The sequence below is a fragment of the Pirellulales bacterium genome, from assembly GCA_019694435.1.
Classification (GTDB): Bacteria; Planctomycetota; Planctomycetia; order Pirellulales; family JAEUIK01; genus JAIBBZ01.
This window is the reverse complement of the sequence record JAIBBZ010000012.1, coordinates 57,672-115,342: the sequence shown is the minus strand read 5'-3', so window position 1 is coordinate 115,342 and position 57,671 is coordinate 57,672. Positions and strand designations below refer to the sequence as shown.

Genomic DNA, 57,671 nt, shown 5'->3' with positions numbered 1-57,671 from the left:
CTGTCGATTGCGCGCGACAGATGCCGCCGCGTGGGGCGCGCGACCTCGGTGCGATGAAACAGCTCGCCACCGCTGACCAGGACGATCCGGTCGAGCACCAGGCGGAAACCGGCGCGCAAGCGGCCGATCGCCAATTGCAATCGCCCGGAGGCCGCCAACTGCGTGCTGCCGAAAACCTCGCCGAGGCGCCGGGCTTCGGCCTCGGTCTGGGAGACGAGAATCACGCGCTGACCGACGGCGGCCGTGTCGAGCTCGTCGCGCACCCGGCCGATCTCGCCGCTGAATCGCTCGATCGATTCGACCTGGATATGGCAGGTCGTTTCGAACGAGCCGGTGGCGATGGCCGCGGCGGTGACGCTAGGAAAGCGGATCACGCCCTGGAGCACCTCTTCGACGGTATGGCAAGACTCGGGCCGATCCAGTCGTCCGCGGTAACGGCGGCCCTCTTCCTGCAACTCCTGCGGCTCGACCAACAAGAACCAACTGGACGGGGGCAAATGGTCGGCCAGGTGCGCGGCCGCGTGGCCTTGCGGTTCGAGCGCCGTCAGCTCGACGACCGTGAGTGTTTCGAGGCTCCGCTGCCGGGCCACGTCGAAACTGCGGATCGACTCGATCTGGTCGTCGAACAGCTCGACGCGCACGGGATGTTCCCAGTCCGGCGCATACAGATCGACGATCCCGCCGCGCGTGGACAACTCGCCGGGCAATTGCACGGCCGGCATGTTGCGAAAGCCGCGCTCCAGCAGCCAGCGCAGCAGGTCCTCGACGTCGAGCGATTCGCCGACGACCAGCCGCCGTGTGCGTTCGGCCAGCAGATCGACCGGCGGCACCGGCTGCAGCAGCGCCGCCATCGAGGTGACAATCAACCGGGGCGCCTCGACCTCGCCGCGGCGCGTTTGCGCGAGGCGCTTCAACAGCCGCAACCGCTCGCCAAAGATGTCGTCGCCGACGGTGAGCTCTTCCGGCAGCGTCTCCCAGGCGGGGAACGGCTCGGCAACTTGCGGCGAAAACAGGCAGAGATCAGCTTCCAGCTCGACGGCCTCTTCGGCGGTCGGCGTGGCCACGACCAGCGTGCCCGGTGAACTTCGGAGCAGCGCCGCCGCGACGAGCGCGCAGCTCGAGCCCCAGACTCCGTCGAGCGTGGCCCCGTGCCCGCGATGCAGGCTGGCCACGACTTCGGCGAATCCTTCAACCGCTTCCAGGCGTGCGGCCAGCTCGTAGAGCTGCTCGGCCGGCACGAAGGCTGGCTCGGCGCGCGTCGTCGTCATGAGCGGATGAATTCTAGGAGTGCGGCTCCCGGCCACCAAGACCAACGCTGCGGTCAATCCGCAGCCGCACGCCGAACCGCCTTGATTTCGGCCAATTGCGCCGCCTCGGGCAGGCGTTTGTAGTGCTCGTCGAGCGGGTAGCAGCCCGACACCAGGTGGGACCGCGGGGCCGTGGTGCAGTCGCTGAACGTGCGGCAGATCAGCTTGCGGCGCAGCGGACGTCCGGCCAGCACGTCGGCCGGCAGCTCCGGGTAGGACAGCGTCATCCGGCCCAGACCGACCGCGTCGATCCAACCGGCGCGGACGACACCCTGTGCGACGTGGGGGAGAAAGTCTTGCAGATAGGTATAGCCCGTGCCGACCATCACCAGCTCGGGCACGGCCTGCTTGCATTGGCGCGCCGCATCGATTTGTCGCCAAACGCCAACTAGCGGGTCCTCGGGCGGCCGATAGCCGTCGCTGGGCGGAAAGATCGCCGGCCGCTGTACGTGCGGGTTGTAGTAGGGGCTGCCGGCCGAGAGGTTCACCGCTGCCACGCCGATCCGAGACAGCTGGCGCAGCAGTTCGATCGGTTCGCGAAGGTCGATCCGCAGCGGGTCATCGACCGCCGCACCAAAGGCGAATTCGTACGGCAGCCAGCGCGCAAAGTCGACGGCCTGGCCGCCATCCGCGCCGGGCTCGAACGGCGGCGTGTCGAACACGCTCAACCGCACGCCCACGGCCAGGGCGGGTAGCTCCGCGCGAATCCGTTCGATGATCGTGCAGAGCACGCGCGAGCGGCCGGTCAAATCGCCCCCGAATCGTCCGGGCCGGCGACGGGCGCTCAGGAATTCGTGCAGCAGATAGCCGTGGCAAGCCTTGACGTCGACGAAATCGAAGCCCACTTCGGCCGCCATCCGCGCAGCGCTCACGAAACGATCGATCAGCCGTTCGAGTTCGTCGTCGCTCCAGACGACCGAGTCGTCGTCGGGCCCGATGCCCAGACGAGGATCGAGCAGTGGATGATGGTAAGCGATGCGCGGCGCCGGACCGGCCGCGTCGGGGCGCGCATAGCGCCCCGAATGCGTCAATTGCAGGCCGATGAGCAGATCGTCGGTCGTGCCGTGTGCGGCGAGGTGCGCCGCGAGGAGCTTTTCGCGCAGCCGCGCGAGACCGTCGCAATTGTCGGGCGTGGCGAGCGTCTGGCGCGGATTGGCACGTCCGTCGGCCTGCACGGCCGCCGCTTCGCCTCCCCAGATGAGCTTGGCGCCGCTGGCGCCGAACCGCTCCCAGCGTCTCAAGGTCAGGGGCGAGGGGCTGCCGTCGGCGTTGGCATCCCAACCCTCCATCGGATGGGTGCAAAACCGATTTCCCAGGCGGCGGCCGGCCACCTCCAACGGTTGCGCCAAGGGCGAATCCTGCGCGGCCGAAAGCACGGCGCCTTCGACCGGCAACTCGCAGCCGAGTTCCGCGAGCCGGGCAGCCAGCGCCGCAGGCGACTTGAATTGGGCAACCTTGGTGTACATCTACGCCGGCCGCAGTTCGCTGCGTTCCAGGATGAACTTGCGACTCGCCTCCTCGCGATCGAACCGCACCAGCGCGACGCGCCACGAACCGCTGCCGCTGAGCGCCGCGATCGTGCCGGCGCCGTACGTGGGATGCGTGACGCGCATGCCCTGGCGAAAAGCATCGAGCGGCAATGCGGGCAGGCGACGCTTCGTGGCTCCGCCTAGTTCAGCCGCCGTCTGCAACGCCGTGCCGGCGGTCAGAGCGGGATACGCTGACGTCGCCGTCGGCGCCTGGGTCGGCGGCTCGTCGACAATATCTTCGTGATCCGAGGGGTCCACATGCACGACGTCGGCCGCGCTCGTCTCGTCGAGCTGCAAGTCCCACGAGGTCGAGCGGATGGCGTCCTCGTTCAGCTCCATTTCTTCGCGCGGCAGTTCGAGCAGGAACGAACTGGGAATGGTCAATCGCCGCTGGCCGCGATAGTCGCGCACCCGGGCGATGCTGAGTTGCAATTCTTCGCGAGCCCGCGTGATCCCGACGAACAGCAGCCGGCGCTCTTCTTCGAGCTGCTCGTCGTTGTCGCGGCTGCGCTCGTGGGGCAACAGGCCTTCTTCGACCGCAATCAGGTAGACGACCGGGAATTCCAGGCCCTTGGCCGCGTGCAGGGTCATCAGCATCACCGCATCGCCGGCCAATTCGTCGGTGTCGTTCACCAGCGCCGTGGTTTCGAGAAACTCTTCGAGATGACCGTCGCCCGGATTGTGCTCGTCGAATTGCCGTGCCGCGGAGAGCAGTTCGTCGATGTTGGCCAGCCGGTTCTGGTCGTCTTCGTCTTCTGAATCGGCAAACAGCGCACGGTAGTCGGTTTCCGCGAGGACCAGGCCGACGATTTCTTCGACCGGCCTGGTTGCCGCCTCGCTGATCCGGTCGAACATGGCGACAAATCGCGCCACGCCGACGGCGCTGCGCTTGGCCAGGCCCTCGATCAGCCCACTCTCGCGTGCCGCCTCGAGCAAGGTCTGCTCGTAGCGTCGGGCATGGGCCTTGAGCCGCTCGACGGTCGTGGCCCCGATACCGCGCGGCGGCACGTTGATCACCCGCAGCAGCGCGTTGTCGTCGCGCGGATTATTGACCAGTTGCAGATAGCCGAGCAGGTCCCGGACCTCGCGGCGTTGATAGAACTCGACGCCGTTGACCAGCATGTACGGCACGCCGGCCTCGCGGAGGGCCGTTTCGAGCGTTCGGCTCAAGGCGTTGGTGCGCATAAAGACGGCCACATCTTTCGGCCGCCGCCGGCCGGAGCGAATGTCGCCGACGATCTGGCGGGCGATGTCCTCGGCCTCGGCCAGTTGCGTGGCATACGCCGTGAGCCGCACCGGCGGACCGGCGATGTTGTCGGTGAACAACTGCTTCGGCTTGCGGCGCCGATTGTGGCCGATCAATTGGTCGGCCACGCGGAGGATGTTCTTCGTGCTGCGATAGTTCTGCTCGAGCCGCACGACGTGCACGTCGGGGTAGTCGCGCTCGAAGTCGAGAATGTTGCCGATGTTCGCCCCGCGCCAGCCGTAGATCGACTGGTCTGGATCGCCGCACACGACCAGGTTCGGGTAGTCGGCCGACAATGCCCGGACCAGGGCATATTGCGCGAAGTTGGTGTCCTGGTACTCGTCGACCAGCACATGCCGATAACGGGCATCGAGCTGGCCGCGAACCTCGGGCGAGTCGCGCAGCAGTTGCACCGTGCGGAACAACAGGTCGTCGAAATCGACGGCGCTGGACCGCAACAATTGCGCCTGGTAGGCCGGGTACACGGCCTTGACGATGGCGCCCAGCGTGCTGCCCACCCGCGGCGTGTATTCGTCGGGCGAAATCAGGCGGTTCTTGGCCCAGCTGATCGCCGAGGCGATCTGGTCGATGCCGTAATGCAGGGCATCGAGCTCCAGTTCGTCGAGCACGCGCTTCAGGGTCCGTCCGCTGTCCTGGGTGTCGTAGATCGTGTAGTTCTCGGTCAGGCCGGCCAGGGGCGCGTATTGCCGCAGCAGCCGGGCACAGAAGCGGTGAAACGTGCTGATCCACACCGACTCGCCCGGCGCCAGCAGCGCGACGCGCTGCTTCATTTCCTCGGCGGCCTTGTTTGTGAACGTCAGCGCGAGCACCTGCCGGGCCGGCACGCCGCGATGCAGCAGGCTCGCGATGCGGTGAGTCATGACCCGAGTCTTACCGCTGCCGGGGCCCGCGAGAATCAGCAATTGGCCATCGCCGAATTCGACCGCTTCGCGCTGCGCGGCGGTGAGCTGGCGCAGCGGGTCGTTCCGATCCGAACTGGTCACAGACGAGGTCTCAATCGGCAGGATGGCGTGACAGGCGAGGCACGGCGATGCCCCACTGCAGTATGACGGTCCGTCGCTGCTTTGACGAGGCGAGTGCTAGCGTCGACGGCGCCGCCGCGGGGCGTTTTGCCGGGAAAAATGCTTGTCAAAACGCGATCAGTTGTTATCGTAACGTCGCCTGGAGGTAAGGATGCCCCGGGGGTCCGAAGCGGCGGTCGCTCGCCACGACGGACAACAACTTCGTTCGCCGGCCGCACCTGGCGCCAGTGACGCCTTTCTAAGGCACGTCTTTCCAAGGAGGGAAACACGATGACTCGTATTCCGCTTTCGCGCTTTGAGAATCCGACCCAGACGCTGAAGCAACGGTTGGAAATGAGCACGGCCGAGATCGGCCTCTCGGTGCGGACGACGAATTGCCTCGAAGAACGCGGTATCTTTACCGTCAACGATCTGCTGCACAGCACTCGCGAAGACCTGCTGAGCATCTCGAACTTCGGCGAGAAGACCCTCGAAGAGGTGTACCGGGCGCTCGAATCGATTGGCTTCTATCGCCCGTCGCGCCGTCGTGCCGTGGCAGCCTGACGCCATCCGGCATCCGCTTTGCCGAAATGCGGCTTTCCCAGCCGGGGATCGTATGTCCCGGTCCTGGGAAAGCCGCATTTATTTTTTCGGGGGGGGCCAGGTCCTGGCACCGGATTGTCCGCGCTGACGACCGCCAGGCGCCAAATTACTGGCCATACGCGAAGCAGCGGACGTCGCGATCGGTACGGATCACGATCCGTGTGCCCACCACGGCCGGTGCCGACCAGGTGGCCCCGTCGATGAGGCGGTTTTCTCCCAGCGGGCGAAACGCCTGTGCCTCGGCAGCGACCACGGCCAAACGGCCGACTTCGTTCAGGGCCAGGATGCGTTTTCCGGCCAGCACGGGCGTGCAGTAGTAGCCGTGGCTGCCGCCGGTCCAGACCGTGCGGCCCGAAGACAGTTCGGCACACACGAACTCGCCGCCGTCGTTCATGCCGTAGACATGCTCGCCGGAGGTCAGCATCGACGACAGGTAGCTCGTCAAGTCGCGGTTGGTCCAGGCCACGCGGGCCTGTTGGGCCGCGTCGGCCGCAGTGATTTCCAGCGCCGTCAACGGGTGGCCATCGCCGGTGACGAGCACCAGGTTGCCCGAGATCACCGGGGTGCTGATGCTCTCGTCATATTGAATCTGGAACGGGTGCGACCAGAGCAATCGGCCATCGTCGAGCGCCAGGCCCACGACGCGCGGCCCGGTCATGGCCACGACTTGCTCGACACCGGCCAGCGTGGCCAATCGCGGCGAGGAATACGACACATGCTCGTCGAGCGCCTTCCAGAGCACCTCGCCGGTCGCCTGGTCGAAGGCCATCAGCGTTCCGCCCTGCTGGCCGCCCACCGAAAGCACGACTGTCTTGCCGGCAATCAGCAACGAGCCTGTGTAGCCGAACAAGGGGACCGGGGCTCCTTGCCCATCGCCAACAGGCACCACGACGTTTTCGACCCCGTTCACGTAGGCCCGGCCGCGCGGCAGGGGCTCGCGGGCACCAAATCGAGCCGGCAACTGCGCCAGCCATTGGGGTTTGCCGTCGGCCAGTTGCAGACCCTGCAGCCACCCGGCGATGCCGAGTGTGAAGACTCGATCGCCAGCGATGGCCGGGGTGCTCTTGGGGCCGTTGCCATGCCGGCGCCCGACGTCATGCGGTTCGAAATCGACGGGGTTTTCCCGCCGCCAGAGCTCGCGGCCCGTGGCCAAATCGAGAGCCCGGACGCGCTCGATCGCGTCTTCGCGCTCGGTGACGATGACCTTGCCCTGATCGATGACTGGAGATGACCAGCCAGCGGCCGTGGGCGTTGTCCACAGCGGTTCGGGCGCCTCGCTGGGCCAGGGATCGGGGAAAGCATCGGCCGCGTGCCCGTCGCCCGTCGGACCGCGCCAACCGGGCCAGGCGACCGTCGCCTCGGGTTGGCCTGTGGTCGGCGCCGCGGCGAGCGGCGCGATGCGGGTTGGGGGTTCGGCGGTAGCCGGGGCGCACCCCTCGGCAGCGGCGAGCAGAATCGTCAAACCAAGCACGCCGTCGAGCGGCAGGCGGGATAAGAGCTGCGGCATTCGAGACTCTTCGTCGCGGTGGAAGTACGGACACGCCGGCCGGGAACGATTATAGGAATCGATCCGGAGATCAGCGAGCGGTTGCCGCTTCGAGCCTTGATGAATTGCGAATCTTTTCTTTGGCCTTTGGTCGCGTGATGCGGCGCGCACTGATCGGAGACGAACGTCCTGTGCGAGTCGACGCCGGCGCGCTGGCCCTGATGCCGAGGCCGCCGCTTGGGCGAGGCCGTTCACTTGCCCGGGGTAGCGGATAGCTTAGCGCGAAGCTGGCCGAGCCAATCGTCGTACGAGCGGTGCTCGCTCACGTGTGTCAGGCCGTTGGCCCGGGCGATGCGATCGAATTGCTCGAGCTGCTGCTGCAAGGTGGTCACGTCCGATGCGGCATCGCTCAAGGAGTCCGTCGTGACGATCTTCAAGTAGCGGACGCTCAAGGATGCCCGTTCCACGCGTGCGGAGAGCAGGGGCTTGTCGCGGACACTCTGCAGGGCTTCGGCGAATAGTCCCTCGGCCTGGGCAATGAATTCCCGGTTGAAGACCGATCTCGGCGGGCTGTCGAAGATCCGGAAATGCGCTCGAGGTTGGCCGGCCCGCTCGTGGACGAGATCGATATATTTTCGCAGCGCGGGGGCAGCCTCTTCGTAGTAGCCGGCTAAGAACTCGTCGATCGCCCGCTCGCTGTCGTAGTCGGGATTCCACAACAGCTTGGCAATCAGCCAGGTGCGCAGTTCCGCGAGCTCGCCTGCCTGGGAAAAGTAGTTCGCCTCTTCATAAACGCCGCGCACGCCATGATTGGCAAAAAATCGCAAGTTCGGCCCGATCGTCCGCAAGTTCGGAAAGGGCATCAGGCAATTCGCGTAGTTGATGACGTAGTCCCAGATATAAAGTCGCTGGCAGATCTTCGACCAGGCGACGAGGTCGCCGGCGAACGCCGCGTTGGGCCGATCGGGCGAGTCGGGGGCCAGCGGATGGGAGAAGCAGCATTCGATGCTACAGAGTCGCACGATCATGTTGTCGCGCGGCACTGCCAGACGCGGCGGTTTGCGCGTGAACTGGTAGGCCAGGGTGTCGACCACCTTGTCGGGGAACTCGTCACGCACTGCGTCGGCCACGGCGTTCACATAGCGCAGGTAGGGGCCGATCGGCGACCCTTCCTCGGCGGCGACGCGGGAACATTCCGCGCACGTGCAATAGTTGAACCAGTCGTTCTGGCTGACCGAGAAAATCGTGGCCTCGGGCCGTTCACGCATCCAGCGGCGCACCGCATCGATCGTGATCCGCAAGACCTCGGGATTGGTCACGCAAAGCTGCGTTCGCCTGTCGATTCGCTTGCCTTTGACCTCGGAAAAGTATTCGGGATGCTCCGCGAAATGCTGCGCGGGGTCGAGAATCTGGTTAAACGTGTGGACGAAGGCCCCGTAGCTGATCTTGCCGCCGCGCGCCTCGTCAATGCTCGTATGCGTGCCGTTGAGCTTGTTGCGCGAGGCCCAATCGCCGTCGCGCGAATTGGGGTAGTCGGTCGCTCGATATTCGAAGCGCGGCACGAACGAACGATCGAGCGAGCCCAACACGATTCTCTCGCGGTGAGGAATCTTGGCCACCTCGGGCGTGAACCAACGGCAGCCGAGCTCGTCTTCCAGAAACGAATAGACTCCGTACAGCGTCCCGCGCGGACGGCCGCCCACGATGCACAGGCGCTGGCCTGCGCGGCGCAGCAGGTAGCCCTCGGGACCGAGTCGTGCCAGCTCCTGGGCATCGGCGACGTCGCGGCAGGCACCCGGCCCGACGAGAATCGCAGGCACGTCGGGCGCGGGTGGTTGCGACGTCTGCTCCACCAGGAAGGTGGCGCCCGTGATCTCGTGCAGCAACAGGGCCAATTCATTGGCGGCGTGCTGCTCGGCAACGGTCGCGCCTTCGGCGACGTGGATTTTGCATGAGGTTTTCCCGTCGGCGGCCAGCTCCAGCGGCGCCGAATCGTCGGCCCTGGCGAACGAGCCACACGCCATCCCCGCGAAAACGATGGCAGCGAAGGGCCAGGTTCGGTGCATAGGGTTGCGATTCATGCAATCAGGATTTCCCAGACGGACCTGCCGGGAACTGCTCCCGGCCGGCAACGGCAAACATTGTAACCGCTGCGTGCTTCGCCCCGTGTCGAGCGCATAGCGGCTTGCTTGACGATTCTCCACCCTACGATGCGCGGCCGGCGTGGCCGAGTCCCTGATCGGCGGCTCGAAAGAACAGGGGGAGCGCAAACCCTTCCTGTGTCACACCTTTTGAGGGATGGTCCTGAACCGTCGTGCGCGGCGCTGGCATCGCCAAACGCGGATTCTGGAGCCCACGGTGCGACGATCTATCTTCGAGGTACCGTCATCTCGGCCCGTTGATACGTGACATACTTCGGGTGCCGGGTCATTCTGGCTACGAACTGTACGAGTTTTTCCCGCAGGGTCGTCAGCGACTGGTGCTGGAGATTGCCGGGTAGCGCCAGCCGCCGCTGGAAGTTCGCCGGGCGGTAAGCCGGAGCGAAGCGCTGCAGCCGAGCCGGGTTGTCTTCGAACGTAGGGCGGGAGAGCTTGGTCCCCTTGGCCGCGTTCTTGCCATCGTTGAGCCACTGCTGGGCGGTTCGGCGACGGTTGTCGACCTCGGGGACATTCGTCGGGTACTGGGGGCGGTTGGTCACGATGAACCCTACGCGCAGGCACGGCTCGACCGCGTGCCAATCAACCTTGGCGACTGACCACCTTTCGCACCGCCACGACTTTGCCTGATTACGATGCCTGTGGTAGAAGGCCTTCGGAATGTGCGAGGGGCGCCCCGCTTGACGGGTGAGCAGGTGCTCGGTTTCACGCACCAGCATGGTATTGGCCGAATGCGCGCGGCAGTACGGCCTAGCCCGCGCGTTTCGGTATTTTGAGGATCGCGTCCCTTTGCCCCGACCGCAGACACTGTTGACGAAAAAACGCCGAGGGCGCCGGAGCGGCTCGCCCTTGTGGGGCGCGCTGGCCCAGGTGCTGTTTTTTGCGCTGCTGTTCTTCGGCGGCCTGGCCTTTCTGGCATTCGTGGTCACCTCGCTGGTCATTCCCGATTGGCGGGCCAACGCCAGCTTCGAGCAGACCGAATGCACGGTGCTCAAGAAACGCCTCGCCGAACGCCCTGGCGAAGAGGCACCGCGCTATCGCCCCGAGGTGTTGATCGAGTACGAGGTCCAAGGACGGCGCTATGAACTCTGGACCTACGACATCACCGGCACCTTCAGTAGCGATCATGACCGCGAACAGGCGAAACTCGACGATTTTACGATCGGCCGGAAATATCCCTGCTGGTACGACCCGCTGGCCCCCAACCGGGCCGTGCTCAAACGCGGCCATGCCTGGTACGCCTGGGTCTTGATGCTGCTGCCCCTGGCCATGATCGCCAGCGGCGGCAGCGGCCTGGGCTACATGTGGTTCACCTGGGGCACATCGACCGAGCGCCGGGCGGTGCTCGCCCAGCGGGCCGCGCATCTCGAGATCTTCGAGAACGAAGCCTCTGAAACCGACCAGTACCCGACGATCCCGCGCGACGCGGATCTCAGCGACAGCGCCGGCGTGCAGTTGGCCTATCGCCTGCCGATCCGCCAGTCGCAGGCCTGGATGGTAGCCGCCACGTTTGCGGTGACGATGGTCGTGAACTCGCTCGTGGCCGTGTTCGCCGTACTCGCCGCGCGCAGCCATAACGCCGGTCAGCCCGACTGGTTCTTGACGTTGTTCGTCATTCCCTGGGTTGCGATCGGCATTGCGACGTTCGTTTATTTCGTGCGCCATGTGTTGATTGCCACCGGTATGGGGCAGACGGTGCTCGAGATCTCGGGGCATCCGCTGGTGCCGGGCCGCCATTATCAAGCCTGGCTGTCACAGACCGGGCGCCTGAAGGTCTACCGGCTCGAGTGGTCGCTGGTGTGCGAGGAGGCGGCGACCTATCGACAAGGGACTAATACCCGGACCACCACCAAGCAGGTTTGCAGGATCGAGCTGCTCGTACGCGAGGATTTCGAAATCCGCCGCGGGCACCCGCTGGCCGAGCTGCGCGAATTCACCGTGCCGTTCGACGTGATGCACTCGTTCCAATCGCGGCATAACGCCGTGCGCTGGAAATTCGTCGTGCATGGCAAGCTGCAGGGTTGGCCCGACTATGTGCGCGAGTTTGCCGTCGTGATGATGCCGCCGCGCCAGGAGTCGCTATGAACGAGCCTCGCGTGACTTTGCGACTGGCCGGCGGCAAGCGCGAATATGCCCCGGGCGAATCGCTCGCGGGCGAGTTCCGCCTCGACGTGATCAATCGCTCGGATATTCGAGCCCTGGAGCTGTCGGTGCTGTGGTACACCGAGGGGAAGGGGGATGAAGACCTTGAGGTGCACTACTTTCTGCGCCAATCGGCCGACGAAGGCGACTACATCAATCCGCACCGACCGGGCCGATTCAGCACGCATCTGCCGGCGAGCCCGCTGAGCTATGACGGTGTGATCGTGAAGATTCGCTGGTGCGTGCGGCTGCGGCTGTTCTTGCCGCGCGGCCGCGAAATCGTCGAAGAGCAAGCGTTTCGCGTGGGTAGCTTGCCGCCGGCGCGAGCGGTCTTGCCGTGAGCGGCGCTGCGCCGGGGGTGGGGCCATGAACGCCGATGCCGCCGGGGTCCCCGCCGGAAACCCGTTTGCCACGCGGCACGTGCGGCCGGGACGGCTGGCCTTCCGTTTTCCCGCGATGGCCACCGCGACCGTCGCGTCGCTGCGGGCAGCGCTCGAATCGTGCGGTGGCTGGGGCCAGATCATCGGGCCGCACGGCAGCGGAAAATCGACATTGCTGGCCGAGCTTGCGCGCGACTTGCAGGACGCCGGCCACGCGGTGCAGCAGTTCGAAATGCACGACGGACAGCGCCGGCTCCCCGGCCGCGTGGCTGCGCGTGGTCGTGGCGGGCAGCGTTCGATGATCCTGGTCGATGGCTACGAACAACTCAGCACCTGGTCGCGTACGAAGCTCAAATGGACTTGCCGGCGGCGCGGCCATGGGTTGTTGGTCACCGCGCACACGGATTGCGGATTGCCCACGTTGTGGCAAACCGGCGTCGATCCCGACCTGGCCTGGCAAGTCGTGCGGGCACTGCTGCCCCCTGGCGACAGCACCATTGGCCGGGAAGAAGTCGCCGCCGCGCTGATCGCTCGGCGCGGCAATCTGCGCGACGTATTGATGGACTTGTACGACCGCTACGAGGCGCGAAGGTAGCGATTGTAGGGCCATCCTCGGCGACGCCGCGGGCAAATTCGTGCCGGAATCATTCACGCCCCGAGTAAGCGTGCCGTAGGGTTCGACAGGAACTCCCCGTCCCGCGCGACTCCCTGGCGCGAAGCAGATCGATCCCCTCTCGGGCGATGGACCGCAGGCACAGCTTGCCTGATCGGCAAGGTGTCGAGGTGCCGGCAATGCCGGCGCAAGCGGAATCTTTTACCAAATAGATCAACGATTGTTTGCGCTACTTGACACTTGAGTTGACCTGGGATTTAACAAAGTTGCGAAGCGTTTTCACCGCACGTGGAGCCCATCCAATGTTCTCTTCTCTTGTTTTGCGCCGCGCCGCTCTGGCCGGCTGCGTCACGGCTTCGGTGCTGGCGACGCCGAGCGAAAGTCAGGCCATCTTCCATTGGTTTCGTGGCTGCTGCGCACCGCGAACCGCGACCTACTATGCCCCCGTCGCACCGGTCGCGCCAGTAGCCACCGGTTGCTCGACGTGCATGTCGCCGTGTGCGACCGCCTGCGCGCCGGCCTGCGCCCCCGCGACGGTCTGCAACTACGTCCCGCAGACGAGCTACCGGCCGGTGTGCTACGCGATGCCGGTGACGAGCTATCGCCCGGTGACCTCGTGCGATCCGTGCACCGGTTGCCCGACGACGGCCTATCAGCCGGTGACGTCGTATGTGCAGCAGGTGCAATACGTTCCCCAGACGACGTATCGCCAGGTTTGCTCGACGTCGTACACGTCGGCCTATTACACGCCGTCGGTGAGCTATGCGGCGCCGGTGGCGCCTGCCATGTATTCGGCCCCCGCGGCCGCAGTGCCCGCCGCGCCGGCGGCTCCGGCCTGTTCGGCGTGCGCCACGCAGGCATCGTACGCCCCGGCGGCCGCTGCTTCGCCGGCCCCGGCCGTCAGTTATTCGGTGCCGACTCCGGCGATGCCGAGCTACACGGCCCCGAGCACTTCGACGCCGTCCTACGCGCCGCCCGTCTATACCCCGCCGGCTCCTCCGGCGGCGACTTCGCCGACGCCTGCGGCGCCGAACCCGGCCGACCAAGCGCCGACGCTCAATCCGCCCACGACGAATCTGCAGCCCGTGCCGCCGACCGCGCCGAGCATGCCTGCACCGCAAACGCCGATTCCGGATCCGAACGTGAGCGGCGCGCCGCAGCCGCCGGCCGTGCTGCCGCGGTTAGTCAATCCGGATGAACGAACCACGGCAGTGCCGGTGCGCCGCGCGGTGTTCTTCACCGCCGACGCGACGACCCCGGCGGTCGACACGCACCGTGGCCCCGCGGTCGATCGCGGACTGGCCGACGGCTGGCGTCCCTCGCAGCGCTAGCCGCCGTGCGTCGCCCCCGCGGCGATGCCGACCATCAAGGCGCCCACGACAGCCTGCCGTCGTCCGACGGCAGGCTGTCTCTTTTTCCGTGCTTGGGGCGGCTTGAAAATCAACGCCGGCTTCGGCGCCGTGCGGCGAGTCCCAGAGAGACCGTGCCCAGCAACAGCAGCAATCCGCTGCTCGGCTCGGGCACCGCGTTGACGATCACGTCGTCGAGCACCAACTCGGTGGTGAAGTTGGCCATGCCGTAGGCGCTCAAGTCGAAGTGCCCCCAGTTGATGAATCTGATCGTCACCGGGAGGCTCGTATTGAGGGGCGTAAAGACGAATTCGTACAGGTGCGACATGCCAAACGTGTTGTTCACACCGTTGGGCACGCTGAGGTAGTTGATCGGATCGCCCGCGAGCGTATTGGTCACCTGCAGGCCGAAGATCCCGCGCTCGGCGAACACCTGGTTAATGCCGGCATCTTCGCCGGAGACCCAGAACGAGAACTTGTAATAGGGCGATGGATTGGCCGGCGTGTTGATGGTCTGCGCGAGGATCACCGGCTGAGTGGCGAAGAAGGTCGTCATCGTCGGCGTGGACGGAAACGTCACCGAGCCGTTGGCGTGAAACGTGGGCCCTTGGCTGGGCAGCACCGGGCCGCCGTTGCCGAAGTACAGCGCGTTCGAGCCGTCGGGAATCACGTCGCTGCCCTGCAGGCGCAAGGGCGCCCCGTTGTCGTTGCCCCAGCTTGCATAGGCTGGCGAGTCACCCGAGGTGGTCCAGCCCGGCGGTGCGGCGAAGGGCGTCAGCGCGCTGCCGGTGGCCCAGTAGTAGGTCGAGCCGCTCGGCGGAGCGCCGGTCTCGAAGCTGCCGTTGGTGACGAGATTGCCGGCGTGCGTGGCGCCGATTCCGGAGGTCATCGTGAGACCGGCCAGACACGGCTGTGGCGCGCCCAGGCAAGCAAACAGGCAGGCCAAGTAAAAATTCCGCCACGAACATCGTTTCATGAGACCCTCCGCGCGTTGTGCGATGAAAAGAATGGAGCGAAGCACCCCCCGGAGCTGGCAGCCGTGCTGCGGACGGTGGCGATTCTACTTCGGCCATTGTCTCCGCGCCTGTCGTCCGTGTCGTGCGCGGCGAGATTCTGCCGGGCCGCGCGCTGCGGCGGGCCGCTGGTCGCCTGCAGGGCCCGGCGATAGACTCAACGGAACTGGCTGCTTTTCGCCGCAAATCGAGCGTCGCATGGCCGTTAATCTCACGCCGCAGTACCACAAGGCCGCCGAGCAGTACCGCCGCGCCTCGTCGGCGGCCGACGAGCTCAAGTGGCTCGAAGTGATGCTCCGTGAGTTACCGAAGCACAAGGCCAGCGAAAAGCTCGAATCGGACCTCAAGCAGAAGCTCAGCAAGGCCCGCACGGCAGCCGACGCCGAGCGCAAAGCAAGCAAGAGTACGGGGCAGGGGGTCAAGATTCCCCGCCAGGGTGCCGGCACGGTCGTTATTTTGGGCGGACCGAACGCCGGGAAGAGCCGGCTCCTGGCCGCGCTGACGCGCGCCACGCCCGAGGTCGCACCGTACCCCTTCACTACCCGGACGCCCCTGCCGGGCATGATGCCTTGGGAAGACGTGTCGGTACAGTTGATCGACACGCCGCCGATCACGACCGATTTCATGGAGCCCTACATGCAAGGGCTCATCCGAGGCGCCGATCTGGCCGTGCTGGTGGTCGACCTCGGAGCCGATGAGGGGATCGAGCAGCTCCAAGACCTCTGGAACCGGCTCGCCGCGACCAAGACCCGGCTGGCCCGGCAATCGCAGCTCGACGAAGAGGACGTAGGGCTTTCGTTCACCGGTACGCTGCTTGCGCCCAACAAGCTCGACTTGCCCGACGCCGCCGACCGGCTGGCGCTGCTGCACGAGCTATTGCCGCTCGACCTGGCCGAGTTACCGATCTCGGCCGAACAGGGCACCGGGCTCGACGCGCTGCGCCGCGCCCTATTCGCGGCGCTCGACGTGGTGCGGGTCTATACGAAGCTGCCCACGGCCAAGGCGGCCGACTTCGAAAAGCCGTTTACCATCCGCCGGGGTCGCACGGTGCTCGACGTCGCCGAGCTGATCCATCGAGATTTCGCCGAGAGCTTCAAGTTCGCCCGCGTCTGGGGCACCGGCGTCCACGATGGCACCGTGGTCAAGGCCGACTACGAGCCGCACGACCGCGACGTAGTCGAGATTCATGCCTAGACCGCGGCCGCAGGTATTACAGTCCAGCCTCATCAACCACCACAGATTGCATGCTGCGCAGGTAGTTGGCGCTCACGAACTATGCGGTGGCCATGCGCGGATGCGTCGCCCGTCGGCGTTTCCAGCAGCGCGCTGCCTACGGTGAGCAGGGGACACAAGACTCCCACGGCTGATCGCCGTGCTGCGTAGAACAACAGCCCCTGAAAGGAATTCTCCAGTGTCCCCGGTTAGCCCAGGGGCCATGGTCGGCGATCGTATGAGTCGTCGGACACCGGAACGAGTTTCGCTCAGAGTCTGGTCGCCTGCCATCCCGACGGCGCGGTCCGCGATCGGCTCTGGGATACGCTAGCTACCTTGCTACGAATCGGCAGCCAGGGGAAGCATGCCGAGATGGAAATCTTCCCCGGACCGCTCCCGGGGCGGCGCGAAAAGGCGACCGTCGCGTAGTATCATGCACCCGCTGTACCAGGTCACCGTGGAAGCTCGCCATGTCCGATCATCCCTTGCTCTCGCCGCGCAATCGTCGGATCGCGCGCTGGGCGGCGATTTTGATTGCCGTTTATCTTTCCGTGGCCTATTTGCTGCTGCCGCTGGCCTGGGAAAGCTATGCGCACCGTCATCCGGAGTTCGACGGCGACCCACGGATCACGACGACCGGCGACGACCATCCGGGCGATCCGCTGAACGTGGCCCTCGTGGCGCGCGACGAGGAACTGGCAGCCGCGATGCAGGCGGCCGGCTGGTATCCGGCCGCTGCGCTGGGCCTGCGGAGCGATCTGGAGATCGCCGGCGACACGGTGTTGTCGCGGCCCGACGTCGAGGCCCCGGTGAGCAACCTCTTTCTGTTTGGCCGTAAGGAAGATCACGCGTTCGAGCAGCCTGTCGGTGATAACCCGCGTCAGCGCCATCACGTGCGGTTCTGGAAGCTCGATCGCACGAGCGACGATGGACGTCCGGTTTGGATCGGCGCTGCCTCGTACGATCTCCGCGTGGGACTGAGCCACACGACGGGCCAGGTCACGCATCACATTGACGGCCATGTCGACGTCGAGCGCGACCATCTGTTCAACAATCTACGAGATGCGGGCAAGCTGCAGTCCGACTATTACGTCGACGGCTTTCACACCCGGCGCGCCGGCAGCAATGGCGGCGGCGACCAATGGCAGACCGACGGCCGGTTGCTGGTGGGCGTCGTAAAGCCGGCGCGGTAGATCCTGCAAGGCGACTTGTCGGCGCTCGCGCGGCCGATCCTAAGGCTCGGTCCACGGCTGGCCGGACTGGTAGCGAGTCTGCCGCTTTTTGACCATCTCCATCAAGTCGCCGTGGTCGTCGCCTTGGGCCAGCGCGGTTTCGATCGTCGACAAGGCCCGGGCAAAGTCGCCGGTCGCGGCATAAGCGGCCGCCAGGGTGTCGAGTTCGCGCGCCGTCAGCGGAGCGGGAATCAATTCGGCGAGCGTCAGGGCCCGCGGACCGTCGCGCAATGCGGCGTCGGCGCTCGTCGCCAGCAGCCAGGCCAGGTTGTTCAACACCGGGCGCGGCGGCGAGCCGGGCGTCGCAGCAAGAATCGCTTCGTACTCGCGTGCTGCGGCCCGATGGTCGCCGGCCGCCATCCAGGCAGCTGCCAGGCTGTTGCGCGCCGCAAGGCTCTTCGGCGCGAGGCGCAAGGCCTCGCTCAGTTCGTGCGCAGCGTCGTTTAACTGGCCGGCCAGCAGCAACAACTCGCCGAGTTCGCGATGTGCCTCCGCGTAGCCGGGCTCGATGCGGCAGGCCTCGCGGGCGTGCCGTAGGGCCTGCGCCGCCTGGCCCAGGTTTCTGAGCGCTCGGGCATAGTTCAACTGGACGTTCGAGAATCCCGGCTGCACGGCCAGCAGCGCGGCGAATTGCTTGCCCGCTTCGGCCCAGCGGCCACAGCCGCTCAAGGCCTCGCCCAGGTTGTTGCGGATCTTCAAGTCGTGCGGTTTCAGGGCCAGGGCGCGCTCGAAGTCGCTCACTGCCGCCGCCGGATCGCCCGATCGCAAGCGGGCCAGGCCGAGATTGTTGTAGGCATCGGCGAATTGCGGATCGAGACGCGTGGCATGCTCGAGCTGGGCGATGGCCTCGGCGGTACGCCCCGCGGCGGACAGCGCGATGCCCAGGTTGTTCATCGAGAGCTCGCTCGTCGGGTTGACTTCCAAGGCGTGGGTAAACATCGCCACGTCGCTGCGCCAAAAAGTCGTCTGTCGAAAGGCGAGCGCCGCCCACAGCACGACGACGGTCGCCAACGCTGCGCGCAAGGGTGCTTTGCCTGCGGCAAACCCTTGCGCCGCTGCCAGCCCCACGGCGGCCATTGCCAGATAGGCAAAGCGATCGGCCACGGTGGAATGTCCCTGAAAGACAAACGGCGTCAGCCCGAGCGACGGCGCGCATCCGGCGATCGCGAGCAATACGACGGGCCAACACGGCCGTGCCGCCTGCCACAGCGCGACGACAACCAGCACCAATGCGCACCCGGCCGCCGGCCACCAGCGCGCCGGCTCTTGCAAGAGCCAGTAGGGCGAGCGGCCGTAATCGGGTCCGAGGTTCAGCGGCCAGGCGAATTTCTGCGCGTAATGGCCGAGTGCATCGAACGCGATGAGAGGTCGCGCCCAAAGGGGGCTAGTCCGCGCCAACTCGGCGCGATGCTGCTGCGCGCTGGTCACGATCGCCAGGACCACCACGGCCACAAACCACGGCGCCAGTCTTCGTGCCGATTCGGGCCAGGGACGCCGCGACACAACCGCGTCGATCGCCAGCGCCATCAGGGGCACGGCCGCGGCAGTCGGCTTCGATAAGAGTGCCAAGGCGAAGCACAGCGACGCGACGATATATCCACGCCAACTGGACGGCGGGCCGACATAGGCGGTCAACGCCGCTAGTCCGAAGAACCCTGCCAGCAGTCCACGGGTTTCGGTCACCCAGGCGACCGACTCGACCTGAAGCGGATGGACGGCAAATGCTAAAGCGCCGAATCCGGCCGCGAGTGGTGAAATCCCCAGCCGCCGTAGCCAGAACAGCACCAGCACCGCTGTGCCCGCGTGCAGCAACACATTGGCCGCATGAAACCAACGGGCATCGAGGCCCCCCAACGCGGCGACGGCCAGGTAGCAGCTATACGCCACGGGGGCGTAAAGTCCTTCGTACGGGGCGAGCCAGAATCGGGCGAGGTGCGCCGCCGACGGCGGTCGCAACGCGGTGTTCTCCGTGACATTGAGCGGGTCGTCGTAGATCGAGAACGGATGCGCCAGCGTCGCCGCAAACAGCGCACAAGTGAACCCAAACACCAAGACGGCTATTCGCATCGCAATTCGACCGGGACGGGCGACACCCTGCAGGCCGCCGGCAGGAAATGGGCTTATCTTAACGACTGGCGCAAGGGGGCGAAGCCGCCGTGCGGCGATTCGGGTATCTTCGACGAAGAGTCACCGCCGAACGCCGCGCACCGCGCCGTCGTTCTCGTTATCCCCGCCCATCCTGCGACCATGAACAACGCGCAACTCGGGGCCGCCTTCGACGAGATCGCCGACATCCTGGAGTTCCAGGGGGCCAATCCGTTTCGCGTGCGGGCCTACCGCAACGCGGCCCGGACGATCCGCGATCTGCCCGAGTCGATCGCTGGGATCGTCGCCGATCCGGAGCGGAGCCTGACCGACATCGAGGGGATCGGCACCGACCTGGCCGAAAAGCTGACGACGCTGATCGAAACCGGCCGGTTGCCGATGCTCGACGAGCTGCGATCAGCCGTCCCGGCGAGCGTGCTGCTGTTGATGCGGATTCCCGGCGTGGGCCCGAAGAAGGCCGCGCACCTGCACCAGGACCTCGGCATCAATAATCTCGACGAGCTGCAAGCGGCCTGCGCGGCCGGCAAGGTCCGCTTGCTCAAGGGATTCGGCCTCAAGACCGAGCAGGCGATCCTCGCCGGTCTGCAAGTGGCCCGCGCGGGACAGGAACGAATGTATTGGGCCGAGGCCGACGTTTACGTGCAAGCCATCCTCGCCCATCTCCAGGCGTGTAGCGCCGTCAAACAGCTCGCAGCCGCGGGCAGCTATCGTCGGGGTCGCGAAACCGTGGGCGATCTCGATTTTCTCGTCGTGTCGCCCGACGCCGACGCGGTGATGGAGCACCTTGCACGGTTCGACGCCGCGGCCGAAGTGCTGGCCCGCGGCGATACGAAGATGTCGCTCAGGTTGCCGGCGGGCTTGCAGGTCGATTTGCGCGTGGTGCCGGCCGAGTCGTTCGGCGCGGCGCTGCAGTATTTCACCGGCTCGAAGGAGCACAATGTGATCCTCCGCGGCCGGGCCAAGGATCGGGGGCTGAAGATCAACGAGTACGGCGTGTTCGACGGCACGCGCTCGGTCGCGGGTCGCACGGAAAAAGAGGTTTACGCCGCGCTCGATCTGCCGGTGTTTCCCCCGGAACTACGCGAGGGGCGGCGCGAATTCGAGTGGGCCGACGCGGGCGAGCTGCCCAAGCTGATCGAGTTGGACGATCTGCGCGGCGATCTGCACATGCACACGGTCGCCACCGACGGCACGGCCACGATCCGCGAGATGGTGGCCGCCGCCCAGGCGCGAGGATTGAGCTACATCGCGATCACCGATCATTCCAAGCGGGTCACGATGGCCCGGGGGCTCGACGCGACGAGGCTGCGCCGGCAATGGCGCGAGATCGACAAGCTCAACGAGCGGCTCGAGGCGTTTCACGTGCTCAAAGGCGTCGAGTGCGACATCCTGGAAAAGGGCGGGCTCGACCTGCCGGACGACGTCCTGGCCGAGGCCGACTGGGTCGTCTGCAGCGTCCATTACGGTCAGAACCAGCCGCGAGAACGGATCACGGCGCGGATCCTCGAGGCCATCGAGAATCCGCATGTCGCAGCGATCGCGCATCCGACCGGCCGGTTGATCAATCGGCGCAAACCCTACGAGGTTGACCTCGAGGCTGTGATCCGGGCCGCTCATCAGCACCACAAGATCCTCGAGCTGAATGCCAACCCCGCGCGGCTCGACCTGGACGACGTGGCCTGTGCAGCGGCCAAGGCCCAGGGAGTTCCAATCGTCATCTCTTCCGATGCGCATAGCCCCGACGGCTTCAATGTGCTGCGCTACGGCATCTTGCAGGCCCGCCGCGCCGGCCTGACCGCAAAGGACGTGATCAACACCCGGACCTGGGCCCAGTTGAAAAAACTGCTGGCGAAATGAGCCTTGACCATTCGCGCGCCCGGGCGGCCGACGGCCGCAGGGAAACTTGCCGTTTCTTGCTTGCCAACGGCTCCGGAAGCAGTTTAGTATCAACGTCGATCGACTGGGGGTAGGTCGTTGTGTGGCCAGCCCCGTTTGCATCACGTCGATTTGCAGCCGGCGACAGCCCGCCACTCGGGGCCGCCGGCGCGAATCACCTCAAGGGGCAGCTCGTGACGTTCCGCCGGTAGAGTCCGCCACGGAACCCTGCTCGCACCGCCTTGCGATTCTGTCACGGGGCAGCAGCGCCCAGCGCTGTTCGCCCGCTCTTGTGCGGTACGGCCATGCTCCAGGTGTGTTGCGAACCTTTCGGCGCACTTGCGCCGCTGGTTCGCCCTGTTCGACCGGTCGCGAACGTTGCCGATGCTCTTCCTTGCCTTTCCCAGGGAGCACAGGGCATGAAACGTTGGGTAACGATGGCGCTGGCCGTATGCCTGTTGACGCAGTCCAGTCGGGCGACGAGCCGAGACATTCTGTTGATCGACGACTTCAGTGGCGGCTTCGGTCCCGCGGTGGGGTTGCTGAGCGGCGCCGGGCACAACGTCACGCAGATCATCAACGAGCAAGCGGCAGGCTACACGCACTTGAGCGATGCGGCACTCCTGGCCAATTACGACATGGTGGTGTATTCGGCGCGCGGCAATGTGGCACCGTCTGCGGCGGCCCTGGCGGCGTTCGACGGTTACGTCGCCGCTGGCGGCGACGTGTTGGTCACCGGCGTCACGGAATCCATCGGCGGCAGTAACCTCGACGCTTTTCGATTCGGGCGGCTGCTGTTGCCAGAATTCAGCTACTTCGAACCACCCACCCCCCAGGTCGTGACCACGATCGATAACTTCATCACGCACGGGCCGTTCGGCGATTATCGCGGCACCGCGAGTGCGCATTCCAACAGTTACGACCAGGTGTTTGCCAATACCGGGCTCGGTGCCGTGTCGCTGGTGCGTTCGGCCGCGGGTGGGAGTGACAAGATCGTGTACACCGATCTGCCAGGCGCGGGCGGCTCGGTCGGCATCTGGCAAGGACGCAACGGCTTTCTCGCGCAGCCGGCCCAGCCGGACTTTTACGATGCCGACGTGTTTCAAGGGCTGTTTTTGAATTGGGCGGCCGGCGGTACGACCGCGCACACCGAGGTGACTCCGACCGTCTACTCGATGAACGAGCACCCCGTCGCTTCGACGCTCAGCATCGACGTCTATCTCGGCGATCCTGAGGTCGACGGGGCCCTGCTCGGCAGCATCAATAACCTCACGTTTTCCCACGGCGAGGCGAAGCTCGTCGGCCATCTCGATGCCGGCGGCAATGGCCAGGTTGCGATGACCGAGATGACCGCGCAAGTCAACGACGTGCTCAATCGAAAAGTTGATTTGGACATCCTCGGCTCGATTCGCGTCGACCTGGAAAACCTGGCGATCTACGGCGGCAGCCGTCCCACGAACGTTGCGGGACATGCGTTCGAAGTTGGCCAGGCCGACTATTACACTCTGGGCCTCTTGAGCGTCACGGCCAGTTTGCACGACCCCACGGGCCCCATCGCCACTTTGCTAAGCGGTTCGTTGCCGCTGGACATCGTGATCCAAGATCCTTTCTTGGGCGGCAAGAGCGACTTTCCGGACGCGGTGCTGCCGGGTTCGTTCGATCTCGGCCCCGGGCTGCTGTCGGACAAGGCCGAATACAACCTGGGAGTCGACGGCATTCCGCTCTATTTGACTTCGCTCGGCAACGGGGCGAGCTTGTACCTCAAGGTGCGCGGCGATCTGCATTTTGCCGCGGTGCCCGAGCCGGCCGGCCCGGTCTTGGCTGGTACCGGGCTTGTGGCCCTGCTGGCAGGAGTCCTGCGGAGACATGGCGCGAGTTCGAAGCGCCGCCCCGGTTGACGGCCGCGGCGGCGCAGCTTCCCCGGGGAAGCCGGGCTTGGTAGGCTAACCGCACCATTGCTTGCCAATCGCTTCGATCTCCCCCGCAAGGAGTTTCTTGCCATGATGCGTTGCCCTGCTCGTGCCGCGTTTCCGCTGATGCTCGGGTTGGCCGTCCTGCTGCTGGGCGCGCCCGCCCTGGCTCAGAGTTCGGCCGCGAAGACCGCGGACAAAGATGCCAAGGGCCCGGCGGTCCTCAAGGTCGCCGCCAACACGGTCGACACCGAGTCGGGCAAGGTACGCGGCCTGGTGCAAGGCGAAGCCGAAGACGTGCATTGCTACAAGGGCATTCCGTTTGCCGCGCCGCCCGTCGGCGAGCTGCGTTGGCGCGAGCCCCAACCGCCGGTCGCGTGGACCGGCGTGCGCGAGTGCTATGAGTTCGGGCCTTGCTGCACGCAGAAGGCCAGCCCGTTTCTGACGCAGATGCCTGGCATGGCGCTGTCGGCACCGCAGTCGGAAGATTGTCTGTATCTGAACGTCTGGACGCCGGCCAAGCGCAGCGAGCAGCCGCTGCCGGTGATGGTGTGGATTCACGGCGGCGGTTACATCTGGGGAGCCGGTTCGCAACCGGTCTACGAGGGCAGCGACCTGGCTCGCCGCGGCGTGATCGCCGTGACGATCAACTATCGCTTGGGCCACCTGGGATTCCTGGCGCACCCGGCGCTGTCGGCGGAGAGCGAGCACAAGGTCTCGGGTAACTACGGCATCCTGGACCAGATCGCCGCGCTTCGCTGGGTGCAGAAGAACATCGCCAACTTCGGCGGTGATCCGCAGCAAGTGACCATCTACGGCGAGTCGGCCGGCGGCGGCAGCGTGTTCACGCTCATCGCTTCGCCTCTGGCGGCCGGGTTGTTCCAGCGGGCCATCGCCGAAAGCGGTCCGTCGCTGACAATGGCCGGTCTCAAGCAAAAACGCTATGGCCATCTGCCCGCCGAAGAGGCCGGACTGCTGGCCGCCAAGACCCTGGGCGTAGAGAACTCGGGCGACGCCTTACAGGCGCTGCGCGCTCTGCCGGTCGACGAAATCATCAGCAAGACCTCGAGCATGGAGGGGTCGGGTGAATTCTCGATTCGGGGCAACGTGCTGTCGATTGCCCCGGTCGTCGATGGCTACGTGCTGCCGGACGACCCGATGAAGCTGTATGCCGCGGGGAAAGTGAACGCTGTGCCGTTGATCGTGGGTGCGAACAAGGACGAGGCCACGCTGTTCACGATGTTTGCCCCGTTGCCGAAATCGATCGAGGCGATGGGCAAGATCGTCGATACCGAATTCGGGCCGCTGGCCGGCAAGATCAAGGAACTCTACCCGGCGGCCAAGCAGGCCGAGATTCGTCGCGCGGTGGTCGATCTGGCCGGCGACGTGATCTTCCTGGCGCCGGCCCGTTACGTGGCGCGTTCCGTGGCCAAGGCCGGGGCGTCGGTGTTCACCTATAACTTCGCGCACCGGCCGCCGGCGCCGACGGGACCGATGTTCGGTGCCCATCACGGTGCGGAGATTCCCTACGCGCTCGACAATATCGAGATCGCCACGGGAGCCCGGGAGAGCGACATCAAGGTTCGCGACTTGATGACCGGCTACTGGGTGCAATTTGCCAAGACGGGAAACCCGAATTTCGAGGGCGCGCCCGCCTGGCCGACGGTCACTGCGAGCGAAGATCCCGTGCTGATCATCAGCGATGCGCCCGAGGTGAGCCAGGGATTTCGGGGCTCGCAGCTCGACGCGATCGACGAATTCATGACGATGTGGGGCAAGGAATAAGCCGCGGTTTGGCGGTGCGCCTCACGATTGTCGGTGCCTGCGTCTCCGCGCGTCAGCGAGCTTGCGGAGACGCGCCCGAGAGCTGCTCGAGGGCCGCGGCAACGGCCGGTCGGGTGTCGTCGTCGGCGACGGTCAATAGTTCTTCGCAGATCGCCCGCGCTGCGCCGACGTTGCCGCGCTGAGCCAAGACGCGCGCGGCCAACAGGCCGGTCTCGCCAGCGCGCGCCGGGTCGAGCTGGCACAACGTGTGAAACTCGTTGACCGCCGCCTGGCCGTCGCCACCGAGCGCTGCGACCAGCACGAGCCCTGCGCGCGCGAGCGACCGGCTCGGATCGGCATGGAGCGCGGCCAGGTAATGCTCGCGTGCATGCGGCCAGTTGCCCGTCTGCATCGCGGCCTGGGCGAGCAAGACGCGGATCACCGCGTCCGCGGGCGCTTGTTGCACGGCGTCTGCGGTTTTCGCCACGACCCGCTCAGGATGTTGCGTGTCGATCCAGAACTGAAACGCTGCTGCCCAGACGACAGCGTCAAATTGCTGGGCAACCAGTTGGTCGATCTCCTGCCCGGCTTGCGCAGCCCGGCCGAACCGCGCCATGGCCTGCCAGCGCGCGATCAATCGTTCTTGCGGCGAATCGCCTGGCCAGTGGCACTCTTCGGCCCAGCGGCGCGCGGCAGCCGGCTAAACAGGCGGCGCTTCGAGCCAGAGTTTGTCGAAGGCGTAGGCAATCGGCGGCGAGGCGGCGCCCGCGATGAGCTGGTCGCCCGCTTCCAGGGGAACCTCGGGGCGCCAGGCGTGGTCGGCCCCCCAGAAAAACAGCGGCGGCCGCCCGGGGCCGTGCACCGCCGCGTCGAGGTCCTGTCCGCTGAAATGCGCGAACAGCTTGGTGTTCAACCCGATGTCATAACCGTGAAACGGATGGTCGACATAGCCGAAATCGGGCAGCGCGAGAAACAAGCCAAAGGGGTAATTGCTGACGATGTAACGGTCGCGGTGCTGCGCGAGTCCCTGGTAAGCCGCGAGAATGCGCCGATGGTTGATCAAGTACTCGTGGCTTCGTTCCAACACGGCCGGCCAGTAGGCGTATCGCGCGCCGACGCGCGGCTCGAGCGTTGGCAGCAGGCCACCGTTCCAATTCAACACGTTGAACGCGCACATCACCGCGAACGCCCCGGCGACAATCGCCCGTCCACGCTGACGCCCGAGCAGGCCGAACAACCCGAAGGCCGCCACGAGAAACAGAAACGGAATGCCGAGGGTCCAGTAGCGAACGTAAAACGCCGCCCAAGCCGTGAGCATTCCGACGAGCAACACGACAAGCCAGGCAAACAGCACGACGTTTCGAACGGCGTGCGGGGGCCGCGGGCCAGGCGCTGCGGTCGTGCGGCACTGCGCTGTCACGCCCATCAACCCGGCCAGCGCGGCCACGGCGAACACGACCAATAAATCGGGGCACAAATAGGTGGTCGCGTCGAAGCGGAAGAACCGGTGCGCTTCCCAATACGCGGCAGGTTGCATGGCAAAGCTGGGCAGATCGAGCACGCTGAACGACCCGCCAAGGGCGCTGGCCAGCAATTGCCCCATCAGCGCCAAACCGAGTACCACGAGCCCGCGTTTGCGCCGCCGAACGTCTTGCGGATCGCTGGGCGCCGGGAAAATCCGGGGCAGATATCGCGGTCCCAGGAGCAAAACGAACACCTGGCAGATCGCGGCGAACGAGACGATGGCCCCGATACTCTTGATGCCGAACGCCAGGGTCGCGACCAGCGCGGTGGCCACGTAACGTTCACGCGCCAGCAAGGCCGCGGCGGCCACGCCGCAGGCCGCGACCGGCAGATCCATGCCGATCAATTCGCTCTGCACGCAGAACACCGGGTTGGTCGCCAGCGCCGCCGCCGTGAAGCCCGCCGCCAGGCTTCCCAGGTGCGGTTGAAGCTGGCAGTACACGCATGCGACGATCGCTGCCGCGAGCAGAAAATTCAGCAGGTGAAACGTGGCGATCGTGAAGCGGACGCTGTGCGACGCCTTGAGTACGATGGCGATCAGCGTCGGCACGATGCTGACGATGTAGTTCTTGGCCGCTTCCGTGTCTGGTCCGGGCTCTTCGGTGAGCAGCCGGTGATAGTCGAAATTGGTGTGAGCGAGATAGACGCCCTCGAACCACACGCCGCGCGCCTGGTCCAGCGTGGGCGGCAGCAAGATGACTTCGGATCGCGCCACGCACCAGGCGACGAAGCACAGCAACGTCGTCGCGATGAACCGGCGGCGGCCGGCAGCCTCGGGATGAGTCATGGCGCGGGGAAACGGCGTGAGGTTGTCGGTCGCCGCGGTGGCCCGCAGTCGCTACTTGCACCCGCGGTGCTTACTTCCCCGGTTTGGGTTCGTCTTGATTCTCGTCGAGCTGGGCCTTGGTGACCTTCTCCAGCGGTACGCCGCCGGCAGGCACCTCGCCTTGCGCGATCCAGACGACGGCATTGAGCACCAACCGGCGGAAGTCGTCTTTCGCCCAGTTGTGATGGAAGTGGCCGCCGGTAAACCCGAACCCGCGTCCTGCACCCGGGCGCTCCGAGACCCAGGCCACGTGCTGAGGCTGGCCCGCTTCTTTGCGGACGAAGGGGTTGCCGCTGTGTGGACCGTCGGGCCGGGCGAGCGTACTCTCCGGCGGAATGGCCGACAGCACCGGAGTAACCCCCTGCATGTCGGGACGGAACCGCATGTGGTAGTACCACTCGTCCGCGATGGCGAAGGGCTGCACGCCGCGCGTCACCGGATGGTCGGGCAACGACGTGAAGTTGGCCGTCCAGTGGGGATTCACCGACCAGTGCGTCTCGAAGTAGCCGCCGATCCAATCGAGCATCGCGTCGCCAGGCTTGCCCTTGGGGATCTCGACGGCGTAGTGCAGACAGGCGATGCCGACTCCCTGGTTCGACAGTGCCGAGACTTCGTCGAGGTGGTCCATGACCATGTGCCCCTCGCCGCCGTCGCTGTACATGACGATGGCCGCTGCGCCGGCAAAGGCTGCTTGGGGATCCTCGGGCCAGCCGTTGCGCACGACGTCGGCGTCGAAGTTGGGCATGCCTTGCTCGAGCGCCGCGGCGAGCAGTACCGAGCCGGCGTAGTGCTCGTGCTGGCCCCAGCCGTGGCTCGGCTTCCCGGCGACGAACACCACCTTCTTGCGCGTCGAGTCGTCGTCGGCCCGCACGAGGGTCACTTGGGCCAGCGCCCAGGCAGCGAGGGTCAACAACCAGACACAACGCATCGAGCTCATGGAGTCACTCCGCAGAAGGCATCGCGAATGGTCGCAGGCGCGACCGGTACTTGGCCGCCAAGATAATCGGCCGCGGCGCCGGCACCAAATCGCACCAGCATCAATTACCTAGCTGCGACAGGCGCTATCGGGCCGGCGCGGCCGTGCGGCGCGCCAGGACTTCGAGACGATAGCCCGTCACCTCGAAACCCTGCTGCGCCAGCCGCTCGACGAGGCGGGGGTCGAGTTTGATCAGCAGTTGGTTGTCGAACGAGGCCGGCAAATCGTGAACCTGCCCGGTCTCGACGTCGCGCAAGTGATAGTGGTCCTCGCCGCGGGCGTCGTAGCGTGCCGTGCCATTGCCACCGCTGAGCTTGGTGGCCAGCCGGGCCGCTACGAGGGCCTCCAGGGCCTTGTAGACCGTCGCCAGGCTGATCCGCGGGAGCCCTTCGCGAACGGCCGTGTAGACCTCTTCGGCCGTCGGATGCGTCTGGACACTCGACAGGTAGGCCAGCACGGCGGCCCGTTGCTGGGTATACCGGCAACCGGCGTCGGCTAAAGCATGGCGCACAGCAGCCTCGTCGAGCGAGTTTGCGCCAACTGCGTCAAGTTGCGGCGACGTATTCATCACGCCGAACTATAGGTAGCCGCGCAACTAGCGTCAACGCAGCAGCTTCGGACGACGAGCGGTGCGCGGCGGCGGTTCACTTGCCGCGCCGGGGTTCCTTGACCGAAAAATTGGGAGACTTCTATAATCCGCGGTTTCTCATCAGCATTCCCCGCGACGGTAGTAACGGTAAGCGGCCCATGAAGATCCACGAATTTCAAGCAAAACAGATTCTTCGCGATGCCGGCGTGCCCGTGCCGCGAGGCATCGTGGCTCGGACCGCGAACGAGGCTGCCGCCGCGTTTCGCGAACTGGGCGGCTCGTTGGCCGTCGTAAAGGCCCAGATTCATGCCGGCGGACGCGGCAAGGGGAGCCTGCTCGGCAATCCGCAGCAGCGCGGCGTGCAACTGGTCCGCTCGGCCGAAGAGGCCGCGGCGGTGGCGGGGGCGCTCGTCGGCAATCCGCTGGTCACGATTCAGACCGGCGAGCAAGGCCAGGTAGTCCGCCAGGTCCTGGTCGAAGAGGGCTGCAAGATCGCCCGCGAACTGTACCTGGGGATCGTCGTCGATCGCTCGTCGGCCGGGCCCGTGCTGATGGCGTCGAACCAAGGCGGCATGGACATCGAAAAGGTGGCCCACGAAACGCCCGAGCTGATCTTCCGCGAGAAGTTCGCCCCCGACGCGGGCCTGCAGCCTTACCAGGTGCGCAAGCTGGCCAAGAAGCTCAACCTGCAGGGCGCGTCGGTGCGCGCGGCCGAGAAGTTCCTCACGGCGCTGTGCCGGGTGTTCGTCGCTTGCGATTGCAGCCTGGCTGAGATCAACCCGCTCGTAGTGACCGAGTCGGGCGAACTGTTGGCGCTCGACGCCAAGATGAATTTTGACGACAACGCCTCGTTCCGTCATGCGGAGCTGAGCAAGCTGCGCGATCTGGACGAGGAAGAACCCGCCGAGGTGCGCGCGGCCGCGGCCGGCCTGAGCTATGTCAAGCTCGACGGCAACATCGGCTGCCTGGTCAACGGTGCCGGCCTGGCCATGAGTACGATGGACCTGATTAAGCTGCACGGTGGCGAACCGGCCAACTTTCTCGACGTGGGCGGCGGCGCCGACGTCAAGCAGGTGACCGAGGCCTTTCGCATTCTGCTTTCCGACAAGAACGTCAAGGCCGTGCTAGTCAATATCTTCGGCGGCATCATGCGCTGCACAACGATCGCTTCCGCGGTGCTCGAGGCCTACAAGACCGTGGGGTTCAACGTCCCCCTCGTCGTCCGGCTCGAAGGCACCGAAGTCGAGCAGGGCCGCAAGATGCTGGCCGACAGCGCGCTCGATTTGATCTCGGCCGAGGGCCTGACCGACGCGGCCAAGAAAGTCGTCGCGGCAGCCGGCAAATAACCCAATTCAATCCTTGTACGGCGACGCAGCAGGCACGCCGATCGAACGAATCGCCAGACTATGAGCATTCTGATCAACGCGGAAACCAAGGTCATTTGCCAGGGCATCACCGGCCGGGTGGGTCAGTTCCACACGCGCGGCTGTCTGGAATACGGCACGAAGATGGTCGGCGGCGTCACGCCCGGCAAGGGCGGCGAGACGGTCGAGGGTGTGCCCGTCTACGACACGGTCGAAGAGGCCGTCGCCCAGACCGGCGCGAACGCGACGATGATCTTCGTCCCCCCGGCGTTCACGGCCGATGCCATTCTCGAAGCCGTCGACGCGGGCATCGCGACGATCGTGGCGATCACCGAAGGCGTCCCGGTGCTCGACATGGTCCGGGTCTACCCGGTCGTCAAACGCAGCAAGTCGGTGCTGATCGGTCCGAATTGCCCCGGCGTGATTACGCCGGGCGCCTGCAAGATCGGCATCATGCCGGGCTACATTCATCAACCGGGCAAAGTCGGCGTCATCAGTCGCTCGGGCACACTCACCTACGAGGCCGTGTGGCAGTTGACCAAGCTCGGACTGGGCCAATCGACCTGCGTGGGCTTGGGCGGCGACCCGATCGTCGGCACCTCGTTCGTCGATCTGCTGGGTTGGTTTCAGAACGACCCGCAGACCGAGGCGATCCTGATGATGGGCGAAATCGGGGGCACGGCCGAGGAAGAAGCCGCGGCTTTTGCCAAGGCGAACGTCACGAAGCCGCTGGCCGCCTTCATCGCCGGCCGCACGGCCCCCAAGGGCAAGCGCATGGGACACGCCGGGGCGATCATCTCGGGCGGCAAGGGGACCGCCGACGAAAAGATCGCGGCGCTGACTGCCGCCGGATTCGAGATTGCCGACAGCCCGGCCGACTTGGGCGCCGCCGTCGTGCGGGCGATCAAGCGCGCCGGCAAGTAACGGGCGGCCGGCGCCAGACAAGTCATCGCAGCGGCGCCGCACTATGGTCAAACTCCTGCGCTACGCGCCGTACGCCTGTCTCGCGGCTGCCGTCGCGCTCGTGTTTGGCCAGGCCGTGCGGTTCGAATTCGTCCAATGGGACGATCCGCTGCACATCACGCAAAACCCCTTCTATTCGCCGCTCACGCTGGCCAGCTTCGGCCGGCTGATGATCACGGCCTATTTCGGCCTGTATATTCCCGCGGCGTACGCGTTCTGGGCGGCGCTGTCGTTGGTCAGCCAGTGGATCAGCCCAGCCGACGGCGTGCGCTTCGATCCACGGGTCTATCACGCGGCCAACCTGCTGCTGCATGCCAGCTGCGGGTGGCTGGTCTATCAGGTGACGATGCGGCTGGTGCGTTCGCGCGAGGCAGCCTGCCTGGGAGCGCTGGTCTTCTTGCTGCACCCGTTGCAGGTCGAAAGTGTGTGCTGGGTGAGCGAGGCCCGCGGCCTGCTCGCGGCGGCCGGCTCGCTGGGGGCCCTGGCGCTGATCCTCGCGCCAGGTGAGTCGCCACCGGCAGCCAACGAGCGACGCGGCTACGGGCGGTTGGCCGCGACTCTGTGCTTCTTGCTGGCGCTGATGTGCAAACCGTCGGCCGTGACGTTGCCCTTGGTCGTGGTCGTCGTCTTGCATCTGACACGCGGTACATCTTGGCGCGGCCTCTGGAACGAATATTGGGACTGGTTCCTGCTCTCGGCCGTCTGGGTGCTGATCACGCGGTTCGCCCAGCCGACGGCCGAGACGCTCGCGCCGGTGGCCGTGTGGCAGCGGCCGCTGGTGATGGGCGACGCCCTGGCCTTCTACTTGGGCAAGCTTGTGTATCCGGTCGATCTGGTGATGGACTATGGCCGCACGCCGGCAGTGGCCTTGGCCCAGCGCTGGACCGCGGCTTGGGCACTGGTGCCCGTCGCGGTGCTTGGTGGGGCCTGGTGGTTGTTGCGCGGGCGAGCTGCGCGTGCGGGGATTGCCTTGTTTTTGCTGGCGCCGCTGCCCGTGCTTGGGCTGTTGCCGTTTCAATATCAGCGCATCTCGACGGTTGCGGACCGGTATCTGTATTTTTCGTTGGTCGGAGTGGCATTCATCGTGGCTGAGCTTGTCGTCCGATTCGGACGCGTCGGTACGGTGACCGCGGCTATCGTCGCGGCGCTGTTGGGGTGGCAAAGCTGGCAAACCGCGCCCACTTGGCACGACAGCATCGCGCTCTTCGAGCGAACGCTTGCCGTCAATCCGCGCAGCGTGCCGGCGCTGAACAATCTAGGCGTGCTCGCGCAGCAGCGGGGCGATCAAACGACGGCCGGACAGTATTATCGCCGGGCGCTGGCGATCAGCCCCCAGGAGGCCGAAGCCAACACGGGTCTGGGCACCGTGTTGTTGGCCGAGGGCAAGCTCGACGAGGCCTTGGCGCATTTCCAGGTGACGCTGCGTCAGATGCCGCAACTCGACCGGCCGAACGCCGGGGTCGCCAACATCTATCACCGTCAGGGCAACACGCGCCGGGCCGTCGAGTTCTATCGCCGGGCCCTGTCGCCTGATCCACGGGTGGCCGCGGCGACGCTCACGCCCGTCGAGACCGCCACGGCGGCGAACCAGTTTGCCCGCATCCTGGCGACCGATCACGACGCCGGCCTGCGCGACGGTCGTCTCGCGGTGCAGTGGGCGAGCCGTGCCGTCGCATTGACGCAATCGCAAAGCAGCGCCTCGCTCGACACCCTGGCCGCAGCGCTGGCCGAGGCAGGCGATTTTCCCCGGGCAGTTCAAGCCGCCGAGCGGGCCGCCGTCCGCGCCGCGCAAACGGGCCGGCCCGAACGCACCGCGCGCTACAAGGCCCACTTGGAAATGTTTCGCGCGGGCATGCCCTTGCGCGAGACGGCGGCCGAGCAACTGGCCCGCTGAGAGCCAGCGATTCAGGGCTTGGCCGGCGGCTGCTTTTGCGAGAGCAGGAACGCAAACAGGTGGTAGAAGTCGGCCTCAGGCACGAGGTCGGCCAGGTTGCCCGGCATCGGCGACAGCGGCGTAGCGCTGCGTTCGTCGATGTCGTCGAGCGCGACGCGCACTTCTTTCCCCTCGGCGTCGGCCAGCACCAACACTTGCCCTTCTTCGCGCAAGGCCAAACCGCTGAGGCTGCGGCCGTCGGTCGTGGCGACAAGCGTGCTGCGGAAGGCCTGGTCGACGTTGGTGCTCGGGCTCAGCACGTCTTCCAACAGCCGATCCAAGCCGCGTTGGCCGATGCCATCCAGCTCGGGGCCAATCTTCGTGCCTTCTCCGCCCAAGCGATGGCACGCCGCGCAGCGCTGCTTGAAGACGGCCTGGCCGGCGGCCACGTCGGCCGACGCACGGTGAAAGCCCTCGCGGCGCTGATCGATCAACTGCCGGACGCGTTCGTCGCGCGGCGGCAGTCCTGAGGTGAGTTGTTGAAGCTGTGCATCGAGCTCCGGCACGCCCGCCGCGCGCAATCGATTCTCGACGTTCAGCTCTTGGAGCAGCCGCGGCGAGGCTTTGCCGGCTTGGATCACCGCCAGCAGGCCTTCGGCACCTGGGCGGTTGGCCGCCAGCGCCGCGGCAATCTCGATCGCCAGCCGTTCGGGCGCAGTGCTCAATTGGGCCAACAGGGCCTCGCGCGCGGCGTCGTTACCGACGGCGCCTAACGCTTGTGCGGCCTTTTGTCGAAGATCGAGCGGCTGATCGGAAGAAGCGAGCAGCCGGGCCAGCAGTCCCACGGCCCGGTGACCGTCGATGGCGACGCACGCATCGACGGCGGCGGGCCGCAGCGCGGCCAGGGGTTGCGACTCGGTCAGCGCCGCGAGCGCATCGAACAGCTCGGCCAGTCCCAGCTCGCGGGCCAGGTCGATCCCCTCACGCACGGGGCCTTCTTCCGAGGCGGTGAGCAGCTCGTTGCCCAAACGCGTAGCCCAAGTACGAATCGTGGGCGTGAGCGCAAGACCCCGCGCGGCCGCGGCACGCTGCAGCGCTCGCAGAGCGAGCTGTTGCGTGCCGCGCTCGGTGGCTTGCAGGCCCTCGGCAAAACCGCAGGCCGCGGCGAATTGCTCAGGCGGCCCCTGTTGGGCGGCATGTTGCAGAAACTGGTCGAGTCGATCGCGCGGGCCGCTGGGGCTTTGCAGGTAGTCGAGCACGAAGGCGGCGGCTTCGGCGCTGGCGACACCTAAGCTGAGATCCGCTACCTGGCCGAATCGCTGCGGGTTGCCCTCGGCCAGACGGCGGGCCTCGGCAAAGGCCTCGGGCAACAACAGATGATCGCGCGCGGCCATTCGAATGACATGCACCAGGTGGGTGTCCTGCGGCGACGCCAGGCTCCAGGCCTCCAGGAGCGGGCCCAGCTGATCGAGGCGCGGGTGCCGGCCCAGCGCTTCGGCCGCGGCGCGGGCGACGAAAGCATCGCCATCGTGCAACCGGGCGAGCACCAGGCCTTGCACATCGCAGCCCGCGGCCGTCCAGTCGGCCCGTTCGGACAAGGCTTTTATCAGGTGGATCCGGACTACGGGCTCGCCGTCGTTGGCGAGCCGCAAGATGGTCGTACCGTCCAGCGCACCCAGGCGCTCGAGCACCCAGATCAAATGCGCGCGCTGGTCGGGAGTTGAATGTTCGAGCGCGGCGCGGGCCGGAGCGATGGCGGCCGAGCCAATTCGATCGACCAACTCGTGCGTGGCCATCGTGCGCAGTTCGAGATTGTCCTGCCGCAGCAGGGCGATCAACTCGTCGGCCGATTTCGAAGTGATGTCGGGCAGCGGCGCCAACGGCCGCGACGTCGGGTCGTCGCCCTTGTAGACGACGCGCCAAATCCGGCCGCGCTCCCGGTCGCGCCGGGGATGCGTCAAGGGCACCTCGTAGTGCCCGATGATGCAGTTGTAGAAGTCCAGGATGTACAGCGCCCCGTCGGGTCCCAACTGCACGTCGACGGGTCGAAACCAGAGATCGTCACAGGAAATGAAGTCGGGTTGCTCGACGCAATCGAACGTCGAGCCGGTCTGCGCCAATCGGTCGTGGTTGATCCTGCCCGTGACCGGGTTGCCGATAAACAGCGTGTCGCGATAGCTCGCCGGAAAATGATCGGCCGCATAGTAGACCACCCCCGCGATGCCGGTCGAGCCGTGCAGATGGCGAATCATCTGCGGGCCGAACCCCAGCCCGTCGTGCGGCTTGCCGAAGCTGGGGTAATACGCGCCGCGCAACAGCATGTAGACCGGCATCGAGTGGCAGTCGGCCGAGTAGAGGTTCATCCTCGGGTCGAAACACAACCCGAAGGGATTCACCTGGCCGTGAGTGAGTTGTTCGCAATGGGTGCCGTCGAGCTTCATCCGGAAAGTGTTGCCCGAGTTCATCACGATCTTCTGCCCGTCGCTGCCGGCGACTTCCGACGTGTTGGCAAAGCCGTGTGTGGCATAGACCCAGCCGTCCAAACCGCGATGCAGCGACGAGCACATGCCGTGCGTGTCTCGAAACCCGAAGGTGCCGACGAACGGCTCGCTGTGGTCGGGCACGTCGTCGCCGTCGGTGTCGGTGGCGAGAGACACCTGCGGAATGCTGTAGTACAGCAGCCCCGCCGAGGTGGGCAGCACGCCGATCGGGATGTTCAAACCCGAGACGATCGTCTCGATCTTGCCGGCATGCCCGTCGGGTCCGAATTCGCTGTAGCGGCGAATCTCGTCCCGTTTCGGCGCGTCGTCGGCGGCCGGGTAGGGATACTCGACCGATTGGGTGACATACATCCGTCCCCGGTGATCGAAGCGCAGATTCATCGGTTTGTGCACTTCGGGCTCGGCGGCCACAAGCTGAATCTCGAAGCCCGGCGGCAGGTGAAACATCTGCCGCTGCTGCTCGGGCGGCAGCGCCTCGGTCGGCGCGACGAGGGGCACTTCCTGAGCCAGGGCCGCGCTCGTCGCCACGGCGGCCAAACACCAAGTCATGCGGACGGCAAATCGCATCGAGAGACCTCGCATGCACCGTGAGGGGGTAGGGGGCCGGATGCGTACCGGCCCCTGTAGGGCAGACGCGCTAGTCTAGGTGGCGGTGATCGGCGGCGACAAGTCTTGCCCGCCTGCGACCAGGCGCCTCGGCCCGCGGCTTGACGGTTTTTTGCGCGAGGCGTAGATTCGCCCGTTTCCGACTCTTCGCGCTGTGACCGGCGCGGTTCTCGAGGCGCTCGATGGAAATCAGTACGTTTCGCTTTCCGACGCGCATGCATTTCGGCCCCGGGGCGCGGCGGATGCTGGCCGAGTTTGCGGCCACCTACAACATTGCCCGGCCGCTGTTGGTGACCGACGACGGTCTGGCACGGACCGAGGCTTACAAGCTGACGGCGCACGTGCTCGACACGGTTTGGCCGGGTGCCTGGCAGCCGTTTACGGGGATTCACCCGAACCCGCTCGAACAAGACATCGACGACGCGTACGAAGCCTACCGCCGCGCAAATTGCGACGGCATCGTCGGCCTGGGCGGCGGCAGCGGGCTCGACGGTGCCAAGGCGCTGCGGCTCAAGGTCGAGTATCCCGACACCAAGCTGGTCGACATCAAGCTCGATCAATTGCCGGCGAAGCTGGTGCCCTTCTGCGCGATTCCCACGACCGCCGGCACCGGCAGCGAGGTGGGGCGCAGCAGCGTCGTGACCGTACCGTCCATCGGGCGCAAGGTCGTCCTGGGCGGTCCGCCCATGATGCCCGAGTTGGCGATTCTTGATCCGGAATTGACCGTCGGCCTGCCGGCACATCTGACGGCCGCGACGGGCATGGACGCGATGACGCATGCCATCGAGTCGTATGTCTGTCCAGTGTTTCATCCGCTGTGTGATGCGATCGCGCTCGAGGCGATCCGCCTGGTGCGGTTGTACTTGCCGCGCGCCGTCGAGCAGCCGGGCGATCTCGAGGCCCGCGGCTACATGCTGATCGCCGCGTCGATGGGTGCCATCGCGTTTCAAAAGGACCTGGGCGCGGCTCATTCGCTGGCGCATCCGCTGTCGAGCGAATTCGCCGCGCATCACGGGTTGGCGAACGCCCTCGTGCTACCGACGACGATTCGGTTCAACGGCGAAACGAACTCGCAGCAATACGCGCGCGTGGCCGAGGCGCTGGGTCTGGTGCCCGATGCCGACCCGGCCCGCCAGGTCGCGGCCTGGCTCGAGGAGCTCAATCGCAGCCTGGGCATCACGCAGCGTCTGCGCGACTTGAAGATTCCGCGCGACGCGTTGCCCATGCTCGCGCAGAAGGCCTTTGAAGACGGCTGCCATTTGACCAACCCACGGCCCTGCACCGTGGAAGATCTGCTGCGGATGTACGAGGAGGCCTGGTGACGATGCATGCTGCCGTTTCGACCGCCGCCAACAAGACGTCGAGTCCCGCAGGCGCGATTCCCGATGCCCTATTGATTGGCGGCACCTGGCGGCGCGAGGCCAGCGGCGGACGCATCGAGCTGATCGAGCCGGCCACCGAGCAGGTTTGGTGCGCGGTGCCCGCGGCGGGCAAACCCGAGATCGACGACGCGGTGGCCAGCGCCGGCGAGGCCTTTCGGACCGCGGCCTGGGCGCGGATTTCGCCGCGCGAGCGCTCCAATGCGTTGTTCCGCCTGGCCGAGTTGATTCGCCAGCACGCCGACGAGTTGGCGCTGCTCGAGGCCCGCAACGTCGGCAAGCCGCTCGGCAGCGCCCGCTGGGAGATCCTGGCCGGGGCGCGCTGTTTTGAGTATTACGCCGGCGCGATTCCGCGGTTCGTCGGCGAGACGCTACCCGTCTCGGGGCAAGGCTTCGACTACACGCTGCACGTACCGATCGGGGTGGTCGCGGCCATCGTGCCCTGGAACTTTCCGTTCTGTATGGCGTGCTGGAAATGTGCCCCGGCGCTGGCGACCGGAAATGCGGTGATTCTCAAGCCGGCCAGCCTGACTCCGCTTACGGCGCTGGCGCTGGGACAACTCGCCGAACAAGCCGGCATCCCCGCCGGCATCTTTCAGGTCATCGCGGGGCGCGGCAGTCTGGTAGGCGATTACCTGGTCAGCCATCCCGGTGTGCGCAAGATCGCCTTCACGGGCGAGACCACGACGGGCGCGCGGATTCTCAAGCTCGCGGCCGACGACATCAAGCGCGTTTCGCTCGAGCTGGGCGGCAAGAGCCCCAACATCGTCTTCGCCGATGCCGATTGGGAGGCCGCGGCCGCTGCGGCACCGATGGCCGTCTTCGACAACACCGGCCAGGACTGTTGTGCCCGCAGCCGGGTACTGATCGAAGCGTCGATTTATGACCGGTTCGTCGAGGCCCTGGTGAGCGCGACCCGGGCGCTCGTCGTCGGCGATCCGCTGGACGCCCAGACACAAATTGGCCCGATGGTCTCGCAAGCGCAGCGCGAAACGGTCGAGGGCTACCTGCAGCTCGCCCGCCAAGAAGGCGGACGCATCTTGTGCGGCGGCGAACGCCCGAAATCGCCGGGGTTCTACCTGACACCGGCCGTCGTCGAAGGCCTGCCGAACGAGTCGCGCACCTGCCAGGAAGAGATCTTCGGTCCCGTGGCCTGCGTATTGCCGTTCCGCAACGAGCGCGAGGCGATCGAGCTGGCCAATGCCTCGATCTACGGGCTGTCGGGTTCGCTGTGGACGCGCGATCTCGAACGGGCCCTGCGCGTGGCGCGCGCGGTCGAAACGGGCGTGCTGAGCGTCAACACGAACAGCAGCGTCTATCAGGAGGCGCCCTTCGGCGGGTTCAAGCGCAGCGGCGTGGGCCGCGATTTAGGCATCGAGGCCATGCGGCTGTATACCGAAGTCAAGAACGTCTTCATACGCGTCAACGAAGAGGCCGGCGGATGAGTGCCAAGCACGATTCGGGTTTCCTGCCCGCGTGGTTTACCGCCGACGAAATCGACACGGTGATCGTCGCCGTGCCCGACGTCTACGGCCGCCTGTTGGGGAAACGTTTCACCTACTCGCACTTTGCCCGCAGCGTCGAAAAATCGGGCACACATCTGTGCAACTACCTGCTGACGGTCGACGTCGAGATGAACCCGATGCCGGGCTTTCGGCTGGCTAGCTGGGACCAGGGCTACGGCGATTTTCACGCGGCCGTCGATTTGCACAGCATGCGGCGGTTGCCTTGGCACCCGGGAACCGCATTGGCGATCGCCGACTTGTTGGACGCCGATCACCGGCCGATTGCCCCTTCGCCCCGGGCCGTGCTGCGCCGGCAGCTCGAGCGGCTCTCGAGCGCGGACCAGGTCGCGATGATGGCGTCGGAGTTGGAGTTCTACCTGTTCCACAACAGCTATGCCGAGGCGCATGCTCTCACGTTTCGCGACCTGACGCCGTCGAGCGACTACCTGATCGACTACCATCTGCTGCAGCCCGGCCGCGACGAAGACCTGATGCGCCGGCTGCGCAACGAAATGACCGATGCGGGCATCGTCGTCGAGGGGAGCAAGGGCGAATGGGGCCGCGGCCAGCACGAGGTCAATCTGCTCTATGCAGAGGCCTTGCAGATGGCCGATCAGCACGTGATCTACAAGTACGGCGCCAAGGACATCGCGGCGCAGCTTGGCCGGGCAATCACCTTTATGGCCAAATGGGACGCCCAGCAGGCCGGCAGCAGCTTTCATCTGCACACCAGCCTGTGGAATAAGAACGAGTCGCGCAACCTGTTTTGGGATGCGACGAAGTCGGCCGGCAGCGCCGTGTTTCGCCAGTTCCTGGGCGGGCTGCTCAAGTACGGGCGGGAACTGTGCTACTTCTTTGCCCCAACGGTGAATTCCTACAAGCGGTTTCAAGCCGCCTCGTGGGCACCCACGCGGCTGGCCTGGGCCTACGACAATCGCACCACGGCGCTGCGCGTCGTGGGCCACGGCGACGGCTTTCGCATCGAAAACCGTTCGCCGGGGGCCGACGCAAATCCCTATCTGGCGTTCGCGGCCACCTTGGCGGCCGGCTTGGCGGGAATTGCCGAACGGCTCGATTGCGGCGAGCCCTATCGCGGCAACGCTTATGAAGACGAAACGCTGCCGCGGCTGCCCCAGAGCCTGGAAGAAGCGGCCGAATTGCTGAACGCCAGCCAGGTGGCCCGCGCGGCCCTGGGCGACGAGGTCGTTGATTTCTACGTGCACACCGCGCGGCTCGAAGCCGGCCTGTACCGTGCCGCCGTGACCGACTGGGAGCGGCAGCGCTACTTCGAGCAGTTGTGAGTCGAGTGCCGCGGCCGGCCCGGCGGCCCGCCTGCATGTGCCGCGCCTGGCGTCAAAGCGGTGCCGGCCGGATACAATCGGCGGTGATGTTCAAAGAGCCCCCCTGGTCTTCGATCTGCTGGCTCGCTTGCGCGGCGTGTTTGTCGACGGCAGGCTGCAGCGAGCAACAGCAGCAGGCCCGGTCAGCATTCCAGCGCGGCCAGGCGGCCATGGAAGCGGAGGACTATGAAACGGCTGTGCGCGAGTTCTCGGTGACGCTCGAGCATCGCCCCACGGACGTCGAAGCGCTCGAGGCCAGGGCCGATTGTTGGGAGTCCTTACACGACTACGCCAAGGCAGTCGAAGATTGGAGCATGATGATTCGCTCCGATCGGGAATCCACGGAACTTGCCCGACGGTACGCGCGCCGCGGTGCGGCCTATTATCGCGAGCATCGCTATGACGACGCAATTCGCGACTACAACAACTCGCTGTATCTCGACGATCAGCAGGCGGACATCTGGGAATCGAGAGCCGATGCCTGTCGCGACGCAGGGCGACTCGGCGAGGCGCTCTACAGCATCCAAAGAGCCATCGATCTCAAACCGCAGGAATCGCACTTGCGGTTCCGCATGCGTGCGAGAATCTACGAGTCGCTGGGCCGCAACGACGAAGCGCTTTCCGACTATTATCGGGCCCTAGACACGACCCCCGACGACTATCGGGCCTACATCCTCTGTGGCTGGCTCGAACATCGCTTGGGCCATCGCGACGCCGCGACACAGGTCTTCGAAAGGCTGCGTGAGCACGCTGGCGATCTTCCCTGGGTGATCTCGGAATTGGCCGATTATTACCACGCCATCGGCGACGATATCGAAGCGATTACGCTCATCACCCACGCCATTGCCATAGAAAGCGGCGAGGATGGAGCCTTTAACGATGCCCGGTATCGCATGCAGCGTGCCGAGTGGTTTGTCGAGCTCGGGATGCTTCCCGAGGCGCGGGCCGACTACGAGGCCGTCCTGGCGATGGACGAGGACGACTTCGCCGCATCGTTCCGCAGGGAAGCTTTGCTCGGCAAATCCAAGCTGCTGTTGAAACTCAAACGGCCCAGGCAGGCAGTCGAGGCCGCGAAAGCTGCTGCGGCGCTGGACGAGCGCGATTCCGAAGCATATCGCTGCCTGGCGGCGGCACTCGTGGCCAGTCACCGCTTAGATGCGGCGCGGATGGCGCTCGACGAAATCATCGACCGCACGGGCGCCTTAGTCGCGCGCGCCGATCGAGCAGAGATCTACGAACGGCTCGGGCGCCCCGACCTGGCGTTGGACGACGCCGATCACGTCTTATCGGTGGTGCGCGATCCGGTCTGGTATGGTTTAGACGAAGCCTACGGGCGGGCGAGGGTGTTGCGCGGCCGGATTCTTGCCGCGCGCGGCGAGGGAGACGCCGCACAGGCGACGCTGGCCGGCGCAACGCAGTGGACCAGCGACCTCGAGGCGACGCTCGAAACGCGGGCCGACGCCTGGCAGCAACTCGGCAACGAGCCCGCCGCGGCGCTCGACCGTTTTCGGGCGTGCCGCTTCGGCGGACTTAGCAAGCCGTCGCTCGACGACTGACCGTGGCCGCTGTTTGCCGGGCTCTTGGGCGGCACTGGCGGCCGGCTTACTTGCGCCCGCCGGGATCGATGCCTGGCGGCTCGGGCGTGGCCTCGGTGATGATTTTCCAGGTGGCCCCCATTTCGCGCATCGCCCGAAAATCTCGCGGGGCATAACTGAATTCGAGGTGCGGCGTCGCCTGCGGCTGCCCTCCCTGGAACCGCGATTCCATCTCCGCATCGAGCACGCCGGTTACCAGCAGCGTGCGCTCGACGGGGTAGGGGGCTTGTCCACGGCGGAAATGGTCCTGGATGGCGTGTGACAGCGCCTTGAAGAGATTGCGGTTCTGCCAGGGGCCAACGTAAAGGCTCGTCGCCTGCGGGGTCGCGTTACCGTCGAGGCGGCAGGCAAAGTTCCAGCGCGTGCTGCCGCTGCCCAGTTTCAGGCCGATGGCCCGGAGCCCGTCGGTGTAGGTCAAGAGCACACCGTGCGCCGAGTTCGGATCGCCACCGGCCGCGGCGATCTCGCGGAGCGGCTTGCGCTCGCCAAGTTCGGCGGCCATTGCCAACTCGGCCAGCTCGATCGACCAGCGGCCCTCGTCGGCGGCCTTCCACAGCGGTTCTCCGGTCAGGAACTGGACTTCACGAATGCCGGTCTCGCCGCCGGCGCGGGCCTCGACCATCGATTGCAGCACTTCGAGGCAATGGAAATCGTACGACTCGACGCCGCCCGCGTGGATCGAGACGGCTTCGGTGATCTTGGCGCCTGCCGGCAATTCGAGCGGCGGGCGGCGTTCGGCCAAGGGGACGCTGCTGCCGGCCATCAACGGCATGTGCAGCTCCCGGGCCGTGTCGTACATCTCCTTGGCCCAATCCCAGCGATAGGAGAGATGTTTGTCGTTGAACACCGGCACCCCGCGGCCGCTCGTCCGGCAAACGGCGGCAATCTCGTCGAAAAACCGCTTGCGCGGATACTCGTGCTGTCCTTTCTCGTTGTGCGGATAGTTGCCGTGTTCGCCGATCGACAGCACGGCATCGACGGCCAGCGTATCGCCCCCCTGGCAGAGGCATTCGCGAATCGTGGGATAGATCTTGATGCCGTAGCTCTCGGCCACCTGCCGCGACATGTCGCCCTCGGGAAACTGGTCGACGTAGAAGCAGGGGACGTTCATGTCGGCGTGCTGCCAGAGGCCGTTGAACAAGTACGGTTCGAGGAAATTCTCGAGGATCACGTGGGCATGGCTGCGATAGGTGAATTCGGTCAGCACGACGCCGACACGTAACTTCGCGTTCGCCGCGCGGGCCATCTGCGGGTGGATCGAGGGCCAAAGTCCGGCGGCTGCGGCGCCGGCCCCGACCCGAAGAAAATCACGACGAGCGATAGGTAGCGCGGCAGCAGGCATGGGGTGACTCTCCGCGGAGGCAGGACGGTGTGCCGCGAGTTTACGGCGCCAGCGCGCCGGCTGCGAGCGCCAGGGGGGCCGGATCGTCGAACACGCGCCAGCGCTGTGGCGAAATCTGGCTGAAAGCCGCCTCGTAGCGCGGAGTGCCGTGCGGCTCGCCGGTGCAATTGCGAATGAAGATCGCCGCGATTTGCAGCGGATTCTCGCGAGCGAGCTTGCCGTAGATCTCGGGATCGCGCTGCGATGAATCGCCGACGAGCACGAACCGACGCTCGGGGAAATGCTGCAGGATGCGGGCGATGACGCTCGCCTTGAAGCCGTCGTGATGCTCTTCAACTTCGAGCATGTCGCTCCCGCCAAACCGGAAGGTGCGCAGATGCATCGAACCGGGAGGCAGCCCGGCATCGTGCAGAAACTGCGCCAGCGGCTCGACGAGCTGCTTGGGCGAGGCCGAAACGTAGTGAAACGCCGCGCCTGCGCGCCGCCATGCGGCCAGCGCTTCGGGCATGCCCTGGACCGCGCGGAACGGGCGGAAAAACGTGTTGTTCATCAACTCGCTGTGATCGTTGACCTGCGTGACTTTCACCGTGTCATCGATGTCGCAGACCACCGACCAGCCCTGGTGGCCGATGAGTTGCACGTCGATGCCGAATTGGCGCCGATCGTGGTCGGGCAGCACGGCCTGCACGCGCAGTCGCTGCTCGCGCGCGACGGCGGCCGGGTCGAATCCCGCGGCGGCCAGCGCTTCGATGTCGATCTCGCCCGAGAACACCCCGTCGGCGGCCGTGGGGGCGAACTCGTGCTCCAAGCGGCCGACTCGCACGATGACGCGCTTGTCGCGCTCGTGATCGACGAGAAAATGCGCCACGCGCTCCCGAAACAGCGCCGACTCGTCGGCGTTGTCCGGCAAGCCGAACAATTGTGCCAGCCGGGCCGTCGCGCCTGCGCCGTGGCGCGATTCGAGCACGACGCCTTCGATCCACAGCCGCACCCCCGCCTGCGGATCGAGGTGCCCGTAGGTGGGATAGAAAACAATCCGTTCGTCGGCTTTGAGGTTGGTCACCGGTTCAAGGGCCCCGATCGTAGTGGGTAGTCCGAGCGCGAGCCAGCCGGCCAAAATCGTTCCAGATGCCCAGCAGCAAGCCGATCGCGTGGGATTCATCCGCAAAATCCAGGTCAGCGGTGGTTTCCTGCATCGGCTAGCGATCCCAGCCGCCGGCGCTGCGCAGTTGCTCGACCTCGGACAGCGCCCGCTCGCGCAACGAGACGTAGTCGGTCTTGGCCACGCGATTGAGCGGCAGTCCGCCCGGCGGCAGCAGCACGTAATGCGTGGGCCGCATGTAGGCGGCAATGCCTTTGGCGTGTTCCTGCAACTCGACCAGCTGCAATTCGACGCCGGGTCGTGATTCGACGAACAGCACGACCCCCTCGCTGAACACCTCGTGCGGCGCGCCTACGGCGCCGCAAGCGGCGACCCGGTCGGCCAACAGGCAGAAATGGTTTTCGATCTGCGCCGGATGCACCTGGTAGCCCTTGGGCTTGATCACCAGCTTCGACCGGCCGGCAAAAATCAGCCCCCGAGGGCTCATGTAGCCGAGATCTCCCGTATAGCAGACACCGTCGTTGCTGACCGTGCGGCGATAGGCCTGCTCGTCGTTCACATAACCGATGAACACCTGCGGCCCGCTGAAGCAGATCTCGCCAGTTTCGCCGGGGGGCAATTCCTCGCCGGCCGAACCGTCGCCGCACATGGGTTTGCGGATCGACAACGGCGTGACAGGCATGTCGAACCCCACGCCGGCCTGCAAGTCGTCGACCGTGCTGTCGAGCGGAGTGTAGGTGACAAACCCCGCCATTTCCGTGAGCCCGAGCCCCGTGCCCATCCGGGGCGCCATGCGTGCCAGTTGTTCGAGGAATTGCCGCGTGACCTGCTGGCCGCCGAACAGCGCGAAGCGCAGTGATGAAAGATCGAACTGCTGATAATTCGGCAGCCGCCATTGCATGGCGAACAGCGCAGGGATCTGGCCGAAGCATTCGACGCGGAGCTCCTGGATGGCCCTCAACGACTTTTCGGCGTCGAACAAGTGCAGCAGCACCGCGCAGCCGCCGCTGAACAGCGTCGTCATGAGCTGTTCAGCCTGGCAGCCGACGTGCGACGGCGGCAGATTGACCAGCATGCTCGGCCGGTCGAGCATCTCGAAGCCGCACGCCAGGCACATGTTCTGGCAGGTAATGTTGCGGTGCGACAACAGGGCCGGCTTGGGGAGGCCAGTCGACCCGGTCGTGTAGATCACCTGGGCCCCGTCGGTCTCGCGGATCTGCGCGGAAATCTCGCGCAATTTGGTCCACAGCGGGTGTGCGGCCTCGGCCGCCAGCGTCGTGGCCCGCGCGGCCAGCGCGTGGGCCGACAGCGCGCCGGGGATCGTCTCTGCCGGCGGGCTGAATTGAAACAGGTGCTCGACATAGGGGCAGTGCTCGCGGACCGCCTGGCCCAGCGCCGAGAAATCGGCCACCGGCGTCTTGCCGAGAAAGGCGAAGCCCTTGGCCCGGATCAGCGACAGCGAACGAATCACCTCGGGGCCTTTGAGCCGCAAGTCGAGCGGCGCGTGAATAACGCCGATCTTGAAGCAGGCGTACTCGAGCAGCACGTGCTCGGCCAGCAGCGGCAGCGACGTGGCGAGAAAGTCACCCGGGCCAAAACCCAGTTCCAACAGCGCGAGTGCCAGCGCGGTCGTCTGCTCGTCGAATTGCCGGTAGGTCAGTTCGCGGCCGGTGTCGTATTCGATCAGAGCGAGTTCGTCGGGCGTTTCGCGAGCCCATTTGGCCACCACGCCGTGCAGCAGGTGGCGATCGGCGAAATCGCGCTCGAAGTTTTCCAGCGTGCACTGGGCGACGCCGTGGCGGTAGGCAAGTTCCATGGCAGCGTGGGGTTGCGGTGTTGATCCGAAGGTGTGCAGGTTGCCTATTTCAGCCGCCGGCAGCAGTGGCCGGCTGGCGCGATTCGCGCTGCGACGGCGCGTTGGCTGCCGGTGGAGCTAGCGGCCAGTCGAGATCGAGCGCCAGCGCGGCCGACGCTTGCCGGCAGCGTTCGTCCGGCATGTCCAGGGTGCTGTCGGCCGCGGCGATAAACCGCTCGGCCAGCAACAGCGGCCGACCGTCTTGCTCGGTTGCGGCGCTCCACTGCGCCTGCTGGAGCAACAAGACCGAGGCCGCGGCGCGCGCCAGACGCAGGGCGAAGCCGCGCGCGCCGGCTTCGAGAGCCTCGCGCCCGGCCGTGGCCCCCGCGACCAGGAACTGTTCCAGCTCAGCCAATTGCCGGACGACGCGCTCGGCCGACGGACGCAGCTCCGGGAGCGATAAATCCTGGAGTCCTTGGCGTAGCGATTCGACGAACGGGCCGAACGCCGCCTCGCGATCGATGGCTCGCAGCGCATCGAGCGAAAGCACGTTGGTCGTGCCTTCCCAGATGGGCAAGACTTGCGCGTCGCGTAACAGCTTCGGCAGCCCCGTGTCCTCGACGTAGCCCGCGCCGCCAAAACATTCGAGGACTTCGCTGGCGACGGCAACGGCGAGTTTGCCGGTCCACAGCTTGGCCAGCGGCGTGAGCAGCCGCAGCGTCGCTGCCTCTTCGGCCGTCGCCAGGCCGCACTCTTCCCGGCCCAGCAGTCCGATGGCATGCAGCGTCAGGGCCAGGCCGCCGGCGATCTCGATCTCCAAGTTCGCGAGCGTGGCCAGGTGCGCCGGCTGCTCGGCCAACGGCCTCCCAAACGCCTCGCGGCGGCGGGCATAGTCGCGTGCCAGCATCAGCCCGCGGCGCGCGCCCGAGACGGCGCAGATGGCGTTGTACAGGCGCGTCACATTGACGAGCGTGACGATCGTCGCCACACCGCGACCCGGCGGCCCGATCATCCGGGCTGGGGTGCCGTCGAGCTCCAGTTCGGCCGTGGGGAGCGCGCGCGTGCCGAGCTTGTCCTTGAGGCGGTTGATGTGGATCCGATTGAGCTGGCCGGTTGGGTCGCGCGTCTCGACGTAAAACGCGCTCAGCCCTCGGCTGCCCGCGGTCGTTGAGCCGTCCGTGGCCTCGGTGCGCGCCAGCGTGATGGCCATCTCGCTGGTCGTCGCTGAGGTGAACCACTTGGTGCCGGAGAGCCGCCAGGTGTCGCCGTCGAGCCGTGCGATCGTCTCGGTGCGGCCGACGTCCGAACCGCCAGTGCGCTCGGTCATCCACTGTCCCGAGGTCCAGGCGAGCTTCGGGTCGCGCGTGGTCAGGCGCCGAAACGCGTGCGATTTGAGCGAAGCGTCGCCGTGCGTTTCGAGCAGCCGGGCGGCGCCGTCGGCCATGGCGAGGGGGCAGGTAAAGACGGCCGACGAAGGGTTGAACACGTACAGCTTGGCGAATTGATGCAAGCGCGAATAAGGTCCGTGGCGGCGCTCATAGCCGGTGGCCACGAGTCCTTCCTCGGCGCTGATCGCGGCGAGCCGCTGCCAGCCGGGGGCCACCTGAATCTCGTCGATCCGGCGACCCCAGGGATCGAACGGCACGTAGACCGGCGGATGGGCCTCGGCATCGGCCGCCGCCGGGGTCACCTCGTGCAGCACCCGTTCGCCGAAACGGGTCACGTCCGCGTCGACCTCGGCAAGAACGTCGGCGGGAAGCAGCCGGCGGAGCTGCCCGGCCAACAGGCGATCTTCCGTGTACGGGTTACCCAACTGGGGCGGGTCCTGAAAAAACGCATTCATGGCCGGGCCTCGCAAACGAGAATTCGCGACACCGGGAAACCGGTTCGCGGGTCGCCCCTCATTCTAGCCAAACACGGCAGCGCTGCCTGTTGCAATCCGGCGGCGCGCGGCCGTTGCTTGACAGCGCCGGCCGGCGGGCCGCATATTGCCGTTGCGTTGGCACTTAAGTATTCCATTCGAGCGGCCACGGTCGGCTCGAGGGTCTTAGGAAGCGAGTCCGCACTTGAAAGATTTCGACTACGCCGCGGCGGCCACGGTGGACGAAGCCGTGAGCCTGTTGGCTGCCCATGGACCGCAAGCAAAGGTCCTCGCCGGCGGCACCGATATTCTGGTCCAGTTGCGCGAAGGCATGCGCGACGCCAGCCTGGTCGTGGATATCAAGCGAATCCCCGAGCTTACGGCCATCGACTGGCAGTCCGATGGTTCGCTGCGGCTAGGTGCCGCGGTGCCGTGCGCCCAACTCTACGGCAACCCCCGCATCGTCGAGGCCTACGCCGGCCTGACCGACGCGGCTCACATTATCGGCGGGTGGCAGATTCAGAGCCGGGCCAGCCTGGGGGGCAACCTGTGTAACTCGTCCCCGGCCGCCGACTCGATTCCCGCTTTGATCGCCTACGGCGCGCGAGCCCAAATCGCCGGGCCCGAGGGCACCAGGCTGGTGCCGGTCGCCGAATTCTGCACGGCCCCCGGCAAGAACGTGCTGCAACGGGGCGAGTTCCTGGTGAACCTGGAACTGCCCGCGAAGCTGCCGCGGAGCGGCGGGGCTTACCTGCGGTTCATTCCGCGGAATGAGATGGATATTGCCGTCGTCGGCTGCGGTGCCTGGGTGCAGTTGAGCAACGACCTGAAGTCGGTTCAGGCAGCGCGGATTGCGCTGGCGGCTGTGGCGCCGACCCCCTTGTTGGCGACCGCAGCAGCCGACTGGCTTGTCGGCCAGCCGGCAACCGAAGCGTCGTTTGCCGAGGCGGGGCGGCTGGCGCAGCAGGTGGCCCGGCCGATCTCCGACAAACGCGGCCCGGCCGACTACCGCCGGCACCTGGTCGGTGTCCTGGTGAAGCGCTGTCTGGCCAAGGCCGCGGCACGTGCGGCAGGTAAAGATCAAGGTTGAATCTCGCAGTCCGGCCGACATCCAGGCCCCTGCGGCAACTTGGGAGAGTTTCGGTGGCCAAGAAACGCAATCACGTCACTGCCACGGTCAATGGCGAGCCGGTCGAGTTTCTCTGCGAAGCCCGCCAGAGCTTGCTGGAAGTGTTGCGCGACACGCTCAATTTGACCGGCGCGAAGGAAGGCTGTAACAACGGCAACTGCGGCGCTTGCACGGTGCTCGTCGATGGCCAGCCCGTGAATAGCTGCGTGATGTTGGCCGTCGAGGCCGAAGGCGCGCAGATCACGACGGTCGAGGGCCTGGCCCACGATGGTCGCCTGCATCCGTTACAGCAATGTTTTCTCGAAGATGCCGCCTTGCAGTGCGGCATCTGCACGCCTGGCTTCCTCGTGGCGGCCAAGGCCCTCTTGGATCGCAACCCGCATCCCACCGAGGCGGAAATTCGTTTCGAACTCGCCGGCAATTTGTGTCGCTGCACGGGCTACGACAAGATCGTGCGCGCCGTGCTCGATGCCGCCAAAAAATCGCAGGAGGTCGCCCGCTGATGGCCACGACGACTCGCGCCACGACCGACGAAGCACAGCCGGAAAAAAACGGCCACGGTCGCCACTACAAAGTGCTCGGCACGCGGCCGATTCGCCACGACGGCAACGACAAGGTGACCGGCCGCGCGATCTATACCAACGACGTGAAACTGGCCGGCATGGTCGCCGGCCACGTCCTACGAAGTCCGCATGCACATGCCCGGATCCGTTCGATCGACGCCTCGGCGGCGTTGCGCTTGCCTGGCGTGCTGGCCGTGGTGACGGCCGCCGACCTGCCTGATTTGAAGGACAAAGTGGCCAATCTCGGCGAAGGCGCGGTGAACCTGGCGCACTTGGGCGCGAATTGCCTCGCCCATGGCAAGGCGCTGTACAAGGGCCACGCCGTGGCGGCCGTGGCGGCCCTGTCGCAGCATCTGGCAGAAGAAGCGGCCCAGCTCATTCGGGTCGAATACGAACCGCTGCCCAGCGTCACCTGGGTGCTCGACGCGATGCAGCCGGACGCGCCGTTGCTGCACCAGGATTTGCACACCAATCGGATGGGGACCACGGACCCGAAGCCGAGCAACATCGGCCAGTATTTGCGCTTCGAGCTGGGCGACGTCGCACGCGGCTTTGCCGAGGCCGACCTGCTCATCGAGCGCGAGTTCAAGACCGCATCGGTCCACCAGGGCTACATCGAGCCGCATGCCTGCGTGGCGCTGTGGAACAGCGATGGCCAGTTGAAAATCTGGACCTCGACGCAAGGCTCGTTCACCTGCCGCCAGCAGACCGCGGAATTGTTGCAGGTTCCGGTTTCGCGCGTGACCGTGACCCCTTGCGAGATCGGCGGCGGTTTTGGCGGCAAGATTCCCGTCTATCTCGAGCCGCTGGCGGCCTTGTTGAGCCGCAAATGCGGGCGGCCGGTCAAGCTCACCATGAACCGCGCTGACTGTTTCGAGGGCACCGGCCCCACGCCCGGCTCGTTCGTACGGGTCAAGCTGGGCGTGAAGAAAAACGGGCGGCTCACCGCGGGCCAGGCCTGGCTCGCCTACGACGCAGGCGCCTATCCCGGTGGCATGATCGGGCCGGGCTGCATGTGCGTGTTCAGTTGCTACGACCTGCCTCATGCCTTGGTCGAAGGCTACGACGTCTGCGTCAATAAGCCGAAGACGGCCGCCTATCGCGCTCCGGGGGCAACACAGGCGGCATTCGCCTGCGAATCGGTCATCGACGAGCTGGCCGAGCAATTAGGCATGTGCCCCATCGAGTTTCGGTTGCTGAACGCCGCGAAGGAAGGCACCCGCCGCGCCGACGGACCGGTTTACCCACGCGTGGGATTCGTCGAAACGCTTGAGGCGGCGCGCGCCAGCGACCACTGGAAAACGCCGCTGGTCGGCCCAAATCGCGGCCGTGGAATCGCCAGCGGCTTCTGGTTCAACATTGGCTTGAAGTCGAGCGTCTCGGCGTCCGTCAATCCCGATGGGACGGTTGCGCTGCTCGAAGGCTCGACCGATATCGGCGGGTCGCGCGCCAGCATTGCCATGCAATTGGCCGAAACACTCGGGATCGCGGCCGAGGAGGTGTTGCCCCGGGTCGTCGATACCGACAGCGTGGGCTACACCGATGTCACGGGCGGCAGCCGCGTCACCTTTGCCACGGGGTTGGCGGCTTACAAGGTCGGGCTCGATCTGCGCGAACAGCTTTGTGCTCGCGCGGCCGCCCTTTGGGAATGCGAACCCGACCAGGTCGAGTTCGTGGCCGGCACCTTTCGTGGGCCAGGGGAGTCGATCTCGTTCAAAGAACTCGCCGCGAAGCTACCCCACCTGGGAGACCCCGTCGTCGGGCGGGCCAGCGTCAGCCCGGAAGGCTCGACGAACACCTTCGGCACGCAAATTGCCGACGTCGAGGTTGATCCCGAGACGGGCAAGGTCACGATCTTGCGATACACCGTGATCCAGGACGCAGGCTGTGCCGTGCACCCCAGTTACGTCGAAGGTCAGATGCAGGGCGGTGCCGTGCAGGGCATCGGTTGGGCGCTCAACGAGGAATATGTCTTCGACGACGCGGACCGGATGACGAATGCTAGCTATCTCGACTATCGCATTCCGACCGCACTCGACCTGCCGATGATCGACACGATCATCGTCGAGGTGCCGAACCCGGACCACCCCTACGGGGTGCGTGGAGTGGGGGAAACTCCGATCGTGCCTCCGCCGGCCACACTCGCCAACGCGATCTACCGGGCCACGGGTGTGCGCATGCGCGAGCTGCCCATGTCGCCGCCGCGACTCTGGGCAGCCCTGAGCAACAAGCCGGCCTAGACCCGATAGAACTGCGCCGCATGGCACACGTTTTCATTCCGCCGTTGATGCGCGGGCAAACCGGTGGCCAGGCCGAATTGGATATCGAAGCGTCGAGCCTGCGCCAGTTGATCATCGCCCTGGAGCTTGCACATCCCGAGCTGGTCGGCCGCTTGCGCAGCGGCGATGGGCTCGCGGCCGGCGTTGCCGCGTCGATCGACGGCGTGATCACCTCGCAGGGACTCTTAGCGCGTCTTAAGCCTGAGAGCGAAGTTCATTTCCTCCCGGCAATTGGTGGGGGATGCTGATCCTCCACTGCCCGTGTGAGCATTAGCCGATGGTTCGCAGCGGACCAATTAGGCATGAAATGAGCCAAAATTCACCGATTTAGGGGTAGCACTGCCCGGCACCGTTCGATACTGTTACCGCACCAGGCGCATTTCTTTCGGGCCAACTTGCGTTCTCGTCCGCAGTCCGTCACTTGTCTCAGGCCTTTGCGCGCCGGCAGAACCGGGGGGTTCTTGTCTGCCCAGTGCGACGGCCCGGCGTCCGCACGTTGTTTTTCGATCACGCTTCCGGCAGAGAGGTCAGGCATGCCTCGATTGTCAAATCGCCCACCATCTCGAATCCGTCACGGTTCGAGGCCCTTGACTATCGAATCCTTGGAATATCGACAGCTTCTGGCAGTGACCGCGAGTATCGAAGGGCCCGCTGCGGTTTCCCGCGGAGTGGACACCGTCTTCACGCTGCGCGCCACGGACACGTCTCCCCCAGGGCAGGATCAATCGTTCGCATGGTTCATCGATTGGAACGGCGACACGATTGTCGAGGAGTACGTTCGCGGAGTTGGTTCGGCGCAAGTTCACCACACGTTCACGGGGACCGGTGCGCAGTCGATTCGCGTCACCGCGTACAACGAGCTCGCCGTCGGGAGCCCGGTGGTGACGCATACCGTGACGATTGCGTCGTATCGCGTCGAAGTCGATGCGTCCAACTCGTCGCTCAACAACCTGATCTGGCTGGGGACGCCCGGCGACGACTTCGTGCAATTCACGCGTCAAAGTGGCCGCGTGACGATCATCGAATCGCGCATCAACGGGGTCACCACCAATAACCGGCAGTCGTTCAACAATATCAACGGCTACATTTTCGCCGATGCCGGCGCCGGTGACGACATCGTGTCGTCGAACGGGTTGGGAGTCACAGCGACGTTCTTCGGTGGCGATGGCGCCGATCAATTGTTCGGCGGCGACGTGGCCGACTATCTGGACGGCGGCGCCGGCAACGACATCCTCGTGGGCGGCAACGGCGACGACTTCCTGATCGGCGGATTGGACCATGATGTCGTGGTCGGTCAGGCCGGCAACGATTTGCTCCGCGGCGGCGACGGACGCGATCTCATCATCGGCGGCCGCGGCGGCGACAATCTGGTCGGCGAGAAGGAAGCCGACATCGTGATCAGCGGTTGGACCACTTACACCGACCAAGGCGCCGCCGACGTCGTCGCGCTGATCGCCATGCGGAACGAATGGCTCTCGAACCGCAGCTACAGCGAGCGGATCGCGAATCTCTCGGACGAAGGCACGCCGACGCGAAACAACGGTGAAAACTATCTCCGCCGCGGCAAGGAAGTCATGGTCGACGACGCGGTCGACGTCGTCGCCGGCAGCGCCGGGAACGACTGGTTCCTCGCCAACGCCGCCAATCGTTCGGAGAACGGCGTCTTTCTGCCCGCCGACACGATTAGCGACCGGGCACTCCGCGAACAACTCACGGATGTCGAGTTCTTGAACGTGCAGCCGATTGCCAGCCCCAACCTGATCATCCGAGCCTGGCCGACCGAGGCCCAGGCCCTGCTCGACCGCATCGTGGCGCAAGGCCTGCAGAACAACCTGCCCTTCTCTGGCCTGATGGTGATGATGCGGCACCTGGAAACGCCCGACAAGGACCACGAGTTGGGCCCGCGCGCGGCGGCCGCGGCCGTCAAGCGTGCCCTCGATCTGGGCATCCAGGCGGGCGTCGGGCTGGCCTTCTTCCCGCAAGAAGGCGAATGGACCAGCGTCGCCGGCTGGGCCGAGTGGCGCAACGACATCGCCGCGCTGCGCGACGCGCTCGACGAGCTAGGCGTCACGAACGACGCCTTGATTGGCCTCGATCTCGAAGACTATCCGGGCGTGCCCAACCCGGGCCGCCCGCCCGACCTGCCGTTGGACTATGCCACGATCGACGCATCGTCCCTGGGCCGTGCGGTGCGCGACTCCGGATTCCTCGCGCAGTTGGATACCGACTTTGGCGGGCGGCTGCAAATCTCCTTCCCGTCGGGCAAATCGGCCAACTTCAGCGAGGAGATCGCCGTGGGCATGGCGATGCGCGTCAACACGCTGGCCGACTACAACACGTTCGTCCTGACGGACCGGCTGCTTCTCGGCGAGCAACCTTCGGCATCTGAATGGCGGACGCTCGTCGACAATCAACTGGCGCTGGCCCAGCAGATCGGCGTAACCGATCTGATCGGCACGAAGGCCAGTATTTTGCGGCCGGAGAACGCCGCGATCTGGCAGCGATTCCTCGAATTGACCGGTGAACCGGAAACCGTGTACGTATTCCTGGACGACTCCAACTACCTGGGCGAGGGCTGGTAGTCCACGGCTTGCTCGAACGTCGCAGCGTAAGACGGCCGCAGCAAAAAACAGGCCGGTGCCGAACCGCATTCGTTCGGCGCCGGCCTTGCTCTTTGGCTCTTTGTTATTGGGCTCTTTGTTATCGGACGGGGTGCTGTGCGATAGGAGCCGGGGCGTACGAACTCAGCCGCCGCGTCCGCGGAGCCGACTCAGTTACCGCATCAGCGGCTGGCGCACCCAAGACACGCCCGCGTCGGACTTGATCTGATCGACCCAGGCCAGGTAGACATCGCGCTGTTCGGGCCGCCCGGCGTTGGTGTAGGTCGAAAGTTGCTCGGCCAAGAACCTCTCGCGCAGCACGACCTCGCTCGGCTCGTATTGCAGAACTCGCACGACGTAGGCCACGCTCTCGGGACCGTTCATCGCAACGCCCGTCTCGCCCTCGGCCAGACGAAAGACGTCCAACATGAATTCGTTGCCGGGTTGATCGACGTTGGGCACCTGGCTGATCCGCGGAGGCACCTGCGCGGTCTGGAACGGTACCCCCCCTTCCGTCATCCAGCTAAAGCTGCCCGTCAACTCGACCTTGATGTTCGGGTCCGAGGCCAGGCCTTCCTTGAGTGACGCGGCCGACTGCGCCTTCGCGGCGAGGGCCTCGGCGGCCTTACGGGCCAGCGGCCGGGCCTGCTCGAACTTCCAGGCCTTCAGCACCTCGGCCTTCGCCTCGGCAAACGTCGGAATCTGGTCTGCGGTCGACTCGCTGACCCAGAAGATGTAACGGTTTCCGGCCTGGTCTTGCACATATTGTGTGGAGTAAGTGCGTACATTGGCGAACACGCTTTCGACGATCGATTGGCCGTTGTCGGTCGCGGCGCGGCCGATGCCGTCGATCTGCTGTAACTCGGCGGCCGACACCAAACCGGTCGCGCCGGAGCTGATGCCCGGGTGTTGCGCCGCGAGGGCGGCAAAGTCGAGCGGGACCGGCTCCTGCGAGGTTTCTTTCCGGTCTTGATCCAGGCTCCAGCGGAGCCGCGCCTCGGCGTAGGTCTCCATCTCGCTGCGGAGCGGTTCGAGCGCCTGCCGCATCTTTTCGGTCGCCTTTTCATTGGCGAGCTCTTCACGGATGCGGTCTTCCACCTTCCACAAGGGGTCGTATTTAGGATTCGGGCCTTCTCGAACGTCTTGCGGCAGCGTGTAGTCGACGGCCAGATCTTCGAGTCGAAGCACGGGCACAGCCGGAGTTGTCGCCGGCACTGAGCCTGGGGGAGCGCCGCCAGCAGTGGTTGGGGCAGGCGTCTCCGGTGTCTGTGCAGGAGGGGTGCTTTCAGCAGGGGCCGTGCCCTCGGCTGGGGTCGTGGCCACCGGCGGCTCGGTGGCTGCCGGAGGTTCCGTCGCCACGGGAGGTTCGGTCGCGGCAGGCGAATCGGTGGCTGTCGGCGGATCTTGCAACAGGACCGTCTTGAGCAGTGCAAGGGGGAGTGCCCTTAGCAGGCCACCGCGCACGGCCATCGGCGATGGCGATTCAGGTGTCTGCGGAGCTTCCTGCTCGGAAGTGCCTTCCGACTGGGGGGCCGGCTCGGCCGGTGCATCCGTCGGCTCACTGGGCGTATCGCCTGCCGGGGTGTCTGCGGGCGGTTCTGTGGTGGCCTGCGGCTCTGTCCCGGCCGGTGTTTCGGGCGGGGCTTCGCTCGTCGATGCGGGCTGTTCGCCGGCCGGCTCGTCTTGCGGCGCCTCGGTTGTTACCGGCGGCGCGAAAAAGTCCTCTTGGGTCCACAGATAGCGAGTGTCCTTGAACTTCTCGTAATGGGCAGCGATTTCCTCTACGGTGATCGCGTCCTTGTCGAGAAACTTCTCATACTCGGCTCGGAAGTATTGCAGGTTGGCTCGCTTCGGGTGGTGGAATCCGAACTTCGGCGAGCCGGGCTCAGGATAGGCCTCTTTGCGGCTTTCGAAGAACTTGACGAGCTCCGCCTCGGTTGGTTCGGGCACCTGGGTAACGAACTGCGCCACGGGCACGGCGGCCACTTCGGCCGAGGCACGCCGCCGAAGTCGACGGAAATAATCCCAACGTTGCGCCGGCGTGTAGCCGCTCTGCAGCGAATAGGAGAACAGCTCCTGCAGTTTCGCTGAGAGCATCTCCTGCCGCATGACGTTGAACATCTGCTTCGGTGTGGCGCGCAGGCTGGTGATCACCTGCGTGATCTGATCGGAAGTAAGCTGGTTTTGCGTCAATCGGATCAGGAACTTGTTCAATTCCAGATCGCTGATGACGATGCCCATTTCCTCGGCCCTACGCGCGAGGATCAGCGAATTCAGAACCGATTCTTCGGACGGGTCGCCGAGCAAGCCGCGCTCGAACAGTCCCCGCTCGGTCTGAAATGCATACATCTGAATGGCTTGCGGCTGCTGGCCCTTCTGCTGCATGACGTTGATGGTTTGCCGCATCAGGCTTCCGAAGAACTCGTTGAGCACCTGGCGGTTTCGGACCATCGAACCGAGCTGTTGCTCGGTGATGGGGCCGTACTTGGTCGTGACGGCCAACCCCTCGCCCTTGGGCTTGTCTTCGGCCAGCCTCATCATGATCGGGATGAACACGAAGGCGAACATGGCCATGATCCCGAGCACGGCCAGCATGATCTTTTGGTTGCGGCGAAAGACGTTAAACGGACTCGCCATGCGTATTGAGACCCTAGGGGGAGGGGGGCACGACTGGCCAAAGTGCTTGACAGCCAGCCGCTGAGAAGATTAACAGTGAGCGGCGGACAAGGGTCCCCCGCACGATCGTGATTGTAGGAGGAGTCGACCTAAACGCAATCCCAACAGGGACTCGCGTCGATTCGACTCCGCCTGGAGCGAACGGCGGCCGCGGGCAGGCGCAGACGATCGAAGGGACTCAGCGGGGCGGCCGGCTGTAACGGCTGTCGGGCCCGTCGCGGCGCGCGTGGGTTCACTTGCAGCAGTCATTCCGCCCCGCGGGGAGCGACTGTGGTTTTGGGGTCCGCGCGGCTGATACCTAGGGACGCGCCGACCGGAAGCCCCCTGTTTTACACCTG

At 65.8% G+C, this 57,671-nt stretch carries 40 protein-coding genes (1 of these 40 only partly in view); 22 read left to right on the top strand and 18 right to left on the bottom strand.

Annotated features, from left to right (window positions below):
* The 3 genes in view from mfd to K1X74_11505 are tightly spaced (at most 53 nt apart) and all read right to left on the bottom strand, a layout consistent with a single transcriptional unit that may run on beyond the window.
* A protein-coding gene (gene mfd, locus K1X74_11515) for a transcription-repair coupling factor (GenBank protein MBX7166949.1) crosses the window boundary here: on the bottom strand, positions 1–1,268 show its 5' end (the start). 1,984 nt of this gene lie to the left of the window's left edge; 1,268 of the gene's 3,252 nt are visible here — the first part of the coding sequence; its start codon is at positions 1,266–1,268; the stop codon falls past the left edge of the window.
* Positions 1,269–1,321: 53 nt separating this feature from the next.
* Entirely contained in the window at positions 1,322–2,773 is a 1,452-nt protein-coding gene (locus tag K1X74_11510; GenBank protein ID MBX7166948.1) for an NADH:flavin oxidoreductase, read from the bottom strand.
* Positions 2,774–5,059, bottom strand: a complete 2,286-nt coding sequence (locus K1X74_11505; GenBank protein MBX7166947.1) for a UvrD-helicase domain-containing protein — start codon at positions 5,057–5,059, stop codon at positions 2,774–2,776.
* Between the two features lie 336 nt (positions 5,060–5,395).
* Between K1X74_11505 and K1X74_11500 the strand changes: the two genes are divergently transcribed.
* Positions 5,396–5,668, top strand: coding sequence for a DNA-directed RNA polymerase subunit alpha (locus tag K1X74_11500; GenBank protein MBX7166946.1), 273 nt, complete (start codon positions 5,396–5,398; stop codon positions 5,666–5,668).
* Positions 5,669–5,813: 145 nt separating this feature from the next.
* Here the strand turns inward: K1X74_11500 and K1X74_11495 are convergent, their stop codons facing one another.
* The 3 genes from K1X74_11495 to K1X74_11485 all read right to left on the bottom strand — a co-directional run bounded on the left by K1X74_11495 (position 5,814) and on the right by K1X74_11485 (position 10,068).
* Positions 5,814–7,214, bottom strand: coding sequence for a PQQ-binding-like beta-propeller repeat protein (locus K1X74_11495; GenBank protein ID MBX7166945.1), 1,401 nt, complete (start codon positions 7,212–7,214; stop codon positions 5,814–5,816).
* A 230-nt stretch (positions 7,215–7,444) separates the two neighbouring features.
* On the bottom strand, positions 7,445–9,274 hold the full coding sequence (locus K1X74_11490) for a DUF4838 domain-containing protein (GenBank protein MBX7166944.1): 1,830 nt from the start codon (positions 9,272–9,274) through the stop codon (positions 7,445–7,447).
* Positions 9,275–9,561: 287 nt separating this feature from the next.
* Positions 9,562–10,068 (bottom strand): transposase, encoded by a 507-nt coding sequence (locus K1X74_11485; protein MBX7166943.1) that lies wholly within the window; start codon positions 10,066–10,068, stop codon positions 9,562–9,564.
* A gap of 70 nt (positions 10,069–10,138) precedes the next feature.
* Here K1X74_11485 and K1X74_11480 point away from each other — a divergent pair, with 70 nt between their 5' ends.
* The 4 genes from K1X74_11480 to K1X74_11465 all read left to right on the top strand — a co-directional run bounded on the left by K1X74_11480 (position 10,139) and on the right by K1X74_11465 (position 13,815).
* Complete coding sequence (locus K1X74_11480) at positions 10,139–11,434, top strand: DUF3592 domain-containing protein (GenBank protein ID MBX7166942.1); 1,296 nt, start codon at positions 10,139–10,141, stop codon at positions 11,432–11,434.
* On the top strand, positions 11,431–11,832 hold the full coding sequence (locus tag K1X74_11475; GenBank protein MBX7166941.1) for a hypothetical protein: 402 nt from the start codon (positions 11,431–11,433) through the stop codon (positions 11,830–11,832). The genes K1X74_11480 and K1X74_11475 overlap by 4 nt, the downstream gene beginning before the upstream one ends.
* 25 nt (positions 11,833–11,857) lie before the next feature.
* The gene (locus K1X74_11470; protein MBX7166940.1) at positions 11,858–12,466 is read left to right on the top strand and encodes a hypothetical protein; all 609 of its coding nucleotides are present in this window, start codon (positions 11,858–11,860) and stop codon (positions 12,464–12,466) included.
* 320 nt (positions 12,467–12,786) lie between these two features.
* Entirely contained in the window at positions 12,787–13,815 is a 1,029-nt protein-coding gene (locus K1X74_11465; GenBank protein ID MBX7166939.1) for a hypothetical protein, read from the top strand.
* Between the two features lie 109 nt (positions 13,816–13,924).
* On the opposite strand, the gene K1X74_11460 is transcribed toward K1X74_11465, so the two are convergent.
* Entirely contained in the window at positions 13,925–14,809 is an 885-nt protein-coding gene (locus tag K1X74_11460) for a PEP-CTERM sorting domain-containing protein (protein ID MBX7166938.1), read from the bottom strand.
* Between K1X74_11460 and K1X74_11455 the strand changes: the two genes are divergently transcribed.
* Positions 14,808–16,040 (top strand): 50S ribosome-binding GTPase, encoded by a 1,233-nt coding sequence (locus K1X74_11455; GenBank protein MBX7166937.1) that lies wholly within the window; start codon positions 14,808–14,810, stop codon positions 16,038–16,040. The two genes, K1X74_11460 and K1X74_11455, sit on opposite strands and share 2 nt — an antisense overlap.
* Before the next feature lie 488 nt (positions 16,041–16,528).
* Complete coding sequence (locus K1X74_11450) at positions 16,529–17,251, top strand: LssY C-terminal domain-containing protein (GenBank protein MBX7166936.1); 723 nt, start codon at positions 16,529–16,531, stop codon at positions 17,249–17,251.
* A gap of 39 nt (positions 17,252–17,290) precedes the next feature.
* Here K1X74_11450 and K1X74_11445 read toward each other — a convergent pair whose 3' ends face one another.
* A complete protein-coding gene (locus K1X74_11445; GenBank protein ID MBX7166935.1) occupies positions 17,291–19,357 on the bottom strand; it encodes a tetratricopeptide repeat protein in 2,067 nt (688 codons plus the stop codon).
* Positions 19,358–19,537: 180 nt separating this feature from the next.
* On the opposite strand from K1X74_11445, the gene polX reads away from it, so the two are divergent.
* From polX to K1X74_11430, 3 genes are all read left to right on the top strand, one after another.
* A complete protein-coding gene (gene polX / locus K1X74_11440) occupies positions 19,538–21,253 on the top strand; it encodes a DNA polymerase/3'-5' exonuclease PolX (GenBank protein ID MBX7166934.1) in 1,716 nt (571 codons plus the stop codon).
* 437 nt (positions 21,254–21,690) lie between these two features.
* The gene (locus K1X74_11435) at positions 21,691–23,169 is read left to right on the top strand and encodes a hypothetical protein (GenBank protein MBX7166933.1); all 1,479 of its coding nucleotides are present in this window, start codon (positions 21,691–21,693) and stop codon (positions 23,167–23,169) included.
* Between the two features lie 102 nt (positions 23,170–23,271).
* Positions 23,272–24,966 carry a carboxylesterase family protein gene (locus K1X74_11430; protein MBX7166932.1) on the top strand — a complete coding sequence of 565 codons (1,695 nt, stop codon included), beginning with the start codon at positions 23,272–23,274 and terminating at the stop codon, positions 24,964–24,966.
* Between the two features lie 52 nt (positions 24,967–25,018).
* On the opposite strand, the gene K1X74_11425 is transcribed toward K1X74_11430, so the two are convergent.
* From K1X74_11425 to K1X74_11410, 4 genes are all read right to left on the bottom strand, one after another.
* Complete coding sequence (locus K1X74_11425) at positions 25,019–25,582, bottom strand: hypothetical protein (protein MBX7166931.1); 564 nt, start codon at positions 25,580–25,582, stop codon at positions 25,019–25,021.
* 63 nt (positions 25,583–25,645) lie between these two features.
* Positions 25,646–27,256 carry a hypothetical protein gene (locus K1X74_11420; protein MBX7166930.1) on the bottom strand — a complete coding sequence of 537 codons (1,611 nt, stop codon included), beginning with the start codon at positions 27,254–27,256 and terminating at the stop codon, positions 25,646–25,648.
* A 70-nt stretch (positions 27,257–27,326) separates the two neighbouring features.
* Entirely contained in the window at positions 27,327–28,232 is a 906-nt protein-coding gene (locus tag K1X74_11415; GenBank protein ID MBX7166929.1) for a ThuA domain-containing protein, read from the bottom strand.
* A gap of 124 nt (positions 28,233–28,356) precedes the next feature.
* Entirely contained in the window at positions 28,357–28,782 is a 426-nt protein-coding gene (locus K1X74_11410) for a transcriptional repressor (protein MBX7166928.1), read from the bottom strand.
* Between the two features lie 236 nt (positions 28,783–29,018).
* Between K1X74_11410 and sucC the strand changes: the two genes are divergently transcribed.
* Genes sucC through K1X74_11395 form a run of 3 tightly spaced genes read left to right on the top strand, consistent with a single transcriptional unit; the run spans position 29,019 to position 33,081 of the window.
* Positions 29,019–30,206, top strand: coding sequence for an ADP-forming succinate--CoA ligase subunit beta (gene sucC, locus K1X74_11405; protein ID MBX7166927.1), 1,188 nt, complete (start codon positions 29,019–29,021; stop codon positions 30,204–30,206).
* A gap of 60 nt (positions 30,207–30,266) precedes the next feature.
* A complete protein-coding gene (sucD, locus tag K1X74_11400; protein MBX7166926.1) occupies positions 30,267–31,148 on the top strand; it encodes a succinate--CoA ligase subunit alpha in 882 nt (293 codons plus the stop codon).
* A gap of 43 nt (positions 31,149–31,191) precedes the next feature.
* Positions 31,192–33,081, top strand: coding sequence for a tetratricopeptide repeat protein (locus K1X74_11395; protein ID MBX7166925.1), 1,890 nt, complete (start codon positions 31,192–31,194; stop codon positions 33,079–33,081).
* 11 nt (positions 33,082–33,092) lie between these two features.
* On the opposite strand, the gene K1X74_11390 is transcribed toward K1X74_11395, so the two are convergent.
* On the bottom strand, positions 33,093–36,128 hold the full coding sequence (locus tag K1X74_11390) for a c-type cytochrome (GenBank protein MBX7166924.1): 3,036 nt from the start codon (positions 36,126–36,128) through the stop codon (positions 33,093–33,095).
* A gap of 221 nt (positions 36,129–36,349) precedes the next feature.
* On the opposite strand from K1X74_11390, the gene K1X74_11385 reads away from it, so the two are divergent.
* The 4 genes from K1X74_11385 (at position 36,350) to K1X74_11370 (ending at position 41,947) form a co-directional block, all read left to right on the top strand.
* Positions 36,350–37,489 carry an iron-containing alcohol dehydrogenase gene (locus K1X74_11385; protein MBX7166923.1) on the top strand — a complete coding sequence of 380 codons (1,140 nt, stop codon included), beginning with the start codon at positions 36,350–36,352 and terminating at the stop codon, positions 37,487–37,489.
* A gap of 2 nt (positions 37,490–37,491) precedes the next feature.
* A complete protein-coding gene (locus K1X74_11380) occupies positions 37,492–38,991 on the top strand; it encodes an aldehyde dehydrogenase family protein (protein ID MBX7166922.1) in 1,500 nt (499 codons plus the stop codon).
* The gene (locus tag K1X74_11375) at positions 38,988–40,352 is read left to right on the top strand and encodes a glutamine synthetase family protein (GenBank protein ID MBX7166921.1); all 1,365 of its coding nucleotides are present in this window, start codon (positions 38,988–38,990) and stop codon (positions 40,350–40,352) included. The genes K1X74_11380 and K1X74_11375 overlap by 4 nt, the downstream gene beginning before the upstream one ends.
* Positions 40,353–40,435: 83 nt before the next feature.
* Positions 40,436–41,947 carry a tetratricopeptide repeat protein gene (locus K1X74_11370; protein MBX7166920.1) on the top strand — a complete coding sequence of 504 codons (1,512 nt, stop codon included), beginning with the start codon at positions 40,436–40,438 and terminating at the stop codon, positions 41,945–41,947.
* A 46-nt stretch (positions 41,948–41,993) separates the two neighbouring features.
* Here the strand turns inward: K1X74_11370 and K1X74_11365 are convergent, their stop codons facing one another.
* The 4 genes from K1X74_11365 to K1X74_11350 are packed head-to-tail and all read right to left on the bottom strand — an operon-like array spanning position 41,994 to position 48,068.
* Positions 41,994–43,328 (bottom strand): hypothetical protein, encoded by a 1,335-nt coding sequence (locus K1X74_11365; protein MBX7166919.1) that lies wholly within the window; start codon positions 43,326–43,328, stop codon positions 41,994–41,996.
* A gap of 40 nt (positions 43,329–43,368) precedes the next feature.
* Positions 43,369–44,490 carry an App1 family protein gene (locus tag K1X74_11360; protein MBX7166918.1) on the bottom strand — a complete coding sequence of 374 codons (1,122 nt, stop codon included), beginning with the start codon at positions 44,488–44,490 and terminating at the stop codon, positions 43,369–43,371.
* Between the two features lie 37 nt (positions 44,491–44,527).
* Complete coding sequence (locus K1X74_11355; GenBank protein ID MBX7166917.1) at positions 44,528–46,246, bottom strand: acyl--CoA ligase; 1,719 nt, start codon at positions 46,244–46,246, stop codon at positions 44,528–44,530.
* Between the two features lie 49 nt (positions 46,247–46,295).
* Entirely contained in the window at positions 46,296–48,068 is a 1,773-nt protein-coding gene (locus K1X74_11350) for an acyl-CoA dehydrogenase family protein (protein ID MBX7166916.1), read from the bottom strand.
* A gap of 223 nt (positions 48,069–48,291) precedes the next feature.
* Here K1X74_11350 and K1X74_11345 point away from each other — a divergent pair, with 223 nt between their 5' ends.
* The 5 genes from K1X74_11345 to K1X74_11325 all read left to right on the top strand — a co-directional run bounded on the left by K1X74_11345 (position 48,292) and on the right by K1X74_11325 (position 54,639).
* On the top strand, positions 48,292–49,176 hold the full coding sequence (locus K1X74_11345) for an FAD binding domain-containing protein (GenBank protein ID MBX7166915.1): 885 nt from the start codon (positions 48,292–48,294) through the stop codon (positions 49,174–49,176).
* 53 nt (positions 49,177–49,229) lie between these two features.
* Positions 49,230–49,718 carry a (2Fe-2S)-binding protein gene (locus K1X74_11340; protein MBX7166914.1) on the top strand — a complete coding sequence of 163 codons (489 nt, stop codon included), beginning with the start codon at positions 49,230–49,232 and terminating at the stop codon, positions 49,716–49,718.
* On the top strand, positions 49,718–52,018 hold the full coding sequence (locus K1X74_11335) for a xanthine dehydrogenase family protein molybdopterin-binding subunit (GenBank protein MBX7166913.1): 2,301 nt from the start codon (positions 49,718–49,720) through the stop codon (positions 52,016–52,018). Before K1X74_11340 ends, K1X74_11335 begins: the two co-directional genes overlap by 1 nt.
* A 20-nt stretch (positions 52,019–52,038) precedes the next feature.
* Positions 52,039–52,305, top strand: a complete 267-nt coding sequence (locus tag K1X74_11330) for a MoaD/ThiS family protein (GenBank protein MBX7166912.1) — start codon at positions 52,039–52,041, stop codon at positions 52,303–52,305.
* Positions 52,306–52,644: 339 nt separating this feature from the next.
* The gene (locus K1X74_11325; GenBank protein MBX7166911.1) at positions 52,645–54,639 is read left to right on the top strand and encodes a hypothetical protein; all 1,995 of its coding nucleotides are present in this window, start codon (positions 52,645–52,647) and stop codon (positions 54,637–54,639) included.
* A gap of 192 nt (positions 54,640–54,831) precedes the next feature.
* On the opposite strand, the gene K1X74_11320 is transcribed toward K1X74_11325, so the two are convergent.
* Positions 54,832–57,294: a hypothetical protein gene (locus K1X74_11320; protein ID MBX7166910.1), complete on the bottom strand. Its 2,463-nt coding sequence runs from the start codon at positions 57,292–57,294 to the stop codon at positions 54,832–54,834.
* Between the last annotated feature and the right edge of the window lie 377 nt (positions 57,295–57,671).

Excerpts from the sequence above, each read along its gene's own strand:
- K1X74_11510 (MBX7166948.1), bottom strand. The coding sequence starts at position 2,773 with ATGTACACCAAGGTTGCCCAATTCAAGTCGCCTGCGGCGCTGGCTGCC.
- K1X74_11500 (MBX7166946.1), top strand. The coding sequence starts at position 5,396 with ATGACTCGTATTCCGCTTTCGCGCTTTGAGAATCCGACCCAGACGCTG.
- K1X74_11495 (MBX7166945.1), bottom strand. The coding sequence starts at position 7,214 with ATGCCGCAGCTCTTATCCCGCCTGCCGCTCGACGGCGTGCTTGGTTTG.
- K1X74_11490 (MBX7166944.1), bottom strand. The coding sequence starts at position 9,274 with ATGAATCGCAACCCTATGCACCGAACCTGGCCCTTCGCTGCCATCGTT.
- K1X74_11485 (MBX7166943.1), bottom strand. The coding sequence starts at position 10,068 with ATGCTGGTGCGTGAAACCGAGCACCTGCTCACCCGTCAAGCGGGGCGC.
- K1X74_11475 (MBX7166941.1), top strand. The coding sequence starts at position 11,431 with ATGAACGAGCCTCGCGTGACTTTGCGACTGGCCGGCGGCAAGCGCGAA.
- K1X74_11470 (MBX7166940.1), top strand. The coding sequence starts at position 11,858 with ATGAACGCCGATGCCGCCGGGGTCCCCGCCGGAAACCCGTTTGCCACG.
- K1X74_11465 (MBX7166939.1), top strand. The coding sequence starts at position 12,787 with ATGTTCTCTTCTCTTGTTTTGCGCCGCGCCGCTCTGGCCGGCTGCGTC.
- K1X74_11455 (MBX7166937.1), top strand. The coding sequence starts at position 14,808 with ATGAGACCCTCCGCGCGTTGTGCGATGAAAAGAATGGAGCGAAGCACC.
- K1X74_11460 (MBX7166938.1), bottom strand. The coding sequence starts at position 14,809 with ATGAAACGATGTTCGTGGCGGAATTTTTACTTGGCCTGCCTGTTTGCT.
- K1X74_11450 (MBX7166936.1), top strand. The coding sequence starts at position 16,529 with ATGTCCGATCATCCCTTGCTCTCGCCGCGCAATCGTCGGATCGCGCGC.
- K1X74_11445 (MBX7166935.1), bottom strand. The coding sequence starts at position 19,357 with ATGCGAATAGCCGTCTTGGTGTTTGGGTTCACTTGTGCGCTGTTTGCG.
- polX (MBX7166934.1), top strand. The coding sequence starts at position 19,538 with ATGAACAACGCGCAACTCGGGGCCGCCTTCGACGAGATCGCCGACATC.
- K1X74_11435 (MBX7166933.1), top strand. The coding sequence starts at position 21,691 with ATGAAACGTTGGGTAACGATGGCGCTGGCCGTATGCCTGTTGACGCAG.
- K1X74_11430 (MBX7166932.1), top strand. The coding sequence starts at position 23,272 with ATGATGCGTTGCCCTGCTCGTGCCGCGTTTCCGCTGATGCTCGGGTTG.
- K1X74_11420 (MBX7166930.1), bottom strand. The coding sequence starts at position 27,256 with ATGACTCATCCCGAGGCTGCCGGCCGCCGCCGGTTCATCGCGACGACG.
- K1X74_11415 (MBX7166929.1), bottom strand. The coding sequence starts at position 28,232 with ATGAGCTCGATGCGTTGTGTCTGGTTGTTGACCCTCGCTGCCTGGGCG.
- sucC (MBX7166927.1), top strand. The coding sequence starts at position 29,019 with ATGAAGATCCACGAATTTCAAGCAAAACAGATTCTTCGCGATGCCGGC.
- sucD (MBX7166926.1), top strand. The coding sequence starts at position 30,267 with ATGAGCATTCTGATCAACGCGGAAACCAAGGTCATTTGCCAGGGCATC.
- K1X74_11395 (MBX7166925.1), top strand. The coding sequence starts at position 31,192 with ATGGTCAAACTCCTGCGCTACGCGCCGTACGCCTGTCTCGCGGCTGCC.
- K1X74_11390 (MBX7166924.1), bottom strand. The coding sequence starts at position 36,128 with ATGCGATTTGCCGTCCGCATGACTTGGTGTTTGGCCGCCGTGGCGACG.
- K1X74_11385 (MBX7166923.1), top strand. The coding sequence starts at position 36,350 with ATGGAAATCAGTACGTTTCGCTTTCCGACGCGCATGCATTTCGGCCCC.
- K1X74_11380 (MBX7166922.1), top strand. The coding sequence starts at position 37,492 with ATGCATGCTGCCGTTTCGACCGCCGCCAACAAGACGTCGAGTCCCGCA.
- K1X74_11375 (MBX7166921.1), top strand. The coding sequence starts at position 38,988 with ATGAGTGCCAAGCACGATTCGGGTTTCCTGCCCGCGTGGTTTACCGCC.
- K1X74_11365 (MBX7166919.1), bottom strand. The coding sequence starts at position 43,328 with ATGCCTGCTGCCGCGCTACCTATCGCTCGTCGTGATTTTCTTCGGGTC.
- K1X74_11360 (MBX7166918.1), bottom strand. The coding sequence starts at position 44,490 with ATGAATCCCACGCGATCGGCTTGCTGCTGGGCATCTGGAACGATTTTG.
- K1X74_11355 (MBX7166917.1), bottom strand. The coding sequence starts at position 46,246 with ATGGAACTTGCCTACCGCCACGGCGTCGCCCAGTGCACGCTGGAAAAC.
- K1X74_11350 (MBX7166916.1), bottom strand. The coding sequence starts at position 48,068 with ATGAATGCGTTTTTTCAGGACCCGCCCCAGTTGGGTAACCCGTACACG.
- K1X74_11335 (MBX7166913.1), top strand. The coding sequence starts at position 49,718 with ATGGCCACGACGACTCGCGCCACGACCGACGAAGCACAGCCGGAAAAA.
- K1X74_11330 (MBX7166912.1), top strand. The coding sequence starts at position 52,039 with ATGGCACACGTTTTCATTCCGCCGTTGATGCGCGGGCAAACCGGTGGC.
- K1X74_11320 (MBX7166910.1), bottom strand. The coding sequence starts at position 57,294 with ATGGCGAGTCCGTTTAACGTCTTTCGCCGCAACCAAAAGATCATGCTG.